The 57,671-nt window shown below is 69.4% G+C and carries 44 protein-coding genes and 7 pseudogenes (2 of these 51 cut by a window edge); 23 read left to right on the top strand and 28 right to left on the bottom strand.

What is annotated here, in order from left to right:
- Positions 1-122, top strand: a pseudogene (locus ACWBNA_RS09180) (MFS transporter) (its annotated part extends 216 nt beyond the left edge of the window); the annotation flags it as partial.
- 319 nt (positions 123-441) lie between these two features.
- Here ACWBNA_RS09180 and ACWBNA_RS09175 read toward each other — a convergent pair.
- Entirely contained in the window at positions 442-1,314 is an 873-nt protein-coding gene (locus ACWBNA_RS09175) for an alpha/beta fold hydrolase (protein WP_482703737.1), read from the bottom strand.
- 64 nt (positions 1,315-1,378) lie between these two features.
- Between ACWBNA_RS09175 and ACWBNA_RS09170 the strand changes: the two genes are divergently transcribed.
- Positions 1,379-1,984, top strand: a complete 606-nt coding sequence (locus tag ACWBNA_RS09170; protein WP_482703736.1) for a CGNR zinc finger domain-containing protein — start codon at positions 1,379-1,381, stop codon at positions 1,982-1,984.
- A 221-nt stretch (positions 1,985-2,205) separates the two neighbouring features.
- Positions 2,206-2,778, top strand: a complete 573-nt coding sequence (locus ACWBNA_RS09165; protein ID WP_482703734.1) for a TetR/AcrR family transcriptional regulator — start codon at positions 2,206-2,208, stop codon at positions 2,776-2,778.
- 244 nt (positions 2,779-3,022) lie between these two features.
- Here the strand turns inward: ACWBNA_RS09165 and ACWBNA_RS09160 are convergent, their stop codons facing one another.
- Together ACWBNA_RS09160 and ACWBNA_RS09155 are read right to left on the bottom strand one after the other, a co-directional pair.
- Complete coding sequence (locus tag ACWBNA_RS09160) at positions 3,023-3,214, bottom strand: hypothetical protein (protein ID WP_482703769.1); 192 nt, start codon at positions 3,212-3,214, stop codon at positions 3,023-3,025.
- 112 nt (positions 3,215-3,326) lie between these two features.
- A pseudogene (locus ACWBNA_RS09155) lies at positions 3,327-3,593 on the bottom strand (alpha/beta fold hydrolase); the annotation flags it as partial.
- Between the two features lie 359 nt (positions 3,594-3,952).
- On the opposite strand from ACWBNA_RS09155, the gene ACWBNA_RS09150 reads away from it, so the two are divergent.
- On the top strand, positions 3,953-5,422 hold the full coding sequence (locus tag ACWBNA_RS09150) for an amidase (RefSeq protein WP_482703733.1): 1,470 nt from the start codon (positions 3,953-3,955) through the stop codon (positions 5,420-5,422).
- 90 nt (positions 5,423-5,512) lie between these two features.
- Positions 5,513-6,760 (top strand): NADH:flavin oxidoreductase/NADH oxidase family protein, encoded by a 1,248-nt coding sequence (locus tag ACWBNA_RS09145; protein WP_482703732.1) that lies wholly within the window; start codon positions 5,513-5,515, stop codon positions 6,758-6,760.
- A gap of 301 nt (positions 6,761-7,061) precedes the next feature.
- On the opposite strand, the pseudogene ACWBNA_RS09140 reads toward ACWBNA_RS09145, so the two are convergent.
- Both ACWBNA_RS09140 and ACWBNA_RS09135 read right to left on the bottom strand, forming a co-directional pair.
- Positions 7,062-7,820 (bottom strand): annotated as a pseudogene (locus ACWBNA_RS09140) (nuclear transport factor 2 family protein); the annotation flags it as partial.
- A gap of 30 nt (positions 7,821-7,850) precedes the next feature.
- Positions 7,851-8,789 (bottom strand): annotated as a pseudogene (locus ACWBNA_RS09135) (NADP-dependent oxidoreductase); the annotation flags it as partial.
- A 340-nt stretch (positions 8,790-9,129) separates the two neighbouring features.
- Between ACWBNA_RS09135 and ACWBNA_RS09130 the strand changes: the two are divergent.
- Entirely contained in the window at positions 9,130-10,089 is a 960-nt protein-coding gene (locus tag ACWBNA_RS09130; protein WP_482703731.1) for a GlxA family transcriptional regulator, read from the top strand.
- A 316-nt stretch (positions 10,090-10,405) separates the two neighbouring features.
- On the opposite strand, the gene ACWBNA_RS09125 is transcribed toward ACWBNA_RS09130, so the two are convergent.
- Positions 10,406-13,177: a helix-turn-helix transcriptional regulator gene (locus ACWBNA_RS09125; protein WP_482703730.1), complete on the bottom strand. Its 2,772-nt coding sequence runs from the start codon at positions 13,175-13,177 to the stop codon at positions 10,406-10,408.
- A 689-nt stretch (positions 13,178-13,866) separates the two neighbouring features.
- On the opposite strand from ACWBNA_RS09125, the gene ACWBNA_RS09120 reads away from it, so the two are divergent.
- Positions 13,867-14,613 (top strand): response regulator, encoded by a 747-nt coding sequence (locus tag ACWBNA_RS09120; protein WP_482703729.1) that lies wholly within the window; start codon positions 13,867-13,869, stop codon positions 14,611-14,613.
- 116 nt (positions 14,614-14,729) lie between these two features.
- On the top strand, positions 14,730-16,181 hold the full coding sequence (locus ACWBNA_RS09115) for an MFS transporter (RefSeq protein ID WP_482703728.1): 1,452 nt from the start codon (positions 14,730-14,732) through the stop codon (positions 16,179-16,181).
- A 227-nt stretch (positions 16,182-16,408) separates the two neighbouring features.
- Here ACWBNA_RS09115 and ACWBNA_RS09110 read toward each other — a convergent pair whose 3' ends face one another.
- The 5 genes and pseudogenes from ACWBNA_RS09110 to ACWBNA_RS09090 form a co-directional block, all read right to left on the bottom strand.
- Positions 16,409-16,993: a GtrA domain-containing protein gene (locus tag ACWBNA_RS09110; RefSeq protein WP_482703727.1), complete on the bottom strand. Its 585-nt coding sequence runs from the start codon at positions 16,991-16,993 to the stop codon at positions 16,409-16,411.
- A gap of 473 nt (positions 16,994-17,466) precedes the next feature.
- Positions 17,467-18,642 (bottom strand): MFS transporter, encoded by a 1,176-nt coding sequence (locus tag ACWBNA_RS09105; RefSeq protein WP_482703726.1) that lies wholly within the window; start codon positions 18,640-18,642, stop codon positions 17,467-17,469.
- A gap of 11 nt (positions 18,643-18,653) precedes the next feature.
- Complete coding sequence (locus ACWBNA_RS09100; RefSeq protein WP_482703725.1) at positions 18,654-18,854, bottom strand: hypothetical protein; 201 nt, start codon at positions 18,852-18,854, stop codon at positions 18,654-18,656.
- Between the two features lie 41 nt (positions 18,855-18,895).
- A pseudogene (locus ACWBNA_RS09095) lies at positions 18,896-19,429 on the bottom strand (MFS transporter); the annotation flags it as partial.
- A 243-nt stretch (positions 19,430-19,672) separates the two neighbouring features.
- A complete protein-coding gene (locus ACWBNA_RS09090) occupies positions 19,673-20,170 on the bottom strand; it encodes a PaaI family thioesterase (protein WP_482703724.1) in 498 nt (165 codons plus the stop codon).
- A 103-nt stretch (positions 20,171-20,273) separates the two neighbouring features.
- Here ACWBNA_RS09090 and ACWBNA_RS09085 point away from each other — a divergent pair, with 103 nt between their 5' ends.
- Entirely contained in the window at positions 20,274-20,741 is a 468-nt protein-coding gene (locus ACWBNA_RS09085) for a winged helix-turn-helix transcriptional regulator (RefSeq protein ID WP_482703723.1), read from the top strand.
- A 121-nt stretch (positions 20,742-20,862) separates the two neighbouring features.
- Here ACWBNA_RS09085 and ACWBNA_RS09080 read toward each other — a convergent pair whose 3' ends face one another.
- From ACWBNA_RS09080 to ACWBNA_RS09045, 8 genes are all read right to left on the bottom strand, one after another.
- The gene (locus tag ACWBNA_RS09080) at positions 20,863-21,552 is read right to left on the bottom strand and encodes a TetR/AcrR family transcriptional regulator (RefSeq protein WP_482703722.1); all 690 of its coding nucleotides are present in this window, start codon (positions 21,550-21,552) and stop codon (positions 20,863-20,865) included.
- Positions 21,553-22,023: 471 nt separating this feature from the next.
- Positions 22,024-22,782 (bottom strand): SDR family oxidoreductase, encoded by a 759-nt coding sequence (locus ACWBNA_RS09075; protein ID WP_482703721.1) that lies wholly within the window; start codon positions 22,780-22,782, stop codon positions 22,024-22,026.
- Positions 22,779-23,567 carry an enoyl-CoA hydratase/isomerase family protein gene (locus ACWBNA_RS09070; RefSeq protein ID WP_482703720.1) on the bottom strand — a complete coding sequence of 263 codons (789 nt, stop codon included), beginning with the start codon at positions 23,565-23,567 and terminating at the stop codon, positions 22,779-22,781. The genes ACWBNA_RS09075 and ACWBNA_RS09070 overlap by 4 nt, the downstream gene beginning before the upstream one ends.
- On the bottom strand, positions 23,564-25,207 hold the full coding sequence (locus ACWBNA_RS09065; protein WP_482703719.1) for an AMP-binding protein: 1,644 nt from the start codon (positions 25,205-25,207) through the stop codon (positions 23,564-23,566). Before ACWBNA_RS09065 ends, ACWBNA_RS09070 begins: the two co-directional genes overlap by 4 nt.
- Positions 25,204-26,949, bottom strand: a complete 1,746-nt coding sequence (locus ACWBNA_RS09060; RefSeq protein WP_482703718.1) for a CocE/NonD family hydrolase — start codon at positions 26,947-26,949, stop codon at positions 25,204-25,206. The genes ACWBNA_RS09065 and ACWBNA_RS09060 overlap by 4 nt, the downstream gene beginning before the upstream one ends.
- 1,059 nt (positions 26,950-28,008) lie before the next feature.
- Positions 28,009-28,926, bottom strand: coding sequence for an alpha/beta hydrolase (locus ACWBNA_RS09055; RefSeq protein WP_482703717.1), 918 nt, complete (start codon positions 28,924-28,926; stop codon positions 28,009-28,011).
- A gap of 86 nt (positions 28,927-29,012) precedes the next feature.
- Positions 29,013-30,074: an alkene reductase gene (locus tag ACWBNA_RS09050; protein WP_482703716.1), complete on the bottom strand. Its 1,062-nt coding sequence runs from the start codon at positions 30,072-30,074 to the stop codon at positions 29,013-29,015.
- 332 nt (positions 30,075-30,406) lie between these two features.
- On the bottom strand, positions 30,407-31,198 hold the full coding sequence (locus ACWBNA_RS09045) for an SDR family NAD(P)-dependent oxidoreductase (RefSeq protein ID WP_482703715.1): 792 nt from the start codon (positions 31,196-31,198) through the stop codon (positions 30,407-30,409).
- A gap of 514 nt (positions 31,199-31,712) precedes the next feature.
- Between ACWBNA_RS09045 and ACWBNA_RS09040 the strand changes: the two genes are divergently transcribed.
- Positions 31,713-32,279 carry a TetR/AcrR family transcriptional regulator gene (locus ACWBNA_RS09040; protein WP_482703714.1) on the top strand — a complete coding sequence of 189 codons (567 nt, stop codon included), beginning with the start codon at positions 31,713-31,715 and terminating at the stop codon, positions 32,277-32,279.
- A 723-nt stretch (positions 32,280-33,002) separates the two neighbouring features.
- Here the strand turns inward: ACWBNA_RS09040 and ACWBNA_RS09035 are convergent.
- Positions 33,003-33,476, bottom strand: coding sequence for a winged helix-turn-helix transcriptional regulator (locus ACWBNA_RS09035; protein WP_482703767.1), 474 nt, complete (start codon positions 33,474-33,476; stop codon positions 33,003-33,005).
- Positions 33,477-33,673: 197 nt separating this feature from the next.
- Here ACWBNA_RS09035 and ACWBNA_RS09030 point away from each other — a divergent pair, with 197 nt between their 5' ends.
- Positions 33,674-34,687 carry an NADP-dependent oxidoreductase gene (locus ACWBNA_RS09030; RefSeq protein ID WP_482703713.1) on the top strand — a complete coding sequence of 338 codons (1,014 nt, stop codon included), beginning with the start codon at positions 33,674-33,676 and terminating at the stop codon, positions 34,685-34,687.
- Between the two features lie 476 nt (positions 34,688-35,163).
- Here ACWBNA_RS09030 and ACWBNA_RS09025 read toward each other — a convergent pair whose 3' ends face one another.
- Together ACWBNA_RS09025 and ACWBNA_RS09020 are read right to left on the bottom strand one after the other, a co-directional pair.
- On the bottom strand, positions 35,164-36,177 hold the full coding sequence (locus tag ACWBNA_RS09025) for an enoyl-CoA hydratase/isomerase family protein (protein WP_482703712.1): 1,014 nt from the start codon (positions 36,175-36,177) through the stop codon (positions 35,164-35,166).
- A gap of 68 nt (positions 36,178-36,245) precedes the next feature.
- The gene (locus ACWBNA_RS09020) at positions 36,246-37,406 is read right to left on the bottom strand and encodes an iron-containing alcohol dehydrogenase (RefSeq protein ID WP_482703711.1); all 1,161 of its coding nucleotides are present in this window, start codon (positions 37,404-37,406) and stop codon (positions 36,246-36,248) included.
- Between the two features lie 130 nt (positions 37,407-37,536).
- Between ACWBNA_RS09020 and ACWBNA_RS09015 the strand changes: the two genes are divergently transcribed.
- From ACWBNA_RS09015 to ACWBNA_RS08990, 6 genes and pseudogenes are all read left to right on the top strand, one after another.
- Positions 37,537-38,499: a LysR family transcriptional regulator gene (locus ACWBNA_RS09015; RefSeq protein ID WP_482703710.1), complete on the top strand. Its 963-nt coding sequence runs from the start codon at positions 37,537-37,539 to the stop codon at positions 38,497-38,499.
- A 362-nt stretch (positions 38,500-38,861) separates the two neighbouring features.
- A complete protein-coding gene (locus ACWBNA_RS09010) occupies positions 38,862-39,773 on the top strand; it encodes an alpha/beta hydrolase (protein WP_482703709.1) in 912 nt (303 codons plus the stop codon).
- Between the two features lie 185 nt (positions 39,774-39,958).
- Positions 39,959-41,848 (top strand): propionyl-CoA synthetase, encoded by a 1,890-nt coding sequence (locus ACWBNA_RS09005; RefSeq protein WP_482703708.1) that lies wholly within the window; start codon positions 39,959-39,961, stop codon positions 41,846-41,848.
- Positions 41,849-41,942: 94 nt separating this feature from the next.
- A pseudogene (locus ACWBNA_RS09000) lies at positions 41,943-42,365 on the top strand (RsbRD N-terminal domain-containing protein); the annotation flags it as partial.
- Between the two features lie 401 nt (positions 42,366-42,766).
- A pseudogene (locus ACWBNA_RS08995) lies at positions 42,767-42,892 on the top strand (hypothetical protein); the annotation flags it as partial.
- Positions 42,893-42,943: 51 nt separating this feature from the next.
- Positions 42,944-44,137 carry an ATP-binding SpoIIE family protein phosphatase gene (locus tag ACWBNA_RS08990; RefSeq protein WP_482703766.1) on the top strand — a complete coding sequence of 398 codons (1,194 nt, stop codon included), beginning with the start codon at positions 42,944-42,946 and terminating at the stop codon, positions 44,135-44,137.
- Between the two features lie 433 nt (positions 44,138-44,570).
- Here ACWBNA_RS08990 and ACWBNA_RS08985 read toward each other — a convergent pair whose 3' ends face one another.
- Together ACWBNA_RS08985 and ACWBNA_RS08980 are read right to left on the bottom strand one after the other, a co-directional pair.
- Positions 44,571-45,068 (bottom strand): PaaI family thioesterase, encoded by a 498-nt coding sequence (locus ACWBNA_RS08985; RefSeq protein ID WP_482703707.1) that lies wholly within the window; start codon positions 45,066-45,068, stop codon positions 44,571-44,573.
- A gap of 315 nt (positions 45,069-45,383) precedes the next feature.
- A complete protein-coding gene (locus ACWBNA_RS08980) occupies positions 45,384-46,250 on the bottom strand; it encodes an alpha/beta fold hydrolase (protein ID WP_482703706.1) in 867 nt (288 codons plus the stop codon).
- An 862-nt stretch (positions 46,251-47,112) separates the two neighbouring features.
- On the opposite strand from ACWBNA_RS08980, the gene ACWBNA_RS08975 reads away from it, so the two are divergent.
- The 4 genes from ACWBNA_RS08975 (at position 47,113) to ACWBNA_RS08960 (ending at position 51,377) form a co-directional block, all read left to right on the top strand.
- Positions 47,113-47,715, top strand: coding sequence for a TetR family transcriptional regulator (locus ACWBNA_RS08975; protein ID WP_482703705.1), 603 nt, complete (start codon positions 47,113-47,115; stop codon positions 47,713-47,715).
- A 205-nt stretch (positions 47,716-47,920) separates the two neighbouring features.
- Positions 47,921-48,796 (top strand): alpha/beta fold hydrolase, encoded by an 876-nt coding sequence (locus ACWBNA_RS08970; protein WP_482703704.1) that lies wholly within the window; start codon positions 47,921-47,923, stop codon positions 48,794-48,796.
- Between the two features lie 416 nt (positions 48,797-49,212).
- On the top strand, positions 49,213-50,079 hold the full coding sequence (locus tag ACWBNA_RS08965; RefSeq protein WP_482703703.1) for an AraC family transcriptional regulator: 867 nt from the start codon (positions 49,213-49,215) through the stop codon (positions 50,077-50,079).
- Positions 50,080-50,423: 344 nt separating this feature from the next.
- Positions 50,424-51,377 carry a Ppx/GppA phosphatase family protein gene (locus ACWBNA_RS08960; protein ID WP_482703702.1) on the top strand — a complete coding sequence of 318 codons (954 nt, stop codon included), beginning with the start codon at positions 50,424-50,426 and terminating at the stop codon, positions 51,375-51,377.
- A 270-nt stretch (positions 51,378-51,647) separates the two neighbouring features.
- Here ACWBNA_RS08960 and ACWBNA_RS08955 read toward each other — a convergent pair whose 3' ends face one another.
- From ACWBNA_RS08955 to ACWBNA_RS08940, 4 genes are all read right to left on the bottom strand, one after another.
- Positions 51,648-52,490, bottom strand: a complete 843-nt coding sequence (locus ACWBNA_RS08955) for a carbohydrate ABC transporter permease (RefSeq protein ID WP_482703701.1) — start codon at positions 52,488-52,490, stop codon at positions 51,648-51,650.
- 3 nt (positions 52,491-52,493) lie between these two features.
- Positions 52,494-53,501 (bottom strand): carbohydrate ABC transporter permease, encoded by a 1,008-nt coding sequence (locus ACWBNA_RS08950; protein WP_482703700.1) that lies wholly within the window; start codon positions 53,499-53,501, stop codon positions 52,494-52,496.
- A 60-nt stretch (positions 53,502-53,561) separates the two neighbouring features.
- Positions 53,562-54,902 (bottom strand): ABC transporter substrate-binding protein, encoded by a 1,341-nt coding sequence (locus ACWBNA_RS08945; RefSeq protein WP_482703699.1) that lies wholly within the window; start codon positions 54,900-54,902, stop codon positions 53,562-53,564.
- A gap of 84 nt (positions 54,903-54,986) precedes the next feature.
- Positions 54,987-56,009 carry a LacI family DNA-binding transcriptional regulator gene (locus ACWBNA_RS08940; protein WP_482703697.1) on the bottom strand — a complete coding sequence of 341 codons (1,023 nt, stop codon included), beginning with the start codon at positions 56,007-56,009 and terminating at the stop codon, positions 54,987-54,989.
- A 181-nt stretch (positions 56,010-56,190) separates the two neighbouring features.
- Here ACWBNA_RS08940 and ACWBNA_RS08935 point away from each other — a divergent pair, with 181 nt between their 5' ends.
- Both ACWBNA_RS08935 and ACWBNA_RS08930 read left to right on the top strand, forming a co-directional pair.
- Entirely contained in the window at positions 56,191-57,540 is a 1,350-nt protein-coding gene (locus ACWBNA_RS08935) for a glycoside hydrolase family protein (protein WP_482703696.1), read from the top strand.
- Between the two features lie 69 nt (positions 57,541-57,609).
- A protein-coding gene (locus tag ACWBNA_RS08930; RefSeq protein WP_482703695.1) for a glycoside hydrolase family 1 protein crosses the window boundary here: on the top strand, positions 57,610-57,671 show its 5' portion. It continues 1,141 nt past the right edge of the window; only the first 62 of its 1,203 coding nucleotides appear in the window; its start codon is at positions 57,610-57,612; its stop codon lies off the right edge, out of view.

Here is a 57,671-nt window from a genome sequence, read left to right as displayed (position 1 = left end):
CTCTCGGCGACCGCTTCGGCCGGCGAAGACTGTTCGCCATCGGGCTCGGGATCTTCACCGCGGCCTCGGCCGCGGCCGCCCTCGCACCGGGAATGGCCGAACTGATCGCCGCGCGTGCGGCGTAGGGCGTCGGGGCCGCGATGGGTCGGTGCCGGTGCGGTCGCCCTGGCGGCGGCCCTGGCCTTGCTGATGCCCCAGAAGCGCAAGGCCGATGGCCCCGCTGCCGGCCTTGCCGCGGGAGGTGCTCCAGCCGGCGTCACGTTCGCGACCTGAAGCCCGGACCGAGGGGCGGCCCAGCCGGATACGGCGGGGCCGCCCCTCGGCCTGTCCCGCCTTCCAGACCGGTTCGCCGTGCACCGTGGTCAGAGCCCCTCGGACAGCGCGCCCCTCGGGCCGGCGCTCGACCGGCTGAGGGGCACCGCCTCCGCCACCGAGGTGGGCTCACCCGCTCGTCTTGCCGGCCAGGAAGGGCCCCAGATGCCCCAACAGCGCCTCCGGTTGCTCCTCCGGGATGAAGTGGCCGCACTCAGGGATCTCCGCACCGGTGACGTCGTCCGCGTAGCCCCGCCAGATCTCCAGTGTCGGCAGGCGGGCAGGCAGCCCCGCGGAACCCCACAGCGCCAGCAGCGGCATGGTGAGGCGGCGGCCTTCGGAGGCGTCGATGTCGTCGAGCGCGGTGTCCTCCTCCATGGCGCGGTAGTCGTCGAGGCTCGCGCGCAGGGCGCCCGGGCGGGAGAACGCACGGACGTAGCCGTCGACCGCGTCGGCTGTGATTCCGTGGCGGTTGTAGGTCCACCGCTCGAAGAAGTACTCCAGATACCCGCGGATGTCGTGCCCCACCAGGCGTTCGGGCAGATCGGGCTGCATGTGGAACAGCCAGTGCCAGTACCCGGAGGCGAGCGAGGCGTCCAGGCGGCGGAACATCTCCCGGGTGGGAACGATGTCGAGCACGGCCAGCCGCTCCACCTGGTCCGGGCGGTCCAGCGCCCAGCGGTGCCCCACGCGGGCGCCGCGGTCGTGGCCCACGACCATGGCCCGTTCAAAGCCGAGTGCCTCGACGAGACCTGCCATGTCGGCGGCCATGCGCCGCTTGTCGTAACCGGTGGTGGGCTTGTCGCTCAGGCCGTATCCGCGCAGGTCCGGCGCTACAACCGTGTAGCCGGCGGCGAGATCCGCCAGTACCGGCCGCCAGCAGTCGGAGGTCTGCGGCCAGCCGTGGAGCAGGACGAGCAGAGGTCCGGACCCGGCTCGGGCGTAGTGCAGGCGAACCCCGTCCACCTGCGTCACCCCGGTTGCCACTGTCGGCTGTCCCATGGATGCGCCTTCCTGACGTCAGCTAACCGTCTTAGACGGTTAAGCTAACGTGCACAATGGGGGCGTGGCAACGGACGACATGTGGATCTGGGACGGCGGACGGGTCTGCCTGGACTTCGTCAACACCCTGCGAAGCCGCTGGAGAACCACTCCGGAGGAGACACTGCGAGGACCGGACAACCTGACGGACTGGCTCCGGGAGGCATGTCTGCTCGCACCGGGGACCACCGAGCCCGCCACGGCAGCCCTTCTCGCGTCCGCCCGACGGCTGCGCGAGGCCGTCGACCGGGCCGTACTGGCGGTCGCCGACGGCCGACTGCCCGCGTCCGACGACGTGACGCTGCTCAACCGATCGGCAGCGGCCGCCCCCGGACCCGCCCTGCAACTCGTCATCACCGACGACCGCCTGGAGCCCGCCGGCGCCACGACCCTCGCCGCCGACCCCGCACTCGCTCTGGCGCTCATCGCCCAGGACGCCATCGAGCTGCTTCTGTCCGCCGAGATCCGGCGCGTACGCGTCTGCGGAGCGGACCGCTGCGCACTGCGTTTCCTGGACCGCTCCCCCGCCCGCAACCGCCGCTGGTGCTCCATGTCCCGCTGTGGAAACCGCACCAAGGTCCGCCTCCATCAGGCACGTACACGACAGAGCGGCCGGATGACGGAAAGCTGACGGAGGAGTGCTGCGGGCGCTCCGGGCGGCGTTGCCGTCCAGTGCCCGGCGGGAGACTCACCCCTCACCGGCGAGGACGGCACGACCCACCTGCGGTCGAGTGCCCACCTCGGGGTGTAAGCCCTGCACATTGCCTCGCAGGCATAATATTATATACGTCAGACCATAGGCTAAGCTTGGATCACAGGGCAACGGCCTTACATTGCGACGGGAGGCGGCTTGTGGCGCGCTACGCCAAGGAGCACAAGCAGGTGACGCGGCAACGGATCATCGAGAAGGCCGGCCACCGATTCAAGCAGGACGGCATCGACGGCTCGGGCATCTCGACACTGATGGCGGACGCCGGGCTCACCAACGGAGCGTTCTACGCCCACTTCGCCTCGAAGGACGACCTCGTCGCCAACGTCGTCGCCGCTGAACTGCGCTCGCAGATCAAGAGCTACGACACGCTGCGACCCGGCCGAGAGGGACTCGAGGACTTCGTACGCGGCTACCTGTCGCCCGAGCACCGCGACCACCCCAGCACCGGATGCCCCTCCGCGGCACTGCTCGACGAGATCGGCCGCTGCGCGGACGGGACCAAGCAGGCCTACACCGAGGGCGCTACGGCCACCATGGAAGAGATCGCCGCCCGTTTGGCGCCCGCGGATCCCCAGTCCGCTCGAGGCAAGGCCATCGGGCTCTTCGCCATGATGGTGGGGACGCTGCAACTGTCCCGCGCTCTCTCCGACCGCGAGTTCGCCGACGAGGTCCTTGAGCAGGGAATCGAGAACGCCCTGACGTTCATTCGCTGAGTGGAGCGGCCGAGTCGCACGGTGTGGTGGTGGACGTGGTGGTCGACCTCTGCCGGGCGAGGGCGAGGGCATTGAGCCGAGCCCGGATGCGATCACCGTTCCGCGCGTCCGGGCACGGCCACTCGCCGCCTCGTGTTGACGGGCGTCGATCACTCCGGCTACTCGGGCCTCTCCGGCCCGGAGAAGTCTCCAACGGGACGACGGAGAGGTCCGGGGACTGTGCGAGTCCCCAGCAGTGGATGGCCTAGAGCTGGGCGAAGTACGACGTGAGGGAGATCGCCTCGTCCCGGTCGTGAGTGCGCTCCTTGAGGCGGGCCAGGAACTGCTTTCCGGCTCGGCGCCCGGCCGCGGTGCGGGTGAAGAAGAGGAACTGCTTCGGGTCCTGGAGGGTGAACAGGGCTCGGACGGTGTCGAGGTGGGACAACAACCGGCTCACGTTCTTGATGCCCTCGCCACCCGCGGGGCCGGTGCCCGTGAGGATCAGACCTGCGGACGAGCTGCGGTTCGTCCTGCGCGATCACCTGCGCGATCACCTGGGCGATCATGCCGCCCAACGAGACGCCGTGGATTTCGACGTTCCGGAGCCCGAACCCCTGGATGAAGGTGACAGCATCCTTGGCCATCTTCTCGATGGTCTGTGGCGTCGAGCCACTGGAAGCGCCGACACCCCTGTCGTCGAAGGCGATGACGCGACGCTTGGCGGCGATGCCGTCGACGCCCCGGGGGTCACAGTTGTCGAGGACCGCGGCGAGGTGGGCGATGAAGACCACCGGGACACCGGTCCGCGCGCCGACGTCGCGGTAGGCGAAGGTCATTCCCCCGGCGGTGAGGTGCGGGTGGGCGCCTTCCTGTACGACGCCACCACGTCGCCTCGCACTTGTTGTGCGTCGTTCACGGCCGTGCCCTTCCGCATGGGGTTTGCGGACTGTGACTGCAGTCGGTTCGGTCGACGGCAGGACGCCTGCAGCACTCCACAAGGCTTGCGCCACCCCCGGGTTCACTCACATCAGGGCAGGCCAGAGTGGCACCTGACCGCGGAACCACAGGAGGGGAGGGGGCTAGAAATTAGCTTATGGTCATAATAGCATGATCGCTCTCCCTTCAGGGATCAGGGGACCGTCCCCCTCTCGACCTCTCGGCCCGCCGAATCACGCATACAGAAACGAGGCCCTCCGTGCGTGACCTCCCATTCCAGTCAGCCGCAGACCAGTTGAGTGCGCTGGCCTCGGGCGAGGTGTCGAGTGAGGAACTGCTCGACGTCTACCTGAGCCGCATCGACGCCCACAACGCGACGCTCAACGCGATCGTCACCCTTGACGTCCAACGAGCGCGGCAGGACGCCAGGAATGCCGATGCGAAACGCGCGAGTGGGGCAGAACTCGGCCCGCTGCACGGTCTGCCGATCACGCTGAAGGACAGCTACGAGACCGCTGGTCTGCGGACCGTCTGCGGTCGGCCTCACCTCAGGGAATACGTGCCCGACCAGGACGCCGAGGCAGTGCGACGGCTGCGTGCCGCGGGTGCGGTGATCATCGGCAAGACCAACATGCCCGCGGGAAACCAGGACGTCCAGGCGGACAACCCGGTGTTCGGGCCCACGTTGAACCCGTGGAACACCGCACGCACGTCCGGAGGCTCCGCAGGGGGTGGTGCCGTGGCTACAGCCGCAGGGCTGACCGCTTTCGACTTCGGCTCGGAAATCGGCGGATCCACCCGGATCCCGGCACACTTCAACGGCCTCTACGGACACAAGGCGACCTGGCGGTCCATCCCGCTCATCGGCCACGTGCCGGGCGGACCCGGTGTCGGGCGGTGGGGGGAGATCGACCTCGCCTGTGCGGGGGCCCAGGTGCGCGAGGCGCGCGACCTTGTCCCCGTCCTCCACGCGACGGTAGGACCGCCCGAGCGCGACGGCGGTTTCAGCTACACCCTCGCGCCACCCAGGGCGAGCCAGCTGGACGGCTTCCGGGTCGCGGTATGGCCCGAGGACGCGTCGTGCCCTGTCGACCACGACGTCGCCACAGCCATGGACGACGCCCTGAACGCCCTCAAGGCGGCCGGCGCGAAGGTCGAGTTGCGGCCCTCCGGCCTGCCCGATGACATGACGACCAGTCATGACAGCTTCCTGCGCCTGCTCTTCGGTGCGTTCACCTACGACCGATCCGGCCTGACAGCGGCCTCCAACACGGCGCTCCTCGCGCGTGTTGCCCAGCATCCTCGTGGAGAGGCGCTGTACGCCTTGCGAGGAACCTTCCAGTCCCACTACAGCTGGCTCCAGGCGGATGTGGCACGCCATGAGCTGCGGCAACGGTGGACCGAGTTCTTCCGGGACTTCGATGTCCTCCTCATGCCGGTCACACCGACCACGGCACCGCCTCATCACAACAAACCGATCGACAGGTTCGGACGCCGGATCCAGGTCGACGAGCGGTCTCGCCCCTACTGGGACCAGGTCAAGTGGAGCGCCATCGCCAACGTGGCCGGCTCTCCGGCGACGACCATCCCCGTGCGAACCGGCCGAGACGGTCTGCCTGTCGGGCTCCAGGCGATGGGTCCGAGCGGCGGCGACCTCACCACCATCAAGTTCGCCGAGCTCCTCGGCCGAGAACTCGAGGGCTACCAGCCCCCGCCGGCCTTCCTGTGACGATCCACCGCCCCGCACCGCCCCGCACTGCCCCGAACCCGGCCCCCCAGACAACCCGGCCAGGCGTCAACCACACCGAAGAAGGCCCCGATGAACACGCTGGACACGCCCCTCACTCTCCCGAACGGCCAGATACTGCCCAACCGTCTGATGAAGTCGGCGCTCAGCGAGGCCCTGGGAAGCAAGAACAACGCACCCGACGAACGCCTCAGCCGTCTGTACTCCACGTGGAGCCGTGGCGGCTATGGCCTCATGATCACCGGCAACGTCATGGTCGATCGCGGACAGCTCGGTGAGCCGGGCAACATCGTCATCGAAGACGAGCGTGATCTCGACGCACTCTCGCGCTGGGCCAAATCAGCCCAGGACTTCGGCGGTGCGATCTGGGCACAGCTCAACCACCCCGGACGCCAAGCCAACCCCTTGGCACTCGGACACACGCCGGTGGCCCCCAGCCCGATCCCGCCGAAACTGCCCGGAGCCACGACGCCGCGCGAACTGCGACCGGCAGAGATCGAGGAGATCATCGAGCGCTTCGCCACGGCCGCGGCCGTGTGCGAGTCAGCCGGCTTCAACGGCGTACAGGTGCAAGCGGCCCACGGGTATCTCATCTCGCAGTTCCTGTCACCTCTGTCCAACCGGCGCGACGACGACTGGGGCGGCGACCTCGAGCGGCGGATGCGTTTCGGCCTCGAGGTCGTCCGCCGCATCCGCGGCCGCGTCAGGCCCAGCTTCGCAGTGGGCATCAAACTCAACTCGGCGGACTTCCAGCGGGGCGGATTCACCGAGGCCGAGTCCCAGGCCGTGCTGGCCGCACTCGCCCACGAGGGCGTCGACCTCATCGAGGTCAGCGGCGGTAGTTACGAGTCCATGGCCATGAGCGGCTCGGCGGCCCCCAGCACCAGGGCACGCGAGGCGTACTTCCTGGAATACGCCCGCACTGTCCGCAACCTCGTGGGCGGTATCCCAGTCGCCGTCACAGGCGGATTCCGCACCCGCGATGCCATGCAGCAAGCCGTGCGGGCCGGCGAGTGCGACGTGGTCGGCATCGGTCGGCCGACGATCACCACGCCGGACGCGGCCCGGCTCATCCTCGAAGGGCAGACCGAGGCACTCACGGCACACCAGGTGCGCTACGGCATGAGGAACCTGCTGGGCAAAGTCGCCGACCTCAAGGCCCTGGACGGGGTACTGGACATCAGCTGGCACACCGACCAGATACACCGCCTCGGGAACGGCCTGCGCCCCGACCTGAATCGCGGCAGCCTCGCCGCCACCGTCGCCATGGTTCGACGAAACGGGCGAACCTCGTTCCGCGCCAAGCGAGGCGGCTCATGAGCGCCTGACGTTTCCACAGGACGGAGCCTCACTGAGCCCGCCTCGGCCTTGGCGGACGGGAATGAGCGCACTCCCCTCCAGGCCCAGTCACTCCGCGGCGCCGGCCTGCAGGTCGGCGGGGGCCGCGGGATCCGGCCGGGGAACAGCACGTCCCGAAACGGCCCACAGGACTCCGGAGTGGTCAGGCCTGCCACCTGGCTGTGCACTGGTCCCGGCCGTCGCACGAGCCATCGCGTCGGGGCGAAGATCAGTTGCGGGCGCTGCCCAGGGTCGTAGCGCGACCGCTACGACCCGGTGGACGTCAGAACATCGTGTTGTCGTTGGCGGAGGTCTCCGGCACGTCCTGCATGGCGTCCCAGTGCTCGACGATCTTTCCGTCCCTGACCCGGAAGAGGTCGAGGACCGCCCGGCCGCGCTCGCCCGGTGTGTTGACGTAGTGGCTGTGGACGGCCACCAGGTCACCCTCGGCGATGACCCGCTTCGGCGTCAGGCTCAGCTGCGGGAACTGCTCGAAGTACGCGCCCAGTCCGGCCTTCACGCCCGCCACGCCGTCGGGGATGTTCGGGCTGTGCTGGTGGTACTCGGAGCCCACGAAGGCGTCGACGGCGGACAGATCCCTGCGGACCAGGAGCTGGTCGACGAACGCGGTGACCAGCTTCTTGTTGTACGCGGTGAACCACCGCTGCTCCGGCGCCTCGGTCTGCGGCCGACTGAGGGTGGAGAACATGTCGTTGCCGTTGGCCGTGGTCGCCGGCACCTCCTGGATGATGTCCCAGTGCTCGGCGATCTTCCCGTCCTGGAAGCGGAAGATGTCGAAGACGGCCGTCCCGGGGGTGCCGGGTACCAGCACGCCACGGGAGTGCAGGAGCACCAGGTCGCCCTCGGACACGACCCGCAACACGTCGTACTTGGCGTCCGGGAACTGCTGTCGCATCGCGGCGCCGAAGGCCTTCATGGCCTCGGGGCCGTCGGGGGCGAGCGGGTTGTGCTGGATGTAGTCCGGCCGTACGTGGCGGTCGATGGCGGTCGTGTCGCTCCCGTCGAAGACGGCCGTGAGGGTTTGGACGGCGATCTGCGTCTTCACTGTCCCTTCCACGGTGAGCACGATCTTGCCGGTGGTGCGGCCGGTCTCGCCCAGGGCGTGGGCCTTTGCGGCCTCGGCGAGCGGGAAGGTGGCCTCGATGTGGGCGCGCAGGGCGCCGGTTTCCACCAGGTCGGCGATGGCCTGCATGCCGGCGCGGTCGGCCTCGACGAGGAGACTCTCGTAGCGGATGCCCCGCGCGGCGATGTCAGCCAGTTCGTCGGGGTCGATGGGTACCGGAAGGATCGAGACGAGGGTGCCGCCCGGCCGCAGCACGGCGAGGGAGCGGGCGCGGGCGGCGGTGTCCAGCGAGACCGGGTCGAGGACGACGTCGATGTCCTTGACGGCGTCGGCGATGTCGACCGTGTGGTAGTCGATGGCCTCGTCCACTCCCAGGGAACGCAGGAAGTCGTGCTTGGCGGCGCTGGCGGTGCCGATGACGTACGCGCCGCGGGACTTGGCGATCTGCACGGCGAGATGGCCGACGCCGCCGGCGGCCGCGTGGATGAAGACGCGCTGCCCTGGCTGGACATCGGCGGTGTCGACGAGTGCCTGGTAGGCGGTCAGGGCCGCGAGCGGGAGCGCACCGGCCTGGACGTGGTCGGTACCGGCGGGCTTGTGCACGAAGGCGCGGGCCGGGCCGGTCACGTACTCGGCGTGGGAGCCGACCCCGTGCGGGTAGGGCAGCATGCCGAAGACCTCGTCGCCCGGCTTGAACAGGGTGACGCCGGTACCGACGGCCTCGACGACTCCGGAGACGTCCCAGCCCAGGATGAGGGGCAGGTCGTTGGCGGTCATGGGCTGAGCGCGGTTCCACCAGTCGGTCGGGTTGACCCCGGCCGCGCGGACCGCGATCAGGATCTCACTCAACCCCGGCTCGGGCCTGGGCAGTTCGACCTCCTTGAGCACCTCGGGAGAACCGTGGGAGTCCTGGCGGATGGCACGCATCGTGGCGGTACTGGAATTTGTCATGCGTCCAGCGTCGCTGCCCGCCACTCCCGGGCACCATGGCATGAATGCCAACTTTCGACGGGATCACGCCACGGTATCCGTCGTCGCACACCGAAGCCCTTGCGGGCATCGGCGCCGTCGGGGGTCAGCGGGTGGTGCAAGGGTGCGACGGCGGACGGGTGCGGCGGTTCACGGCGCCACCCTTTCCGGACTCGGCGAGAACATGGAGGCCTTGATGTGTGGCGCGCAGGGCGGCGCAGCGCGTGATGCGTCCAGCGCGCCTGCTGTCACCGTCCGATATCATGGCATGAATTCCATCTTTCGACGGGATCACGTCATGGCATCCGTTCACCGAGTCGTCGTTCTGGCCATCGACGGTGTGTACCCCTTCGAACTGGGCATTCCCAGCCGGGTCTTCGGGGCCACAGGCGGCCGCTACAAGGTCCTCACGTGCAGCGTCGACGGGCGCCCGGTCCGCACCAACTCCGACTTCTCGATCACTGTCGAGCACGGCCCGGAGGCGCTGTCCACGGCCGACACCGTCGTCATCCCGCCCTTCACCGCCACCGACGTCACGGCGGAGATCCCGCAGGCCGTGGTCCAGGCGCTCGCGTCCGTGACCCCAGGCACCCGCCTGGTTTCGATCTGCACCGGCGCCTTCGTCCTCGCCGCCGCCGGGCTCCTCGACGGCCGGCCGGCCACCACCCACTGGATGGTCGCGGACCTCTTCCGCGCACGCTTCCCACAGGTCGCACTCGATCCGGACGTTCTGTTCATCGACGACGGTGACGTGCTGACCTCGGCCGGTGCCGCCTCCGGGCTCGACGTCTGCCTGCACATCATCCGCAAGGACCATGGCAGTGAAGTCGCCAACCAGGTGGCCCGCATGTGTGTCGTCCCCCCGTGGCGCGAGGGAGGCCAGGCGCAGTACATCCAGCACCCGGTACCCGAGGCCACAGCCAGCGGAACGTCCACAGCCCGCCAGTGGGCCCTGGAGAACCTCCACGAGCCCATGACCCTGACGGACCTCGCCGAGCACTCCCACATGAGCCTGCGCACCTTCGCCCGCCGCTTCACCGAAGAGGTGGGCATGAGCCCGGGACGCTGGCTGATCCAGCAGCGCGTCGACCGGGCACGGCACCTCCTGGAAACCACCGACCTGCCGGTGGACGAGATCGCCGGCCAAGTCGGCTTCGGCGGCGGCACATCGCTACGAGAACACCTGCATGCCGTCATCGGCGTCTCACCGCTCGCCTACCGGCGCACCTTCCGCGGGGCCCTGTCCCCCGCGCACTGAGAACCCCCCGGCGCCTACAACTCCGCTGACACGGCGATGAATCGGCACACCGCTTGAACCACCCACACCGCAGTCATTCCTCGCCAGAGCCGACGGCCGCGAGGCCTTGACGGCGACAGCCAGGCCTACGGCCACATCTCCCTGATGTCCTGGGTTCGCCGCATTTCTCGCCTTCACGAGCTTCGAAGCGGCGGACTACCACCGCAAGGAACGAGGGGTGGCCATCCGCACGCTTGCAGGCCATCTGGGTGGACCTGATACAGCGGGTGCCCCAACTCCAGGGACCATGACGGAGATCGAGGACACCGGCCGCCGGTCACCCCATCAGACGCAGCCCGTCCTCGAAGTCGATGCGCGCGAGGTCGGAGCGCGAGACGATACCGAGCTTGGGGAACACGTTGGCCAGATGATGGCCCACCGTACGGGGACTGATCAGCAGCTGTGCCCCGATCTCCCGGTTGGTGAGTCCCTCCGCGGCCAGCCGTACGACTCTGAACTCCTGCGCCGTGAGGGTCGTTGGCGTGTCCCGTGCCTGCTCGGAGTCCCGGCGCGGTTGCTGCCCCGTCAGCTCCTGTTCGGCCCGGGTGCGGGCGAGCAAGGGAGCCGCGTCGAGCCGTCGGAAGGTCTCCGCCGCTTCGGCCAGCTGTGCCCGGGCCTCGGTACGACGGCGGGACCGCCGCAGCCACTCGCCGTACAGCAGGCGCGTGCGGGCGTGGTTGAAGGGTCGAGACGCGGCTCCGGGGACCTCCAGCGCAAGCCGGAACTGCTTCTCCGCATCCGCTCGGGACGCCAGCAGGGCGTGGACCAGGTGTGTCGCGGAGATCGCCCACGGTGCGTTGGTCCGTTCGGCCCACCGCCGCAGCAGCCGTGCCTGTTCCTCGGCGGTGACCCGCTGCCCGGCCTGGAGGGCGGCCTCGACGGTGTCCTGCGCGGCGAGCACGGCGATGGTGGGGTGTGCCGCCTGGTGCCCGTCCTCGTCCAGCCGGACCAGGCGGTCCAGGGCCTCCTCCCCCCGGCCGGCGAAGAGCGCCGTCATACCAAGGCTCCACTCCGCGTTGGCGCTGAAGACACGCACCCCGCGCGGCACCCAGTCATGGATGGTCCGGGCGGCGAAGTCTGCGACGGTCTGCTCATCGCCTCGCACGGCCGCCAGCCATCCCAGACCGGCGCTGCACTGCGCCGTCAAGTGGTCGTCACCGATCCCCTCGGCCACTTGGAGTCCCTCGAGGGCGTTCGCCGTGGCCGAAGTCCAGGAGCCTTGCGCGATGTCGAGCGCCACGGTCTGGGCCAGCGCCTGGGTCAGGGCGGTCATCTGGTCCGTGTGCCGCAGCGCGTCGGTTTCCCGGCGGAGCGCCTCCTGCAGGGCGGACTCGATGCCCCAGGCCACCGCCAGCGGTGACGGTGGCATCAGGAGCCAGGAACTGCCGCTGAGCCGGGTGAGGATGTCAGCGCCGAGGCTCCCGACCTGGTTCGGGTCATGGGCGCCGCCGCCCCGTTCCTGCGTCCACCATTGGCGCAGCAACGGCAGCAGATCGGCGTTGGGGAAGTCGTGTTGCGGGAGCCGCCGCTCGAGCCGATGGAGCGCCTCGCGCTGAAGTGCGCCGTGACCGGCCGCCCACGCCGCTCGCAGCGCCATGCTGCCGAGCCTGAACGCCTGTCCGGGATCGACCACTCGTTCCATGTCCCGGGTCAGCTGACGGCAGGCGTTTTCCAGATCGCCGTGCGCGAACTCGATCAGCCCGCGCAGCCCCTCGCTGAGATCCGCGACCGTGGATGCGGAGGAGGCCCCTTCGGCCCGCTCCAGCATGTGCCGCGCCACATCGACGTGGCCTGCCTCCCAGGCCGCTCTGGCTCCGTGAGCCAGCCGTCTGGCCGCGTTGTCCGTCGAGGGGGACAGTTTCGCCGCACGCCGCAGGGCTCGGGCCGCCGTGGCACAGCCACCGCGCGCCCAGGACCGGTGGGCCGACTCCTCCAGCAGCCGGGCCACCTCCTCGTCGAGTCGGCCCACCGCTTCCAAAGCCGCGGCGAGGTGCCACGGGCGCAGCTCGTCGGCGTTCTCACCGGTCAGTACGGAGGCGAGCGCATGATGCACGGCCTGGCGGTTCACGGGCGGCGCCTGCTCGTAGACCACCGCCTCCATCAGCTGGTGGCGGAAGCAGATCCGGCCGTCCGCGCGCGTGGTGAGCAGGCCCGAGTGCAGCGCCTCGTCCCACGCGACTGCGTCGAAGCCGAGCACAAGTCCGGCCTGGTACAGGGTGTTTCGATCGCTACGGTCATCGGCGGCGGCGAGAAGGAGTGCGGTGCGGGCAGGCGCGGACAACTTTTCGATCCGGGCGCGGAAGGCACGGCGCAGGCGGGGTCCGACGGCGATCCGCTCATCGGCGAGAGGGTGCGTCGAGATGTCGCCGGCCGCCACGGAGGGGGTCAGTTCCTGGAGTGCGAGGGGATTTCCGGCTGCCGCGCGGATCGTGCGGCGGATCACCGCCTCGTCCGCGTGCGGAGCGACGGCACGGGCCAGGAGCCGTGCGTCCTCGTCGCCCAGCTCCCTGACCTCCATGGCCGCCAGTTTCTCCCAGGGGCCGTCGACAGGGTCGTCGTGTCCGGTGAGGAGCAAGACCACGGGCTCGTTGCGCAGTCGGCGCGCGACGAAGGCCAGACACTGTGCGGACGGCTCATCCAGCCATTGGGCGTCGTCGGCGACGATGAGCACCGGCCGTTCCCTGGCCAGCTCGCCGACGAGCGTCAGCACGGCCACGCCGATCAGGAACCGGTCCGCCATGTCGTTGCTGGTACCCAGCGCCCCGTTCAAGGCGTTGGCCTGCGGCTGCGGGAGCATGCTGATCCGATCCGTCACCGGCCACAGCATTTCGTGCAGAGCGGCGAAGGCCAGCCCCGACTCAAGACGAGTGCCCCCGCATCTCAGGACGGTGAAGTCCACGGCGGCTGACTCGGCCACGTATTCCAGCAGGGCGGTCTTGCCGATGCCGGGGTCCCCCCACAACACCAGTGTTGCCCCGTCGCCTTGCCGAGCACCGTCAAGGATCCGGTCAAGCGCTGTCTGCTCCGGGCGCCGTCCATATAGGTCCATTTGCTTGAAATCTTAAGGGGCTGCTGTCGTCCCGAGCCACTTCCGGTACCCGCGTTCCACGAGATTTGGCAGTTCCGTGACCGATACGGCGACGGATCCGCTGCCGTCCTTCCATCAGTAGCGTCGGAAACGTGATCAGCGCCTTCGCGAAACCGCGCTACGCCGTCGACCCGACCACCGGAGGCATCAGCCAGCAAGGAGAAGTACGCCGCTGACGCCGTCATCCGCGACGACCGCGAGAAGCCGGACGTCCCCCGTACACACCCCCCGTCGGGCCTGGTCGGTCTCAATGCCCTGTCGCGTTGGGCCCGCGCCGCCGGGGCCGACCGCCACCCCGCACACCGAGGGCGACGTGGCAGGCCTCACCCAGGGCTCCAGCTCGCCGTCCAGCGCATCATCCAGAAGTCCTGACGAACATCGTCCAGTGCGCCGCCCCGGACACCGCGGCGCACGTCATCGTCACCCCCGTGCTCGACGCGGTAGACGTCACCGCCGAGGACACCGGAAACCGTCGTGCACCTCACGCGTGGACGGCCATGACGGCGGCGACCAGAGGCCGTTCGGTCCACGCGAGCGGACCGCCTCCGCAAAGGAGGGTTCGCCGCGGGCCCCAACTCCCGCGGCGACCGGACCGTCCCTCCCCTTCTCGTCCCCACCCACCCCCACCACCGCCCACACGGAGACTTGGCATGACCACCGTTCTCATCGTCGACGACCACGCCCTGCAGCGCTTCGGCTTCCGGATGCTTCTGGAACAGCATCCCGATCTGACCGTGGTGGGCGAGGCCGCCCACGGCGCCGAAGCGGTCCGCAAAACCGCCGAACTGCGCCCCGACGTCGTGCTCATGGACGTACGCATGCCCGGCATGGACGGCATCGAGGCCACCCGCCGCATCGTCGAGTCCGGAGGCCGCTCCCACGTTCTGGTCCTGACCACCTTCGACATCGACGAGCACGCGTACGACGCCCTGCGCGCCGGCGCCAAGGGCTTTCTGCTGAAGGACGCGCTGCCCGACGCGCTCGTCGCCGGTATCCGGTCCGTGGCCGCCGGGGACGTGGTCATCGCCCCCGGCCTGACTCGCGAGCTCATCGACGTCTTCTCCGACCGGCTGGCCGGCCGCACCCCCAAGCAACAGCGGCAGCTCACCTCCCTGCCCCAGCGCCAACGCGAATCCCTGACCCAGCGCGAGCGCGAGGTGCTGACCGCCATCGCCTCCGGCTGGAGCAACGTCGAGATCGGCGAACGACTGTCGTTGGCCGAATCCACCGTGAAGACCCACGTCAGCCACATCCTCGCCAAGATCGGCGCCCGCGACCGCGTCCAGGCCGTGATCTTCGCCTACGACACCGGACTGGTCAGACCCGCACGGCCGGCACCGCCGCGCCCGGTCAGGGCCGACCGCAGAGGTCCTGACGCTCTGCCCGCAGCCGGCTGAGTCCAGTCGCGCGGGGATCCGGACTCAGCCCGCCGCTGACGGGGCTCGGCTTCACGCCGAGCACCGTCAGCGTCATCCAAATGATCGCTTACCGACCCAGTCCGTCAAGGGAAGTCATGGAACAGCAAAGCCAGCAACCGGCCCGGGGCGGCAGCGCCGTGTGGGCCGTGGTCATCACCAGCGTGGCGGGATTCATCACCGCGCTCGACAACCTGATCGTCACCACCGCTCTGCCCTCCATCCGCGAGGACCTCGGCGGCGGCCTTGAAGAGCTCGAGTGGACGGTGAGCGCGTACACACTCACCTTCTCCGTGCTGATGATGTTGGGCGCTTCCCTGGGTGACCGTTTCGGCCGCCGACGGCTGTTCGTCCTCGGGCTGGGCATCTTCACCGCCGCGTCCGCCGCGGCCGCGCTCGCCCCGGGCATGAACGAACTGATCGCCGCCCGCGCGGTGCAGGGCTTCGGCGCCGCGATCATCACCCCGCTCACCCTGACCCTGCTGTCGGCCGCCGTCCCGGCCGAGCGGCGGGGTGTCGCCTTCGGCATCTGGGGCGCGGCCAGCGGCATCGCCGTCGCCATGGGACCACTCATCGGCGGCGCGCTCACCGAGCACCTCTCCTGGCAGTGGATCTTCTGGGTGAACGTTCCGACCGGCCTGGCGCTGATACCGCTGGCCGTGCTGCGCCTGGATGAGAGCCATGGCCGCAACCCGAGCCTGGACCTGCCCGGCACGTTTCTGGCCAGCGGCGGTCTGTTCGGCATCGTCTACGCCCTGGTCCGCGGCAACGCCGAGGGCTGGACCAGCGCCCCGGTCCTGGGCGGCCTGATCGGCGGCGCCCTCCTGCTGGTCGCCTTCGTCGCCTGGGAACAGCGCGCCAGCCACCCGATGCTGCCGATGCGCCTGTTCCGCCACCCCTCCTTCAGCGCCATCAACGCCGCCAGCCTGCTGATGTTCCTGGGCATGTTCGGATCGATCTTCCTGCTCAGCCAGTACCTGCAGACGGTCGGCGGCTACTCGCCGATGGAAGCCGGCGTGCGGATGCTGCCCTGGACCGCCATGCCCATGATCGCCGGACCGCTCGCAGGGGCGCTGTCCGACCGCATCGGCGGCGGACCGGTCGTCGCGGTGGGGCTCGCCCTGCAGGCCGTGGGCCTGGGGCTCTGGGCGCTGGCCGTCGAGCCGCAGGTGTCGTACACCGCTCTGCTGCCGGCATTGATCGTCTGCGGGATCGGCATGGGCATGTTCTTCGCCCCAACCGCCAGCCTCGTCATGAGCACCGTCCACCCGGAGGAAGAGGGCATCGCCTCCGGCGCCAACAACGCCATCCGCGAGGTCGGCGGCGCCATCGGCGTCGCGTCCCTGGCGGCCATTTTCTCCGCCCAGGGAGGCTACGAGTCCGCTTCCCGGTTCGTGGACGGACTGATCCCGGCGCTCTGGTTCGGCGCCGGTGCGCTCGTCGTGGCGGCGGCGCTGGCGTTCCTGGTGCCCAGCCGACGCAAGACCGGCGGCCCGGCTGCCGACCTGGACCCAGGAGATGCTCCGGCCGGCACCCCAGCCCCCGCCTGAGCTTCGCGCCCCGTCCAGCACGCCCCGCGCCTGCGCCGTCGAGGGCATCCGGTCCGTCGTCGATGGACAGAGCCATGCCTGGCATACACCGGATCGTGTGGCTCACCCGCCGATGGCAGTGGCCCTCCGGCTCGAAACGCGGGCCCGCGCCTCCGAGCGCGGGCCCGCGCGATCCCCGACCCCACGGGCCGGCATTCCGCTCGGCGCCCAGCCGCCGGACTTTTCACTCACAGCGCCGGTACCGGGAAGAGCAAGGACACCTTGGCGCCAGCTTCCCGTACCGGCGCCGGGCTCATGGCCCGCACCGTGGTCCGGGTCCGGCCACCGGCGAAGACGAACACCCGCAGCACCAGGAAGCGCCCGATGCCGGCGAGTGCGGCGGCGGTGAGGTAGACGACCTGCTCGTAGAGAACTCCGGCCGACGGCTGCACGAGGTGCAGGACGAGTACCGCGGCGGAGGTCACCACGTAGGCGGCCGTGGCCGATCCCGCGGACTGCCAGTGCTGGCGCCATCCGGCATGCCCTGTCCCGAAGGTGAAGCGTGCGTGGAGCTCCGTACTGAGGAGAGTCGAGGCGACGGTGATCACAGCGTTCGCCACAGCCCAGGGCATCAGTCCCGCGAGCCCTGCCACGGCAGTACTGGACGCGACCCCGACACCACCGCCGAACAGGACGAACCGGGCGAAGGAGCCGAGGGGACCGGGGGCGCTCTGGTTCCGTCGCGCCGCGGCCGTGTCGGTGCCCGTCCGTTCCGCACCCAGCGCCTCGTCCGCTGCCCCAGGCGTCGGCTTCGACAAGACCAGCGACTCCATGGGAAGTCCCTTTCGACTGAGAGAGATGCTGGGCTTCTTCGGCCGGCGGGTTCACAGGACGCTGCGTCCGCACGCTCGTTGAGCCTTTTACATTACGACCCTACGACAATAAGCAGGGGGCAAGTCCGCGAACAAGGGTCCGACCAAGATTGAAATTATGACCGTACTCACATGAGGACCGGGAAGCATGTTCGCCACTGCGCACGCGACCGGTGCGGTGGGAGCTCCGCTGCTGCGAGGCCGCCGGTCCGGGTGGCATCCCTACCCGTGCCTTCTGGGGAGACTGCGCTACCGACCGCTGCCCGACCGCCCGCGTCACGGCCTCGCCCAACCCGCTTCGACCGTCTCGCCGCGGCGGCATGAGCAGGCGGACGCCTTCGCCCATCTGGGCAGGATCCGCAATGACGGTGCCCGCGGTGACGTCAGAGCAGCCCTCTTCTGACGTCACCGCGCCAGGGCTCCGGACGGGCCTCCTACCTGCCCCCGGGCAGCACCTCGGACTCGGACCCGGTCACGGCAACCCGATCCCCGGACGCTTCGACGGCGTGGTGCTGTGCCATCTGGATGTGCCGCAGGCCGAACCAGGCGACCAGCGCTATCAGCGCGAAGGCCGCGCCGGCTTGGACGAAGCTGAGGGTGAACTGCGATTGGGCGGGCACTGCCGGGGAGCCTGCGGGGAGGTGTGCGACGCTCTCGGAGGCCAGCACGGTGGTGATCACCGCGCTGCCGATGGCGCCGCCGGTGGAGCGCGAGATGGAGTTGATGCCGTTGGCTATGCCGCTCTCGCGCTGCGGCACGGCGGCCACGATGATCGCCGGCATGGCCGCGTAAGCCAGACTGATGGCAGCACCCACGAAGGCGCCTGCTCCGACGACCGACAGAGTGCGGCCGTGGTCCAGGGCGAGCCAGGCGAAGCCCGCCGTGCCGCTCGCCGAGGCCAGCGCCAGGACCGCCCGCGGACCGTGGCGGCGAACCAACTGTCCGCCGACCGGCGCGGTGAGCAGCGACACCACAGCGCTGGGCAGCAGGTACTCCACCGATGCGCGCAGCACACTCGCGTCGAATCCGTATCCCGCGACCCTCGACGGCATCTGGACCAGGTAGGACACGCCGATGATGAGCACGAACGTGCCGTAGCCGACCAGGAGCCCGGCGAGATTGGCGAAGAGCACCGGCCGGTGGACGAACATCCGCATGTCGACCAGCGGTTCCGGCACCTGCCGCTCGACCAGCACCCAAACGGCGCCCATGGCGGCTGCACCGGCGAAGCAGCCGATCGTGCTCAGTGAGGACCAGCCCCACTCGTGTCCCTGGGTGATCGGCAGCAGAAGCGACACGAGAGTCGCGGCGAGGGTGAGGGTGCCGAGGATGTCGGTGCGGCCGCCGGTCGCGTGACGGGTGGCCGGGACCAGCGTCAGAACAGCGGCGAGGACGATGAGGGCGAGCCCGGTGGCCAGCCAGAACACGCTGCGATAGTCGGGGTGGGAACCCGCTGTGAGCAGACCGGCGGCGACCAGGGCGATGCCGCTGCCGAACGCGAACGCTCCACTGGCCATCGCCAGCGCCGCCGGGAGCTTCTGCGGACGGATCTCCTCGCGCAGGATGGACAAGGAGAGAGGGAAGATCGCGGTGGCGGCGCCTTGCAGCACCCGGCCGGTGATCAGCCACAGCAGGGAATGCGTGGTGGCCAGGGGTGGGAACCCGCTGTGAGCAGACCGGCGGCGACCAGGGCGATGCCGCTGCCGAACGCGAACGCTCCACTGGCCATCGCCAGCGCCGCCGGGAGCTTCTGCGGACGGATCTCCTCGCGCAGGATGGACAAGGAGAGAGGGAAGATCGCGGTGGCGGCGCCTTGCAGCACCCGGCCGGTGATCAGCCACAGCAGGGAATGCGTGGTGGCCAGGGGTGGGAACCCGCTGTGAGCAGACCGGCGGCGACCAGGGCGATGCCGCTGCCGAACGCGAACGCTCCACTGGCCATCGCCAGCGCCGCCGGGAGCTTCTGCGGACGGATCTCCTCGCGCAGGATGGACAAGGAGAGAGGGAAGATCGCGGTGGCGGCGCCTTGCAGCACCCGGCCGGTGATCAGCCACAGCAGGGAATGCGTGGTGGCCGCCAGTACGGTGCCGGCGATCAGCACCAGCATGACCCCGACGAGGGTGGGCTTCTTGCCGTGCTGGTCGCCGAAGCGGCCGAGCAGGGGTGTGAACACAGCGGCGGACAGCAGGGTGGCGGTGGTGACCCAACTGGCGTTGGCGGCGGTGGTGTGCAGGCTCTTCTGGATCAGGCTCAGGATCGGCACGACCAGCGTCAGCATCATCGACACGATCATGGCGGCGAGGCTCAGCGCCAGGACGATGACCTTCTCACTCCTGTGCCGCCCGGCGGGCGCGGAGTCGTGGACGGGGACACTGCCAGATCCGGTGCCGGTGCTCATGGGGTTCGAAGTCCTTCGGATCGCGCCAGGGACGGCGGGTACGCGGTACCAGGAATGCCGCGGGCCGCGGCAGCGTACGGACCCGCGGCTTGCCGCATTCGGTCGTGGCGAGTTGAGGCGTACGTGCGGTGGTATGGCCGTCAGCCGAAGTCGTGGTCGCAGTCGCAGTCGCAGTCGCAGTCGCAGTCGCAGTCGCAGTCGGGAGCGTCCCCCGGTGCGGACCGTGAAACAGCCCGTCGAGGTTCAGGGCGCGGGCACCACCGGGAAGAGCAGGCAGCTACTGGTGGCGTGGGCGAGGAGACGATCTTTCGCGTCAACCAACTGGGCCTGGGCGAGGGCGGTTTGACGGCCCTTGTTGATGAGGGTGCCGATGGCGCGCACCGTGCCGGTGTCCACGGTGATCCGCCGCAGGAACTTCACCGTCAGGTCGAGCGAGGTGTACGCCATGCCCTGCGGAAGAGTCGACTGGACGGCGCAGCCCGCCGCCGAGTCGAGCAGAGTGGCGAAGATGCCGCCGTGCACACTGCCGATCGGGTTGTAGTGCTCCTCGCCCGGCGTCAGCGAGAAGACCGCCCTGCCGGGCTCCACCTCGTCCAGGGTGAAGTCCACGGTGTGGCTGATCGGCGCCCGCGGCAGCCGCCCCGCTCGCACCTCGCGCAGGAAGTCGATGCCGGCCATGCGCCCGGCGGCCTCCGCCGAGATCGCGGGATCGTCCCATTGATACGTACGCGTTCGCCCCACGACCCAGCGCCTTCCCTCTGCCTGTCAGCTGACTTTTCCAAGCGAAGCTAGGCTTCTGCTCACCTGACTGTCAATGGCGAAGGCAGGGCCTTACCATGGCGGAATGGAGTGGCTTGAGGCGAGCACGGAGAACTGCCCCGTCCAGCGCACGCTCGACGTGATCGGGGAGAAATGGACGCTGCTGATCCTGCGTGACGCCGTCAACGGCGTCCGCCGCTTCGACGACTTCCACCGCCACATCGGCCTGTCGGAAGCCGTCCTGAGCGACCGCCTTCGCAAGCTGACCTCGGCCGACATCCTGAAGACCGTCCCCTACCAGGAGCCCGGCAGCCGCTCCCGCAACGAGTACCGCCTGACCCGCAAGGGCTGGGACCTGTGGCCCGTCCTGATGGCGCTCAGCCAGTGGGGCGAGGCACACACCCTCGGCCCCGAGGGCCCCGTACTGGACGTCCGCCACACCGAGTGCGACGCCCCGGTCCGCGTCGTCGTCGAGTGCTCCGCGGAGCACTCCACCCTCACCCCCCGGGAAGTCACCGCCCGGCTGGCAACAGGCGCCCGACTCCGGACATGAGCCGACGACCTCGCGGTCGCGGGCCGGGCAGGGGTGAGAGATCAGTCGAGTGCCGGGCACTCCGCCGCCGTTGGCCCCTGGTTACGCGCCTGTCGGCAGCCCAGTTCGCCGCAGGCGGGCCTCACCTGGGCCCGGAGACGTGACCCCGGGGCGAGCTGACGAGTGTGGAACCGGACTCGGATGTGCCCTGCCCCGAGCTGAGCCCGTCCAGCAGGAGGTCCCCGAGCTCGGAGAAGGCGTCGCCTGCGGTCAGGCCGGTCCGCTCCAGGAGGGCCCCCGACTGGACCGCGTCGATGGTGACCGCCACGACCTGGGCGGCGAAATGGCCGTTGAGCGCGCGGAAAACGCCGCTCTGCACGCCCTCCTCGATCAGTTCGTGGACCCGCTGCGCCGCGGCGGCGGAGTTCTTGCGGTAGATCTGCGCCGTCGGTTCGTAACCGACCATGTCGTCGTAGAAGGCGTGGGAATGCCGGCGCATGGCCGTGCCCACGCCGGCGAGGTAGACCCGGATCCGCTGCCGGGGGTCGGGTTCGGCCTGGACAGCCTGTTCGATCTCGGCTGTCGCGTCCCGGAAGAAGGCGCGGGTGACCGCCAGCACCAGTTGTTCCTTCGTGGAGGCAAGGCTGTACAGCGTCGCCTTGGAGCACCCCAGTCGCTGGGCGAGCTCATCCATGGTCACTGCGGTGAAGCCTTCGGTCAGGATGATCGCCTCGACCTGGCGCAGCAGCTCGTCCCGCCGACCAGTGTCGACGACCCGCCTGCGCGCCGTTCGGCGCGGGCGTCGGTCGCGTGAGTCTGGTTGGGCCGTCACCGCAACAATCCCCCATGAGCGTCTCCGCCTGACGTGGCGTTCCGGTCGCCCGGACCGGAAGACCGGCCCTCGTGGCGAAAACAAAGCAGCTGCCAGCGTACCGGCTAACGTACCCAGGCTTGGAGACGCGGCGAGTCCCTGGAGGAGCTCATCGGCGAGGTCCCTCTGCACCGCACCCGGGGCGCCCCGCCCGACAGCGCCGGGGCAGCCGCGTTCACTGACTGGCCCTCTTGGGCCTCCGGCTCCGGAAGCTCTCGTACGACCAGGGCCTCGGGACCCGTGAACGCGGTGACGAGCACACCCTGCATCGGTACCCCCCGGTCCCAGGGACCGCCTCGAGACCACTATGTGTTCGCACACCCGCGAACCGGATCGGCTGTGTGACTGTTTCGACGATCGCCTCGCACCGAGCAGCCGGACGACGTATGCCGATGCGGCGGCTGATCACCTGCTCGTCCGCCGGGTTCGCGGTTACCGGATCGAGGATCCGATGGAGAGGCCGCCGTCCACGTCCAGGACGATGCCGGTGATGTAGCCGGCGGCCTCGCCGGCGAGGAAGGCTGCCGCTTCGGCGATGTCCTCGGGCGTGCCGGTGTGGCGCATCGGGACCTTGTTCGTGAGTTTGTCGCGTGCGGGGGCGTTCATGGAGGCGAGCATGGGTGTGTCGATGAGGCCGGGGGCGATGGCGTTGGCGGTGATGCCGTGGCGGGCGCCCTCCAGCGCGAGGGTGCGGGTCATACCGACGATGCCGGCCTTGGCGGCCACGTAGTTGGTCTGGCCGAAGTTCCCGCGCCATGACATGGAGGAGAAGCTGATGATGCGTCCGTAGCCCTGGCGTTTCATGGGGCCGAACGCGGCGCGCGCGCAGTGGAAGCCGCCGGTGAGGCTGACGTCGATGACCGCGTGCCAGTCGTCGTCGGTGATGTCCTCGACTCGGTTGTCGCGGATGATGCCGGCGTTGTTGACCAGCACGTCAAGGCGGCCGAGATCGGCGGTGACACCGGCGATCCAGGCATCGACCTGGGCGGAGTCGGTCACGTCCACCCGGTCGGTGCGGAGTTTCGCGTCGTGGGCGTTGGCGATGGTCCGGGCGGCGTCGGTGAGGGCCTGTTCGTTGACGTCGGCCAGCGCGACGGTGGCGCCCTCTGCGGCGAACCGGGTCGCCATGGCGAAGCCGAGGCCTTGGGCGGCGCCGGTGATGGCGACGACGCGTCCGTGGTAGCGATTCACTTGGTGTCTGCTTTCGTGGTCCGGGGAGTGAGGAAGGCCCGCAGGGCGTCGGCCACGGAGCTTGCCGTCCAGTTGTCGGCGAAGGTGGCCAGTTCCTCGCGCAGGGCGTGCTCGGTGGGGATGCCGTCGATCCGGTGCAGCAGCGTCTTGAGCTGTTGCTGGGCGGGGCTGCTCTGGTCGGCCAGTTGCCGGCAGACGCGGGTGGCGGTGGCGTCGAGGTCGGCCTCGGGCACGATCGCGTGGATCCAGCCGGTGTGCGCGAAGGAGGTCGCGGGCAGCAGTTCGCCGGTGAGCAGGAGCCAGCGCGACAGTCCGCGTCCGACCGCACCGGGAAGCCGGACGCTTGACCCGCCGGCCGGTACCAGCCGCCGGTTGAGGTGACCGTCGCCGATGAGGGTGGTGTCGGCGGCGACGACGACATCGCAGGCAAGCGCGAGTTCGAGGCCCCCGGCGACGGCGTGACCGTGCAGCACGGCGACCCAGGGTTTCGGGCTGGCCGCGATGCGGCTGAAGCAGGCCGATACGTCGGTCAGGAAGTCGACCGGGTTGTCGCCCCTGTCGTGCAGCTCCAGGAACTGGTGGAAGTCCCCGCCGGCACAGAAGCTCGGCCCCCTGCCTGCCACGGCGATGACCGCTGTGCCGGGGTCGGCCTCGGCGCTGGTGATCTGCTTGTCCAGGGCTTCTATGAGGGAGACGTCGAGGGCGTTGCGCCGCTCCGGGCGGTTGAGCAGCAGCCAGCGGACGGTGCCGCGTTGCTCGACGAGCAGAGGTTCGATGCCGGTCAACGTGGCTCCGGGGCGGCGAGTTCGGTGCGTCGGCGGCTGCGCAGCAGGTAGCGCTGGGTCTTGCCGCTGGGCGTTTTGGGCAGGGCGTCGATGAAGTGGATCGTGCGCGGGTAGGCGTGGGCGGCGTAGCGGGTCTTGACCAGCAGCTGGAGTTCGGTGGCCAGTTCCGGCGAGGGGTCGTGGCCGTCGCGGAGGACGACGTACGCCTCGATGACCTCGCCGCGGACGTCGTCGGGTGCGCCGATGACGCTGCACTCGGCGACGGCGGGGTGCTGGGCGAGGACGCTCTCGATCTCGAACGGCCCGATCCGGTAGCCGGCCATGATGATGACGTCGTCGTCGCGGGAGGAGAAGAAGAAGTCGCCGTCGGCGTCGATGCGTCCGGCGTCGCCCGTGAGGTACCAGTGGCCGTCGGCGGTGAACTTGGCGTCGCTCTGCCCTGGGAGCTGGTAGCCGCTGAAGGTCATCAGCGGGCTGGCGGCGACGTCGATCGCGACCCGGCCGAGCACGCCTGGTTCGGCGGGCTCGTCCTTCTCGTCGGCCAGGACGGTGAGGCTCCAGCCGGGCAGCGGCCGGCCCATCGATCCGGCCTTGAGGGGGCGGGCGAGTTCGGGATGGTGGTGGTTGGCCAACGGCATGCCGACCTCGGTCTGGCCGAAGTGATCGTGCACGGCGAGGCCGAGCGCCGAGCCGGCCCATTCGTTGACCTCGGGAGTCAGTGGCTCCCCCGCGCTGGACGCCCGTTCCAGGTGCAGCCCTCGCGGCACCGGCACCGTTGAGGAGCGCAGTCCCCGGTACACGGTCGGGGCGGCGGCGAAGTCGGTGACCTGGTGGTCGACGAGGGTGCGCCAGGTCGTCTCCGGGGAGAACCCGCCGGACAGCAGCAGGCTGGGGATGCCTGCGGCCATCGGAGCGACGATGGCGGCGTACAGCCCGTAGGCCCAGCCGGGGTCGGCGGCGCACCAGTAGCTGCTCCCCGGGGTGACGCCGAGGCCGTACTCCAGGTAGACCTGCCATCCGGCGACGTAGGAGACGGGGTGGACGACCCCCTTGGGCTTGCCGGTGGTGCCGGAGGTGAACATGTGCACCAGCGGTCCGTCCCCGCTCGTGGTGACGGCGGGCACCGGCTCCGGCGACGCGGCCGCGACGAGGTCGGCCAGCAGGGCGTCACCGCGCAAGGCGGCGGTTCCGGTGACGACGACGCGGCGTTGAGGGTCGTCCGGCATGTCGGGGCCCGGGTCGAGTTTGTGGCGCTGGTCCGGGTCGACGACCACCACGTGCGCACCCGAGCCTTCCAGGCGCAGGGCGATGGCCTGGGGCGCGAACGCGGTGAACAGCGGGACGTAGACCGCGCCGAGCCGCCAGATCGCCAGGATGACGGTGACCAGGTCGGTGCTCTTGCCCATCAGGGTCGCCACCCTGTCACCCGGACCGACGCCGAGCCCCTGCAGTGCCCGCGCACAGCGGTGGGAGTCCGCGGCGAGCTCTCCGAACGTCAGCGGGGAAGGCTCACCGGCGCCGTCGACGACCGTGAACGCGACGCGGTCGGCGGGGTGCTGGTCGCACAGCAGCCAGGCCACGTTGACGGACGGAGCCGCGTATGTCTCGGTCAGGTCGGCGACCCGGTCGGCGGCGCTCATCGCTGGTCCTTCCGGTCGATGATCGGCAGGACCAGACGGCTGGGGTGGTTCGGCCCGTGATGGATGTGGTTGACCGCGGGGATCATCTGCTCCTCGCTCTCCTGGGCGATGACGCCTCCGGTGTTGGTGTTGCGGTCGTAGCGCGGGAAGTTGCTGCTGGATACGTCCACGCGGATGCGGTGACCGGGAAGGAACACGTTCGAGGTGGCGGTCATGTCGACGGTGATCTCGTAGACCGTGCCGGGGTCCATCAGTTCTTCCGTGGCGAGGCCTCCTCGGTAGCGGGCGCGCAGGATCCCGTCGCACAGGTTGATCGCTTGGCCGTGGGGGAAGACGTCGACGAGCTTGGCGGTGAAGTCGGTGTCCACCGCCGAGGAGGAGACGAACAGGGTCAGGCTGACCGGACCGGTGACCTCGACGGGCTCCTCGAGCACGGGGCCGGCGAAGCACAGGACGTCCTCGCGGCCGGCGACCGTCCGCTGGTCGACCGGACCGCCGAACCCCGGCGTCATCGGCAGGCACGCCCCGCCGGCCGTGGGGACCGGGCGGCGCGGGTCGTAGAGGTAGGTGTCGTGCTCCACGCTGCTCGGCGGCTCGGTCGTCAACACGCCGTCGCCGTCTGCTGTGTTGGCGTGGCCGGCGCTGGTGAGGTGGAAGTCGGTCCACGTCGTGTCGGGCAGCGGCCACTCCTGCTCGTCGCGCCACTGGTCGATGCCCATGACGAAGATCTTCACGGGCGCCACGCCGTCCAGAGCGGCGGTGTCACCCCGGACCCAGCGGTCGAAGAACTTCACATGCAGGCCGGACAGGCCCATCACCTGGGCACTGGCCAACGGACCGAAGGAGCGGTCGGAGTAGACGCCACTCGTGGACATGTGATCCCACGGACCGATGATCAGCCGTTGCCCTGCGCGTGCCTGCGCGCTGCCTGCCTTCCGACGGGCGGTGGTGTAGGTGCGAACGGTCTGCCCGATGTAGAGGTCGTACCAGCCACCGATGTTGAGCGCCGGGACGGTGACGTTCTTGAGCTCGGGCGTGAGCTCCATGGCGTCCCAGTACCCGTCGTGGGCGGGGTGGGCCATCCAGTCGTCCCACCACTTCCCGTACGCCGCCAGGACCGGAACCTCGGCCGTCGGCAGCACATCATTGAGAGACTCGGGAAACAGCGCCGCCTGACCGAGCTGCTGCAGCTGGGACACAGTGCCCTCGCCGGCCGCGAGGGAACGCTGCGCGTCGGCCATGTACATCATGGCGTTCCACCACGTGACCAGGCTCAGCGACAGCGCCCCGCCCGCCGAGAACCAGGGCGCCTCGTAGTTGTCGATCGAGGTGAAGGTCGGCGCGATCGCCTTGAGGGCCGGGGCGCCGGTGGCGGCTGCTTCCCACTGGACCATCCCGAGGTAGGACGGCCCGTACATACCCACCGTGCCATCCGACCACGGCTGGCCGGCGACCCAGGCCACGGTGTCCTCGCCGTCCGCCCGGTCGGCCATATGGGGAACGAACTCGCCTTCCGAGCGGTGGGTGCCCCGGCAGTCCTGCACCACCAGCGCGTAGCCGGCCTCCAGCAACGCGAGGAAGCCGGGCATGGACTCATGGGTGATGCCGAGCAGGTCCTTGCCGTACGGGAGGCGCACGAGCAGCGTCGGACCAGCCCCTTCGGCCCGATGCCACACGTTGGCGGCCAGGGCTACGCCGTCACGCATCGGAATCCGGACATCTATGTCGTATACGTGCTGCATCGGCGCTCCTCGTTGAGCTGGCGGGGTGGGCCCCCGGAATGTGGGTACGTTATGGAGCACAGAAGTACCCTGTCAATTACCGCAACGGGGGCCGTTCTCACACCGCGATCGGATAGCGCGGGTTGCGTCCTGCCGCCTGGTACGGCGACAGATCGCCCGAACGACGAGAAACCACCCTGATGACGTGCCTCGATGTCGATGTGGCCAGTAGGACTCCGGCCCCGCGGTCGAAAGGCGGTCGACGGGTTCGGGGGGCATCGACGTACTGGGCGCTGGCGAAGAGAACTCCGTCGCGCAGCCCCAGGAGTGATCACGCCTTTTGGGGCGTGGTGAGCTACCGAGTAGCCAGCGGGCGGGCGCGGCTTGCATCGTTGCTACCGCTGCGCAAGAAGCCGGGGTGGACACCGGTATGGACGCGTCGGCAGTTGATCGACGACATGCGGTGTCGGACCGGGACATATGCTCCGTGGCGGGATGTGCACGAGGGGTACGACCGCTGGACCGGGTCTTCGACTGTGGAGAACGGTGTCGAACACGAACCCACTCCTGCCGCCCGGGTCGGGCATGCCGGGGCACGGCTGCCGACGGCCCTTCGGCGGGGATGGATGCCTTGGCATGACTCGCGATATCGCCAGAGCGGTCGGTCGCTTCAGCCGCGAAGCGACCGATCCGCTCAGGCCGGTTCACGTTTCATGATCTTGCCGGTGGCGGGTCAGGGGGGAGGCTCGCCGACTGGACTGCGACGTTGGCATCGGCCGCCGCAGCCCGGGAGTACCTCGCCGACGGCTGCGACGTCACTGTCATGCCACTGTCGCTGCCGACCGGACGTGACGGGTCCATGGCCCGGACGCGACCGAAGGCGTCGAGCTGCGCGCGCTGTGATGCGCGCGCGCAGCCCCACGCCTTCGTGGTCGGCCGTCCGGACCGTCGCCTGCCGGACCGCGGCGAGGTCGCGTGCGCAGCGGACCTGCGCGCCGCCGCCGGCCGTGTCGGCGTCCGTCCCCCGTCCCGGTCCGGCAGGTGCGCGAGTCCTCCAGCTGTCGAGCTCGTACCGCCCGGTCAGATCTTGGTCTTCTCCCGGACCCAGGCGCCGATCTGTGCGATGGCGGCGTCGGTCTCCGGAATCCGGCCGGCACCGTAGACGTACGAGTGCTGGCCTCCCTGGACGACCACGGTCGCCGTGTCGATTCCGGCGTCCTTGACGCGGGCGGCGAACTCCTCGTCCTCGCCGGCCAGGACCTCGTACGTGCCCCAGGAGACGAGGGTCGGGGGCAGACCGGTCAGGTCCGCCCGGTTCAGGTTGATCCGGGTGTCCGTGAACTCGATGCCCGTGCCGCCGATCCAGGATTCCCGGAAGAACTCCAGCAACCCCCTGCTGAGGATCTTGTCCGTCTCGGCGTTGGCCTCGATGGTCTCGTTGGCGATCTCGAGGTCGCACCAGGGGGAGATCGACACGATGGCGCCGGGCAGGGGCTGCTTCTTGTCGCGCAGGCGAAGCGCCAGGGCGACGGCGATGAACCCGCCGATCGAGTGGCCGATGGTGATGATGTTCCCCGGCTCATACCCTTCGGAGAGCAGCCAGTTGAAGGCCGCCTCCGCGTCGTCGACCTGGGCCGGGTACTTGTGTTCCGGTGCACGCCGGAAGTCCAGGACCAGTACGGGGGCCCCGGCGGCCTTGGCGATGTGGCCGGCGAGCTTTCGGTCGACGTGTGCCGACGACACGACGGAGCCCCCGGCGTGACTGTGCAGGAGGACGTAGTCGGTGTTGGCGTCGCCGGGTTCGCACCAGATTCCCAGCACGCCCCCCGCGTCCACCTCCCGGTAGGTGACGCCTTCCGGCTCCCGGGTCGTGAGATGGACGAGCTCCGACCGGGTGCGAATCGCATCCACCTCGGACTCGGGAATCACCAGTCCGGCCACAAAGTTCTCAAACTCGATCGCTTCCGGGCTCAGTTCAACAGCCGCGTGCTCAGACACTTGGTACCTCCATTGGGGCCATGTGGCATACCGGCCCGCGAGGACCGGTATGGCCGGGGTTTCTCAGGCGGAGAGAATGGGGCTCGTCAGGCGGAGAGGGTGGGGTAGTCGGTGTAGCCGGCCTCGCCGCCGCCGTAGAACGTGGCGGCGTCAGGGGTGTTCAGTGGCGCGCCGGTGCGTACGCGCTCGACCAGGTCGGGGTTGGCGAGTGCCAGGACGCCGACGGTGACGACGTCGGCCAGGCCGTCTTCGATGTCCTTCGCGCGGGTGGCGATGTCGGTGCCGGCCCGGTTGAGAACCAGCGTGGTCGGCCACAGCTTGCGGAGGGTGCGCAGAAGGTCGTCGTCGCCGCCGTGACCGATGTGCAGGTAGGAGAGGTTGAGCGGGGCGAGGGCACGCACGAGTGCCGGGTACAGGTCGTGGGTGTCGCTCTCGGCGATGTAGTTGAACGGGTTGCCGGGAGAGATCCGCAGGCCGGTGCGGCTGGCTCCGATCTCCTCGGCCACGGCGGTGGCGACCTCGACGGCGAAGCGGATGCGGTTCTCGAGGGAGCCGCCGTAGCGGTCGGTGCGCTGGTTGGTGTTGTCGGCGAGGAACTGGTGCACGAGGTACCCGTTGGCGCCGTGGATCTCGACGCCGTCGGCGCCTGCCGCGATGGCGGCCGCGGCGGCGCGCCGGAAGTCGTCGACCGTGGCGGCAACCTCCGCGGTCGACAGTTCGCGAGGTACCGGCATCTCCTGGAGCCCGGACGCGGTGAACATGGTGCCCGCCGGCTGGACCGGGGAGGGGGCGACCGGCTGCCGGTGGTGGGGGGTGTTGTCGGGGTGGGACATCCGTCCGGCGTGCATGAGCTGGATGACGATGCGTCCGTCGGCCTTGTGTACGGCGTCGGTGACCTTGCGCCAGCCGGCGATGTGGTCCTCGGTGTAGATGCCGGGGGTGAGCGGGTAGCCCTGGCCGTCGGCGTTGGGCTGGGTGCCCTCGGTGATGATGAGGGCGTGCGAGGCGCGCTGGGCGTAGTACTCGGCGTTCAGCTCGGTCGGCACGCCGCCCGGGGTGGACCGGTTGCGCGTCATGGGGGCCATCGCCAGCCGGTGCGGCAGGGGGATCTCCCCGACGGTCGTCGGGTTCCACATGGCGTTCGACATGGTGATTCCTCAAATGAAGGGTGCGAAATGAAGGGGTGAGAGAGCGGCGGCGTGATGGGCTGCCCCGCGCGTCACACGTATGCGGCGACCGGCCGGATGGGCTCGGTGACCTTCACGTGGAAGGCAGACCGCGTGGAGGGGCAGTCGACGGTGCGGACGGGCTTGCCGCGCACATGGCCGCCGTCATTGCAGTGCTGGGGCCCCGCTGTTCATGCAAGGGGAGGGCGCCGAGTGCTTGGTCTTCCCCGGACGCCGGAGGACCCATCGGTGGTGTGCAGCATCTGCCGTGCGGTTGTCACAAAGGGACTCCCGCACCGGAGTCGGAGCGGCAGTCAGCCGCGGTAGCGAGCGGCAGGGACCCGCTGCGACAGGTTCGGGACGAGTGTCTGACGCGCCTTCTCGAACGACTCCCAGTCACTGATCTCCGGCAGCGACGGGATGGTGACGGGCTCCCCGGCGTCGAGGCCGGCGAGCGCCGCGTCGACGGCGTCGTCCGCGCTCATGATCCACTCCTCGGGAAACGCCTCGAGGTCAGCGCCGGAGCCGTCCCAGAATTCCGTGCGGACGGCGCCCGGCAGCACGGCCTGCACCACGACGGGGCTTTCGGCGAGTTCCTGCTGCAGGGCCTGGGTGAACGTCAGCACATAGCTCTTGGTGCCGCTGTAGACGGCGCTGACGGGCAGGATGTTGAGTGCCAGCGCAGAGGAGACGTTCACCACGGTGCCGTGCCCTCGGGCCGTCAGACCCGGCAGGACCGCGGTGGTCAGCCTGGTCAGCGAGGTCACGTTGAGGTTGATCAGTGCCTCGGAGGCCGCCACATCGGAGGCCACGAGCGGGGTGAACAGCCCCCCGCCGGCGTTGTTGATCAGTACCTCGATGCTCTCGTCGGTCCGCAGACGCTCCTCGACCACGGAGATCTGCGCCGCATCGGTGAGGTCGGCGGTGATGACGTCCACCGCACGGCCCGTGCGGCTCCGGATGTCCGACGCCAGCGCTTCCAGCCGCGCAGCGTTCCGGGCCACCAGGATCAGGTCGTAGCCCCGGTCGGCGAGCCGCTGTGCGTAGGCGGCACCCAGGCCGGCGGACGCGCCGGTGACGACAGCGGTCTTGTTCTGCGTGGTCATGGAGTGGATCTCATTTCTGGCTGGCGAGTGAGTAGGGGGCAAAGCGTCGAGCCCTCTTTAGATTACGATAGATATCTAACGCAGTCCAGTCAACGTCCCCGACGCCGTCAGCCACCACTCCCGGCCGGAGACCGCTCAACGTGCACGCGGGCTATGGGAATCACGGCCGATCAGGCCCGGACGGAGGCCCCTCGGGCGCAGGGTCGCCGTGGACGGTTTCGCGTACCGCCCTCACGACGAGCACGCGGGCACACGGTCTCGGTGAGCGAGACCCACTACAAGGACCTGCACACTGCGGGCGCACCGAGCAGGACGCGAGCCGCCTGCCACCGCGGTGTCGGATCACCTGCGGCCCCATGGGGCGAGCAGCGCGGCCTCCGGCTCGACGGACCTTCGGCTTGCCGCGCACGGACCCAGACACCCGAGGAGCCGTCGGGACAGTACGCCACGGCCGGTCGCCCGACACTTCGCGTACGATAGATGTAATTCACTATCTAACGTGAGCAGGTGACTGATGAGTCGCGTTTCGCAAGCACAAGCGATCGAGAACCGCAGGCGCGCGGTCGCCGCGGCCTCCCAGCTCTTCAGGGAGCGCGGCGTGAACGGCATCAGCGTCGCCGATCTGATGAAGTCCATCGGGCTGACCACGGGCGGCTTCTACAAGCAGTTCGCCTCCAAGGAGGCCCTGATCGCCGAGGCGGCTCAGGCCGCTTTCGGGGACCTTGACCTGCTCCTGGAGTCGTTCGACACGGATCACGGCGATCACGACACGGCGCGCGCCGCCCTCGTCGACTTCTACCTGTCGGCCGAACACCGTGACCAGCCCGGCACCGGTTGCCCCACCGCGGGATTCGCGGGGGACGTGGCTCGCGAGTCCACCGCTGGGGAGGTGCGCGAAACGTACGCAGCCGGAGTCCAGGAATTCGCCTCGTGGATGTCCACCGACGCCGACGACGGTTTTCCGATGGTGGCCACGCTGGTGGGCGCGCTCCTGCTTGCCCGGGCGACGGCGGGCACAGAGGTGTCGGAGAAGATCCTGGAGTCGACCCACAAGGCCCTGACCGCACCACAGAGCCCTTGACCCGGAGTCCTGGACACCGACTTCGCGGCCAGGTCACCCCCACCCTCGGCGCCGCCGCCCGCGGCGACGGGGGCCGGGCGCAGGCCAGGCCCAACGCCACGCGTATAAACGGTCGTTGGGCCCGTCAGGGGGGTTGGTTTCGGTGCGCCGGGCAGGACGTACCTCCCGTAACCCGTCTTGCGGAACCCCGCCACTGCCGCCGCCTCGGCGTCGTACGGACAACTGCGCGAGACGGTCAACCGAGCCGTACTCACAGCCGCTGACGCCGACTACCCGCATCCGGCGACGTCACCTGCCGTGGACGTGCAGAGGCGAGGTGCCCACCTGAGCAGCAGCGGAGGCTGCCCGACCCTCCTCGCCCACAGCCATCACCGACGGACGGCCGAAGCCGGGCGGCACCACGACCGTCGCCACCGACGCCGCAGCCGCCGCCGGCACCGGCACTGGCACTGGCATCGGCACTGGCACTGGCACTGGCACCGATCGCCCAAGATGCCGTCCATCTGCCCCTGTCCGCCGAGATTCGGCGCGTGCGTTCTGCGGCGCGGACATGCGCGCCTGCGCGTCCCTGTACCGCTCCCCCGTCCACCACCGTCGCGGGTGCTCCATGTCCCGCTGCGGCAACCGCACCAACGGCCCTCCTCCCCCAGGCCGGGCCAGACGCAGTGAGCACACCCCGGCAGATCGCGTTCACCACGGGCATGGGGCGCAACCGCGCTCAGCTCACTCGGCGGGCCTCATACGAAACGCGGGGCCGGGGACGCTCTCGATGTCCTGCGCCTGCACGGCGTGGCCTCGTTCGCAGCGGATCTGGGCGTCGACGTGCGCGCCGCAGCCCCGGTGTCGCGCCAGTACGGCCGGGCCCTCCGGGTCTGCGCGGTAGCGGTCACCCCACTGCAGCAGCCCCAGCACGGCCGGGACCAGATCCATGCCCTTGGGCGTGATCACGTACTTCGGCCGACTCCGCGAGCCCGGCTCCTTGTAGGTCTCGGTAGCCAGGATCCCTTCCTCCACGAGCATCCGGAGTCGTGCCGAGAGAAGGTTGCGAGGACAGCCCAGGACGCGTTCGAAGTCGCTGAAGCGGGACGAGCCGTACCAGACCTCGCGGAGGATCAGGATCGTCCACTTCTCCCCCACCACCTCAAGAGTCCTGGCAATCGAGCAGTTCGACATGTCCCGGTCGAGACGGGGATCCATGCCGGCGTCGTGACGAACTTCGGTCCTCGCATCCATGAGGGTGATTCTAACCTCTCCTGAGTTTACTTTTCTATACTCAGAAAGTAGCGTCGTGGCCAGCACATCAACCCGGCCGCATGCGCGGAACGAGCGCGGCAGGAAACCTGCGCGAACAATCACATCCAGCACCGAAACACCCGCACAGGAAGGCGGCCGACATGAAGGCATTCGTCGTCGAGAAGTACGGCAAGGACGGCGTGCGCGCCGCAGAGGCACCCGAGCCCACCGTCGGAGACCGCGACGTCCTGGTCAAAGTGAGCGCCGCCAGTATCAACCCGCTGGACAAGATGGTCCGCAACGGGGAGTTCAAGCAGCTCATCAAGTACAAGCGTCCGTTCGTGCTGGGCCACGACGTGGCCGGCGTGGTGACGCGGGTCGGCTCCGCCGTACGCGGTTTCGAAGTCGGCGACGAGGTCTACGCCCGGCCGCGTGACCTGAGGATCGGAGGCTTCGCGGAGTTCATCGCGATCGACATGGACGATGTCGCGCCCAAGCCGGCCTCGCTGACCCTCCAGGAGGCAGCCGCGGTGCCGCTGGTGGCCCTGGCCGCCTGGCAGGTTCTCGTCGACCGTGCCCACGTGAAGCCGGGTCAGAAGGTGCTCATCCACGCCGGTGCCGGTGGCCTCGGGTCGACGGTCATCCAGCTCGCCAAGCACCTCGGCGCCTCGGTGGCGACGACCACGAACACCGACACCGAGAAGTTGGTCAGGGACCTTGGCGCCGACGTCGTCGTCGACTACACCAAGGAGGACTTCTCGAAGGTGCTGTCCGGCTACGACCTGGTGCTGGACTCTCTGGGCGGAGCGAACCTCGAGAAGTCGCTGACCGTGCTGAAGCCCGGCGGCCTCGCCATCAGCGTGGTCGGCCCGCCGGACGCCGCGTTCGCCAAGCAGCTCGGCGCCCCCTCGTTCATGGGTCTGGTCATGAACGTACTCAGCCGCAAGGTGCGGAAGAAGGCCAAGGCGCTGGGCGTGCGCTACGAGTTCCTCTTCATGCAGGCCAACGGTTCCCAGCTCCGCAAGCTCGGCGCCCTCTACGACAGCGGGAAGCTCCGCCCGGTCGTCGACAGCACCTTCCCGTTCGACCAGACACTCGAGGCGATGGCGCACGTCGAGCAGGGCCGCACCAAGGCCGGCAAGGTCGTGGTCTCGATGGTGCCCGACAACGGCTGAGACCGTGCCGGCCACCGACCCTCCGTCCGGCACGGTCATCCGGTGCGTCTCGCCCGACCCGGGAAATCCCCGTCTCTCGACCTGGGCGGACTCACGCAGGTGGTCCGTCCGCCGTGACCGCCGTGATCAGTCCCCACCCGCAACGGGTTCAAGGCTTGACCACGGCTCGGGTCGGCACAGAGCCGCGTGGCGCGCTGTTCGCGAGCCGTACAGGACGGCACTCGCAGCTCACGACGGACGCGTGACTGACGCATGGCGCCTTCTGCTCCCGCTTCCGTGACCACTCGCCCGGGACCTCAGGGGCCCGGGCGATGGAGCCGTTCGGCGCGTCCGAGTCGAGACGGCGGCGACCTCGACATCGAACGCCACCTTCCCGGACCCCAGTCGGCGGTGCCCGACTCCCTGCTCGTTACAGCGCGCCCCCTGCACGACCAGCCCCCATGCTCGAGGCAATGTCCTGCTCACGGCGGACACGCTCAGGACGGCAGCCCCTGTCCGCCGAGCGACGCACGTTGCCAGGTGGGAGTGCGGTCCTTGTCGACCAGGGCCGCGCGGACGCCCTCCAGGAAGTCCGGCGTGCGGATGGTCGTGCGCGTGAGGGCGAGTTCGGCGTCGAGGCACTCGCGCAACGTGCGCTGCCTGCCCTGGGCCAGCAGGGCGTGAGTGATCTCCAGGCTCTGCGGCGAGGCCGATTCCAGGGCGAGCAACGCGGCCGCAGCCCACGGGGTGTCGAGGTGGCCCAGGCGTTTCTCGATCTCGCCGAGGGTCGGCGCGCCGAACGCCCAGTCCACGTCCCCGCGTACCTCTGCCAGCCCGCTCTGCGCCACCGGGGAACGGCCGGCGAGGCGGTTCAGGACCACGTCCACCGGGTCGCCGGGGTTGCCGGCCAGCGCATCCCCGACCGTGTCGAGCCCGTCCGCGGGAACGAAGTGCGTGGCCAGGCCGGTGTACAGGGCGTCGGCCGCGTCGAGCCGGTGCCCGGTCAGTCCCAGGTACATACCGATCGCCCCGGGCAGCCTCGGCAGGAAGTAGCTGGCCCCGACGTCCGGGAAGAACCCGATCGCGGTCTCGGGCATAGCGAACACCGCGCTCTCAGTGACGACGCGGAAGCTGCCGTGGACGGACAGACCGAGACCGCCGCCCATGCAGAGGCCGTCGATGAGCGACACGATCGGCACGGGATACTCGGCGATCCGGGCGTTGAGCCGGTATTCGGAGGCGAAGAACCGCTCGCTGGCCTCGGCATCCCCGGCGAGGCTGTGCTCGCGGATCGTGCGGATGTCTCCGCCCGCGCAGAACGCCTTCGCGCTGGTGCTGGCGAGCATGACGGCGGACAGCGGGGTGTCCTCCCATTCGGCGAGCACGCGGTCGATGGCTGCGACCATGTCTGTCGTCAGGGCGTTGAGCGCCTTGGGGCGGTTCAGGAGGATGCGGCCGACGCCCCGGTGGACGTCGGCGAGAATGTCGACCGTAGCGGTGGTATCAGTCATCGGTCGTCATCTCGCCGTCCGCGCGGACCTGGGCTGTCGTGGCCATCACGTTCCTCACTCGCCAGGTGTCAGGCGTAGATCTGCGCGTAGAGATCCTGGATCTCGTCCACGGTGGGTACGACGGGGTTGTTGGCGGGGGATCCGGACGCGAGCGCCTGCTCGGCCATGAGGGGCAGCAGGCGGAACCACTCGTCCTTGTCGATGCCGTGGGCTTTCGGGGTGGGCACCTCAAGATCCTGACACAGGGCTCGGAGCGCCTCCACGAGCTTATCGGCGGCCAACGCGTCGCTGTCGCCGTCGGTGGCGGCTTCGAGGGCGCGGGCGCAGTCGGCGTACCGGCTCTCGGCGGCGGGCGCGGAGAACGCGGTCACCGCGGGGAAGAGCATCGCGTTCGACAGACCGTGGGCGACGTGGAAGTGAGCGCCGATCGGGCGGCTCATGCCGTGCACCAGCGCCACGCTGGAGTTGGAGAAGGCGATGCCGGCCTGGGTCGCGGCGAGCATCATCGCCTCGCGGGCCTCGATGTCTCCCCCGTCGGCGTAGACACGGCGGAGGTGCCGGCCGATGGTCCGGACGGCGTTCAGGGCGAGGCCGTCGGAGAACGGATTGGCCTTGCGGCTCACGTACGCCTCGACGGCATGAGTGAGCGCGTCGACGCCGGTGTCCGCGGTCAGCCGGGCCGGCATCGACAGAGTCAGTTCGAAGTCGACGACGGCGGCGACCGGCAGGAACGCCGGCCCCGGACAGAGCATCTTCTCGTCCGTGGCGCTGTCGGTGATGATGGTGAACTGGGTGGCCTCCGAGCCGCTGCCCGCGGTCGTCGGGACCGCGATCACCGGGAGCGCCGGGCCGGGGTTGATGTGCGGGGCCTTGTAGTCCCGCATCCGGCCGCCTTGGACTCCCAGCAGGCCGAGGGCCTTGGCCGTGTCCATCGGGCTGCCCCCGCCGAACCCGATCACCGAGTCCGCCCCGTGCCCCCGGAGCATGGCAAGGCCCGCGTCGAGCGAATCGGTCGTCGGGTCCGGGACGGTGCCGGCGAACAGGTGGGGTCGCAGTCCGGCATCCCTCATCGTCGCCATCACTCGTTCCGCCGCACCGGTCCCGACGAGGTACGCGTCCGTCACCAGCAGCGGGCGGCGCAGGCCCAGCCCGACGACGACGTCGCCCAGCTCGCTGACGGCACCGCCGCCGACGCGCAGGATCCGCGGAAGGGAAAGGCTGGCAACCATGGCGGCCCTCTCGGCGAGTACAGCGGGGGGCGTGTGGCGCCCACTGCCCCGACTGTGCGGTCCGGCACGGTGTGCGATCAACCACCAATAGCGCACAGTCATTGTGCAGAAATGCAGATACGGTCGGACCGTGCACCCCCGCTCGCCGAACGAGAACCCCGGCTCGCAGCCGGCCTGGTCCCCTCACCCCGTTGATCCGCGCAGACTCCGCGCCGACGATCTGCGCTACCTGCTCGCGGTGGCCCGTACCGGACGCCTGGTGACAGCCGCCGACGCACTCGGCGTGGATCACACCACCGTGTCACGGCGCATCGCCGCGCTGGAGAAGAGCATCGGCCTGCGTCTCATCGAGCGCGGCACCGAGGGATGGACGCTGACGGACATCGGACGAGCCGTCTCGGAGAACGCGCGCGCGATCGAGGAGGCCATCGACCGCGTCGTCGACACCGTGGCGGGCCAGGACTCGCCGTCGCTGCACGGTACGGTCCGCGTCAGCGCGCCCGACGGCTTCGGCACCGCCTTCGCCACACCCGCCCTCGTACGGGTACGCCGCCGGCATCCCCGGCTCCAGATCGAACTCATCACCGCGACACGTCAGCTCGCCCTGCGCCCGTCCGGTTTCGATCTCGCTCTCGTCATCGGCGTTCCCTCCAGCAGCCGCCTGGTGACCGAGCACCTCACCGACTACACGCTGGGGCTCTACGCCTGCGACGACTACCTCACCCGGCACGGCCGTCCTCGGACGGTGGCCGAACTGCGCGAGCACCCGCTCATCTTCTACATCGAGTCGATGCTGCAGGTCGGCGACCTCGACATCGAACGCCACCTTCCCGGGATGACCCCGGCATTCTCCTCGACGAACGTCTTCGCCCAGCTCGAAGCCACCGAGCAGGGGGCCGGCATCGGCATCCTGCCGGCCTTTCTGACGCGGAGGACACAGCTGCGCCGGCTGCTCGCCGAAGAGATCGACATCCGGCTCCCCATCACCCTGGCCGTCCGCCGTGAGGCCGTGACACACCCCGCCGTACGCGTCCTGTGGACCGCCCTACGACAGGAAGTCGCCGAACGGGCCGAGGAACTGCTCCCGAGATGAAGACCAAGGGGTTTTCACGTGCCGTGTACCCCCGCTGATCTCACTCTCCTGCCCGGTGAGCCGACACCCCGCGCGCCCGTTGGCCCTTCCCTTGGCAGGGCGTGGCGTCCATGCCGTTCCCCCGCGGAGTGCCCTCTCGCCCAGGACCGCACGGGGGGCCGGGCGATGGAGCAGTTCGGCGCCTCCGAGTCGTGACGGGGGCCCATGCCGATGCGTGGAAGAGGACCTCCTCGCAACCACAGGGTGATTCCAGACACCTAAGTTTACTTTCCTATACTCAGCCAGTAGCGTCATGCCCAGCACATCGACCCGGCTGCCACGGGGGAACCCGGCACGGCCCCCGCCCGAGAAGGAGCACCACCATGGGAGTAAGCCCAGAGGCACACGAGTTCGCGGAGTTCTTCGCGAGCGTGAGCGCGAAGTCGTCGACGCCGGGCCTCGACCTGGCCGTCATCCGTGACATCGTCGACTCGAACCACAAGGCGTCGACCGAGCCGGAAGGCGTCACCTACGCCGAAGTCGACGCGAACGGCGTTCCGGCCCTGTGGGCCATCCCCGAGGGTGCCAGCCCCGACAAGGCGCTGCTCCACTTCCACTTCGGCGGATCCGTCACCGCGTCCATGCACTCCGACCGCAAGGCCGCGGGCCATATCGCGAAGGCGGCCGGCGCCCGCTCCCTCGTCGTGGACTTCCGTCTGGCGCCCGAGCACCCCTACCCCGCGCAGCTCGACGACGCCGAGACCGCCTACCGCTGGCTGCTCTCGCAGGGCTACGAGCCGCGGAACATCGGCAGCACGGGCCACTCGATCGGCGGCACGCTCGCGGTGATGCTGCCGCTGCGTCTGATCGCCAAGGGCGAGGCCACACCCGGCGCGATCGTCAGCGTCTCCCCCTGGACCGACCTCACCCTGCAGCACCCGGCTGTGGACGCGAACGAGGCGAACGACAAGATGCTCAGCCGGGCCACACTGGAGCTCTTCCGGGGAGCCTGGCTGCAGGACCCCGCCGTGGACTTCACCGCCCCCGAGATCAGCATCGAGAACGCCGACCTGACCGGCCTGCCGCCCACGGCCGTCCACTACGGCGAGTACGAGACCCTCGCCGACGACGGCGCCCAGCTCGGACGCCGCCTCGCGGAATTCAAGGTCACGTCCGAGGTCCATCCGATGCCCGAGGGGCAGCACTCGTTCGTCCTCGGCGCCGGGCGGGTACCCGAGGTGGACCAGGCGATCCAGCAGATGGGCCAGTGGCTCCGCAAGCACCTCGGCGCCTGAGCAGAAGCTGCGCCTGACGGCGGGGTCTGTGAGCCAGGCCGCCGCACCACCGCGATGCCGGTGACCGGACCACCGGTCTCCGGCATGCTGCTCGACCACGCCGGACCGGCATACGGTGCTTGTGTCCGACAGGATTCCGCGGGCCGCTACACGCCCGCCCCCTCGATGCCACAAAGGAGTGCGCGATGGGAACGTACGAGGATGTCTTCCGCTCCAGTACCGAAGACCCGGAGAGCTTCTGGCTGAAGGCGGCGGAGGGCATCGATTGGGATGTCGCTCCGCATCGCGCCCTGGACTCCTCGGGCGCACCGTTCCACCGCTGGTTTCCCGACGGACGGCTCAACGTCTGTTTCAACGCGGTCGACCGGCACGTGGAAGCGGGTCGCGGTGAACAGGCGGCGCTCGTCTACGACTCGCCCGTGACCGACACCCGGCGCACCTACACCTACGCGCAGCTGAGGGACGAGGTGGCGGCCTTCGCGGGAGCGCTCGCGCAGCTCGGCGTGGGCCACGGTGACCGTGTCGTCATCTACATGCCGATGGTCCCCGAGGCTGCGATCGCGATGCTGGCCTGCGCACGTATCGGCGCGGTGCACTCGGTCGTCTTCGGCGGCTTCGCCCCGCGCGAACTCGCCCTCCGTATCGATGACGCGGCCCCCAAGGTGGTCGTATCGGCGTCCTGCGGCATCGAGGGCAAGCGCGTCATCGCGTACAAGCCCCTGCTCGACCAGGCGATCGAACTCGCGGCCCACAAGCCGGAGAAGAGCGTGATCCTGCAACGCCCGCAGGAACGTGCCGAGTTGGGGCCCGACGATCTCGACTGGGCCGACCTGGTCGCCGCCGCGCCGCCGGCCGACTGCGTTCCCGTCCCCGCCACCGACCCCCTCTACATCCTCTACACGTCCGGAACGACCGGAAAGCCCAAGGGAGTCGTGCGTGACGGCGGCGGCTACGCGGTCGCCCTGCACTGGTCGATGGGTGCCGTCTACGACGTGGGTCCGGGCGAGACGATGTTCACCGGCTCCGACGTCGGCTGGGTCGTCGGGCACTCGTACATCGTCTACGGCCCCTTGTTGGCCGGCGCCACGACGGTCCTGTACGAGGGCAAGCCGGTCGGCACCCCGGACGCGGGCCAGTTCTGGCGCGTCGCGGCCGCATACCGGGCCAAGACCATGTTCACGGCGCCCACCGCCTTCCGGGCGATCAGGAAGGAGGACCCGAAAGGGACGCTCACCGCCGACTACGACCTCTCCCATCTGCGCTATCTCTTCCTCGCCGGCGAGCGGCTCGACCCCGAGACCTATCACTGGGCGAGCGCTCTCCTGGGCATCCCGGTGATCGACCACTGGTGGCAGACCGAGACCGGCTGGCCCATCGTCGCCAACCCGGCCGGCATCGAAGTCGCCCCTCTCAAACCCGGCTCCCCCACCCGCCCCCTGCCGGGCTGGGACGTCCGCGTCCTCGACCCCGCGGGCGAGCCGGTGCCCCCGGGCGTCGACGGCGCGATCGTCGTCAAACTCCCTCTGCCGCCCGGCGCGCTCCCCACGCTCTGGAACGACGACAACCGCTACGTCGCCTCCTACCTCTCCGCCTACGACGGCTACTACCTCACCGGCGACAGCGGACACATCGACGACGACGGCTACGTCTTCGTCATGGGCCGCACCGACGACGTCATCAACGTCGCCGGCCACCGGCTGTCCACCGGCAGCATGGAAGAGGCCCTGGCCGCCCACCCCGACGTCGCCGAATGCGCCGTCATCGGCGTCGCCGACGGACTCAAGGGACAGATCCCGCGCGGCTTCGTCGTCCTGAAGGCGGGCGCGGCGCGCGAACCGGGCGAGGTCGAGGCCGAACTCGTCCAGCTCGTCCGCGAGCGCATCGGCGCCGTCGCCTCACTCAAGGACGTCGCGGTCGTGGCCGCCCTGCCCAAGACCCGCTCGGGGAAGATTCTGCGCAAGACCATGCGCGGCATCGCCGACGGCCGCGACGAACCCATCCCGTCCACGGTGGACGACCCAGGTGTCATCGAGGTCCTCCGGCCTGTTCTGCGCGGCGCCCGTCACACGCCGTGAACGGTCCGCGGTGCCCTGGCCGACCGTGGGCGAGCGCGTCCACCGGGCTTCGCGCGGCACAGCCGGTCGGCCAGGGCGGAGGTACCTTTTGAATATGGGAACCGACACCCATGTCTTCCTCAGCCATCTCGCTCGGGGTCTCGCACCCCGAGCGGATCAATTGGTCGACGTGGTGTTGCAACGCCTGCTCAGCGAGCTTCCCGACGTGTGGAAGTACGAGGACATCGCCTCCGTGGCGCCGGTGGCGCTGTCCGAACACATCGCCATGATTCTGGATTTCCTCGAGCGCGACCTTGATACGACCGAGGTCAGGACGCCACCCGCCGCCGTCGAGTTCGCCTGCCGACTCGCTGAACACGGGGTGTCGATCAGCGAGCTCCTTCGCGTCCACCGGCTCGTCCACGCAGGTCTACTCGATCAGCTCTATCTGGAGACGGCCCGTGTCACCAGGTCCCAGGAGCTGATCAACGCGACGACTCTCACTCTGAGCGCGATGGCCTTCGAGTACGCCGATCGCACGGCGGAACAGGCGGTCGCGGCCTACCAGAGCGCACGCGACCGCTGGCTGCAGCGGCGGCTGATCGTGATCAACGAGGCCGGGGCACGGATCGGGACCACCCTGGACACCGCCCACACCGCCCAGGAGCTGGCGGACGTCGGTGCCGACCACCTCGCCGACCTCGTCACCGTCGACCTCCTCACCTCCGCCTTCCAAGAGGAGGGGACGTACCCGGTGGCCGGTCCTTCGACGCTCCGCCGCATCGCCCAGGCGGTCGCGGACAGCTGCCCGGACCCGGCACTCGGCACCGGGCAGACGCACACCTACCCGGAAGACTCGGAGCCCGCTCGCGTACTGGCCACCGGCCAACCTTCGCGGCTCCGCATCACCGCCGACGACGTCCCCCCCCATGGCCGGCGATGTCGGCGGACCACGAACTCGCCCTGCGTGCCTTGGGCCTGCGCTCCATCCTCCTGGTCCCGCTGCGGGCCCGCGGAAGCCCGCTGGGACTCGCACAGTTCGTCCGCCGTCACACGGCGGAGCCCTTTGACGAGGACGACCTGCTTCTGGCCCAGGAAATCGCGTCCAGAGCAGCCGTGAACATCGACAACGCCTGTCGCTACACCCAGGAGCGTTCCACCGCACTGACCCTCCAACGCAGCCTGCTGCCGCACCACGTGCCGGACGAGTCCGCGGTCGAGACGGCATCGCGCTACCTGCCCAGCGGATCGCGGGCGGGCGTGGGGGGCGACTGGTTCGACGTGATACCGCTCTCCGGAGCCCGCGTCGCACTCGTCGTGGGCGACGTGATCGGCCGCGGCCTGCATGCCGCGGCCACCATGGGTCGGCTGCGGACCGCGGTCCGCACTCTGGCGGACATCGACCTGACACCGGACGAGCTGCTGACCCACCTCGACGACGTGGTGATCCGCCTGCAGCGCGAGGAGGAACGGGACCCGGACGAGATCACCGCCACCTGCCTGTACGCGGTGTACGACCCCGTCTCCCGCATCTGCTCCCTGGCCAGTGCCGGACACCTTCCGCCTACCGTGGTGACTCCCCCGGCCGTTGACGGCGACGCCTCCGCACCGCGTGCGGTCGACTTCCCCAAGCTGCCGGTCGGCCCGCCCCTGGGCCTGGGTGGACTGCCCTTCGAATCCGCCCAGTTCGAACTGCCACCGGGCAGTCGGCTGGTCCTGTACACCGACGGCCTCGTGCAGAGCCGCTCTCGTGACATCGAGTCCGCCCTCGCACTGCTGCGCGACGTACTCGCCCGAGCACCGGCGTCACTCGAGGAGACCTGCGACGAACTGCTGTCCGCACTGCTGCCCAGCCGTCCCGCTGACGACGTCGCCCTGCTTGTGGCACAGACCGCGGCTCTTGACACCGATCACGTCGCCACATGGGATCTCCCCGACGACCCGGCAGTCGTCTCCCAGACCCGCGCCCACGCATCCCATCAGCTGACCGCCTGGGGTCTGGAAGAACTGGCCTTCACCACCGAGCTCGTGGTCAGCGAACTGGTGACGAACGCCATCCGCTACGGCAAGAGCCCCATCCAACTGCGGATGATCCTTCAATCCGCCCTGACCTGCGAAGTCTCCGACGCCAGCAGCACCGCCCCGCACCTGCGCCGCGCCCCGGTCTTCGACGAGGGCGGCCGCGGCCTACTCCTCGTCGCCCAGCTCACCGAACACTGGGGCACACGGCACAACCGCGAAGGCAAGGTCATCTGGGCGGAACAGCTGATTCCAGGCTCCCCGGCCGAGGTTTCACCCGCTCTGGTGTGAGTTCTGCGCGACATACATGGGATATCCGTCTCGAGTTCCGGCGATCCCGGCCATGACGACCGACCCGGGACCGAAAATCGCTCGCTCCCTCGCAGCCTGACTCACAGCCACACGACGTCCACCCCTGCCCCTTGGCGATCCATCACCTTCAACGACAGCGGAGCCGCGCGGCTACACCGCCCACCCCACCCACGCCGCCTGCCGAAGGGCGCGCGGCAACAACTCCTGCGGAAGCTTCGGCACGGCTGCGGCGCACGGCGGCGCGACGGTCCATGAACTCACGGGCCCGCCACCGACGTACGCCGCAGCCATTTCACCTCGCACTCCGGCGCGCTGCGCCGAGGTCAAGGGAGTTGGGCATCGCCCCACAGACATCACCCTCCGGGACGTCGACACACACGGGGCAGGGCAATTCACCAGTCGCCGCTGAGGGTCACGACTGAGGAGGCACCGGGAAGAGCAGGCAGCTGCTGGTGGCGTGGGCGAGGAGACGGTCTTTCGCGTCAACCAACTGGGCCTGGGCGAGGGCGGTTTGACGGCCCTTGTTGATGAGGGTGCCGATGGCGCGCACCGTGCCGGTGTCCACGGTGATCCGCCGCAGGAACTTCACCGTCAGGTCGAGCGAGGTGTACGCCATGCCCTGCGGAAGAGTCGACTGGACGGCGCAGCCCGCCGCCGAGTCGAGCAGAGTGGCGAAGATGCCGCCGTGCACACTGCCGATCGGGTTGTAGTGCTCCTCGCCCGGCGTCAGCGAGAAGACCGCCCTGCCGGGCTCCACCTCGTCCAGGGTGAAGTCGATGGCGTAGTTGATGGGCGGCCCCGGCAGTCGCCCCTTCTGCAGCTCGCGCAGGAAGTCGATGCCGGCCATGCGCCCGGCGGCCTCCGCCAGGATCGCGGGGTCTTCCCATTGATACGTACGTGTTCGTCCCACGACCGAGTGCCTTCCTCTGACTTTTACAGGTGAAGCTAGCTTCTGGCTCACCTGACTGTCAATGACGAAGCCAGGGCCTTACAAGCGGTGGTTTTACGGACTTGGGATGCGTTTCCACTGGCCGGGCGGATACCGGCCTGACCATCGCACAGCGTCCCGAGCGCGGCCCGGCCGGCCGGCCGACCAGAGGCCCCCAACGGCTCCCCTCCAGTTCGAGACGGGGCTCCGCCACGCCAGGCTCGATGTCGCCGTCCTTCGCGACGACCCCCTCGCCACGGCCGGCCGGGCCCAGGCAACGACCGCATTTCCCGCCCACTACCGTTCGAGGAACTCGAGCGCCGTCTCCACGAACTGCTGGTGGAACTGGAAGATGCCGCCGTGGCCGGCGTCGGGGTAGACCACCAACTCGGCGTTCGGTAGCCGGCGCTCCAGGTCGTACGAGTTCTCCGTCGGCACCATCCTGTCGCTCTCGCCGTTCGCGACGAGCACGGGCTGGCGGATGACGGAGAGGTCGTGGGGCTGCTCCAGGCCCCAGCGGTGAATGGCCTTGAGCTGGTTGTTGTACGAGACGGGGGAGATCGCCTTGTCCCGGTTGACCGTGCGCTCCTTCAGGCGGGCAAGAAACTGCTTGCCGGCTCGACGCCCGCCCGCGGTGCGGGTGAAGAAGAGGAACTGCTTCGGATCCTGGAGGGTGAACAGGGCTCGGACGGTGTCGAGGTGGGACAGCACCGTCACGTTCTTGATGCCCTCGCCGCCCGCGGGACCTGTGCCGCTGAGGACGAGCTTGCGGACGAGTTGCGGGTCGGTCTGCACGATCACCTGGGCGATCATGCCGCCCATCGAGAAACCGTGGATATCGACGTGCTGGAGCCCGAGCGCCCGGATGAAGGTGACGGCGTCCTTCGCCATCTCCTGGATGGTGCGCGGCGTCGAGCCGGTGGAAGCGCCGATGCCCCGGTTGTCGAAGGTGATGACGCGACGCTTGGCGGCGATGCCGTCGACGACCCGGGGGTCCCAGTTGTCGAGGACCGCGGCGAGGTGCGTGATGAAGACCACCGGCGTACCGGAGTGGGGACCGAGCTCGCGGTAGGCGAAGGTCACTCCTCCGGCGGTGATGGTGCGGGTCGGTGCGTCCTTGTACGACGTCACCACGTCGCCTTGTACGTCCTGTGAGTCGTTCACGGTTGTGCCCTTCTGAGCGGGGTTTCTGCGAGCGCGTACCAACTCCTCGTTTCTGGAGGGGACGGCGCAGGCAGGCGCCTGGGTCTCTCGACTGCGACTGCAGCCTGTGGGTGAGCGGTCGAAGGCCATGGGAGCGGGAAGCCTGTGCGGTCGAGTTCCTCGGCATCACGCCAACAATGAAAGTATGACCGTAATTTCATGAGGCCGCAAGGGGCGAATGGAACGGGGTGGCGTCGATGTCGCAATCGCGCGTGAGCGCTGCCGGAAGTCGCGGGCCTCTCCCGCGTGACGCAGCCCTCCACCTCGTGCGCAGCCCGCAACCTCGTAGGGCGGGGATCACCCCCCGGTTGCGCACCGGTCCGCGGCAGAGGGCACCTCGTCGCACCAAGGGTGAGCTCGGCCTGCGAGAACGGAAGGGCTCTTGGCCTGCGCTTAAAGCGCTGAGCGGGCGATCTCGGCCCGGGCCCGGTTGCACCGGAATCGATCGGCCACCCGCTCACCCCCGGTGCCGACCCACTCGTCACCAGCCGCATCGGACGGACTGAAGATCAGCCGCCGCGGCGGGCAACTCCGACGCCGTGCGGCTCGCCGCGATCACCTTGGGGGTACACCCTGTCGACGCGAGGACGGCAACTTCCCGGGTCCATTATATTATGTTCAACATGCAATGCAGGGACGGCGACCTGGCGCAAGGATCACAGGAGGAGACAGGAGGAGACGGGAGGGGACAAGGGGCGACCCCACGAGACCGCCGACCGCGCGACCATCGACAGTCGGAGTCATTGAATTACGTTCGCAATGCAATCCAGCGAGGAGGCCGGGCGAGAGCAAGGGACTCCTCCGGCAAAAAAGGAGTACGCCAGTGCGATACGCGACAGAGCACAAGCAGGTAACCAGGCAGCGGATCATCGAGGCGGCCGGACGCCGGTTCAAGCGGGACGGCATCGACGGCTCAGGAATCTCAACGCTCATGAAGGACGCGGGGCTGACCAACGGCGCCTTCTACACCCACTTCACATCGAAGGACGACCTCGTGGCCACCGCGGTCGCCGACCAGCTCCACACACAGAACGCGAGCATCGTCGCCCAGGCGGCACCTGGCCGCGCCGGGCTCGAGCAGATCGTGCGGTGGTACCTGTCCCCCCAGCACCGCGACAGCTCCGACGACGGCTGCCCCTCCGCCGCCCTGCTCGACGAAATCCGGCGTTGCACGGACCAGACCAAGCAGGCGTACACCGACGGCGTACTGATGGTCATCGACGGTATCGCCGCCCGCCTGGCGCCCGACGATCCCCTCTCGGTCCGCACCAAGGCGCTCAGCGCCTACGCCATGATGGCCGGGACGCTACAGCTCTCCCGCGCCCTCGCCGACAGGCAACTCTCCGACGAACTCCTCAGGCAGGGCATCCACAACGCGCTCGCACTGCTGGGCGTCGAGCATGGGCAGCCCAAGATCTCGCACTGAACCGTCCGCGAGATCCACGTGTCGCACCACGCGGGTCACTCACGTACGCCCGAGCCCACGTCAGGCACGCCTCGTCGGTGCGGGCCCCACTTGCGGTGGACTGATCGACGGGATAACATTATGAACGTACTGCAATGAGGTTTGCGGAACGACACCGTCCGCGGCGCCGAGAATCCCCTGCCCAATGCAACAGAAGGATCTGGACATGAACACACCGCGGAACATCCCATCCCCGGCCCCTTCAACGTCGTCGTACAGGAACGCGCCGACCCGCTCCGTGTCCGTGCGCGGCGAGGACTTCGCCTACCGGGAACTCGGCCCCGAGGGCGGCGTACCGCTGATCCTGCTGATCCACCTGGCCGGAAACCTGGACAACTGGGACCCGCGCATCGTCGACGGACTCGCCGCGAGACGCCGGGTCATCACCTTCGACTACCGCGGAGTGGGCGGATCGAGCGGCTCCACGCCGGACACGATCGAGGAGATGGCTCGCGACACGGTGGTGTTCATCAAAGCCCTCGGGCTCGACCAGGTCGACCTGTTCGGTCTGTCGATGGGCGGCTTCGTCGCACAGGTCATCGCGGAGGAAGAACCTCGCCTCGTCCGCAAGGTCATTCTCGCGGGCACGGGCCCCGCCGGAGGTCCCGGCATCGACAAGGTCCCTGCACTCGCCATCCAGGCGACCCTCAAAGGCGGCCTGACCCGCCAGGATCCCAAGCTCTCCCTCTTCTTCACCGACACCGCAGGCGGCCGGCAGGCTGGACGCGCCTTCCTGGAACGGCTGAAGGAGCGCACGAACGACCGCGACAAGGACATCTCGCTGCCGGCGTTCCGCGCCCAGCTGAAGGCCATCAAACGTTGGGGCCGCCAGGCACCGTCGGACCTGTCGGCCATTCGTCAACCGGTCCTCGTGGCCAACGGTGAGAACGACCGGATGGTGCCCAGCCCCAACACACTCGACCTGGCCGCACGCCTGCCCCGAGGCGAACTCGTCCCCCTCTACCCGGACGCCGGGCACGGCGGAGTCATGCAGCACCACGATGCATTCGTGACACGAGCGCTCGAATTCCTCGAGTCCTGAACCTCCCGAGCTGCGGGAGACGCCGCCAAGCAGCAGGGCCTGCCGGCGAACCCGTCGTTGAGGCAGCTCGTCCGAGACAGCGGTCAACGATCCGAGGCGCCCCTCGGAGTGTCACGGTTGGCTGATGCTGTGATGCCCGCCCGCCACCCCGGTCCGCATCCAGCAGCGGGATGAGCAGCAGCGCCCATGCGGCGTGTCGCCTCCGAGAGCAGATGGGGCGCGCAGGCCAAGCAGGATCGGGCTGACCGCATCCACACCAGCTGAAGGACTCCTCACACAGCGACAGAGCGCCGCCGTGCTCGACTGCCGGGCTGCGGCGCTGCGAGCTGCACCCGACCTGATCGGGCACAGGATGTCGGGTCCGGCAGGATGGGTGCCGCCTAGCGTGACGGTCGTAAAAAGGAAGGAGACCGGGCGTGCTGGAGCGGCTCAACCAGACCATGGAGCACATCGATCGCCACCTCGACCAGTCCATCGACGTGGCCGAGCTGGCGCGTATTGCGGCCACGTCGGAGTACCACCTGCGCCGGATGTTCTCCGCGCTCGCCGGAATGCCGCTGTCGGAGTACATCCGACGCCGCCGGCTCACCGTCGCGGGTGCCGAGGTACTCGCACGGCGGGAGTCGCTGTTGGAGATCGCGGTCCGCTACGGCTACGGCTCGGGTGAAGCCTTCGCCCGGGCGTTTCGCGCCATGCACGGTGTCGGACCGGGCGAGGCCCGGCGCAGCGGCACCGCACTCGTCTCTCAGCCCCGGTTGGCCTTCCGTCTCACCGTCGAGGGGAGCAGTAGCATGCGCTATCGCGTAGTGGACAAGCCGGCCTTCACGGTCGTCGGCCTCAAGGCCCGGGTGCCACTGGTACACCTGGGGCCGAACCAGGCGATCATCGACTTCGTTCGTGGGATCGAACCGCAGACCTCGGAGCGCCTGGAGAAGCTGTCGGACCAGGAGCCGCAGGGCCTCGTCGCGGTCTGCGACGACCTGGACCCCAGCCGTGCCGAAGGCACCGAACTCGACTACTACCACGGGGTGATCACGTCAGCTCCCGCTCCGGAAGGCACGGCCGCCCTGCCTGTCCCGGCCGGGATCTGGGCGGTCTTCACCACCTCCGGGCCGGTGCCGCAGGCCATCCAGGAGCTGTGGCGGGACGTGTTCACGGAGTGGTTCCCGTCCAACCCGTACCGCGGCCGTCCCGGCCCCGAGATCCTGCGCACCCGCCTGTCACCGGACAAGACCGAAGCCGACGCCGAGCTGTGGCTTCCGGTGGAGCGAGAAGGGGTCTGAAGACGGCGCCAAGCTCGTAGGCGCCGAACTCTGTGAGTGCTTCGGTCGGCCGGACAGGCCGACCGAAGCACTCGAAATGATCACCGCGCCGCCACCCGCCGCCATCAGTGACCTGTTCGGCATCCGCATCGACACCGCGACGTCTGCACCAGCTCGGCGCCAGATGGTTGGGCCGACTACCTCGCCGCACGCAGGGCACCCGTGGCTGCGTGAGGAAGGGTGCACGAGTGGTGACGATATGCTCACGCGGTGGGCCGGAATCCCCGTCGCGCCGTCGCCGGGACTGCCGGAGGATGGAGAGGGGGCCGGTCAGGTCAAACGCGGGGCCGAGGGAGGGTGTTGGGATGCGGCAGGCAGGTGTGCTCGACGTCGGGTGCCACAGTGCTCTATTGACGGTGGTGCGCCGACGCCCGGGTACGGTGCTGGAGCCGGTGTTCTCCCGCAAGGTGCGGCTGAGCCTGCACGAGACCCTCGACCGCAAGGGCCGGCTGGACAAGGCCGGCGTGAAGAGCGTCGAGCGGGCGGTGGCCGAAGCCGTCGCCGCCGACCCGCGTCTGCGCGGACCGGACGTGTTCGCGTTCGCGACCTCCGTCATCCGGGACGCGCCCAACCGCGACGAGATCATCGCGCGTGTGGCACACACCACCGGCACCCGCCTGCGCGTGCTGACCGGCGAGGAGGAGGCGCGGTTGTCGTACGTCGCCGCCCGCCAGTGGGCAGGCCCGACGGCCGGCCGGCTGCTGGTCCTGGACATCGGCGGCGGCACCGTGGAGATCGCCGCAGGTACCGAAGATCAGCCCCACACCGTCCACTCGCTGCCGCTGGGGGCTCGCAGGATCACCCGGGACTGGCTCCCCGGTGGCACCGTGCCCTCCCAGCGCCGCCTGGCAGAAATCCGCCAGCATCTCCGCCGGTCCCTGGAAGCCGTCCCCGGCCTGCCGCAGGCTGAACCGGGCGGGCGGGTGCTGGCCTGCTCCAAGACCTTCGAACAGCTCGCCCGGCTCGCCGCCGCCCAGGCCAAGTCCCCGCGAGCCAAGCGGCAGCTGCCGCTGCCCCAACTGCGTACTTCTGTCTCCCTGCTGGCCGACGCGGGACCGTCCCGTCGTGCCAAGCTGCCGGGCATCTCCCGCCACCGCGCCGAACAGTCCCTGGCCGGAGCCCTGATCGCACAGGCCCTCATGGAGGCCTGCGGGGCCAAGAACGTCGAGATCTGCCCCTGGTCCACCCGGGAAGGACTGCTGCTCGAACGCCTCGGCCTGCCCCGTACGGCAGACGGCCACCCCCGCCTCGTCGGCTGAACTGAACCGACGGAGCCGGCCCCGCCCGCACTTCCGTGCGCCCACGGCACCCGGACCATCGCGATGGTCACCATGAACGAGCACGGATCACCGGGGAACCAGATCCTCGCCCGCAAGCCCATGGCGGCATGAACGCGGCTCAGATCCACGCCTTGCGGAAGGCGCTGGCCGGCCACAGCCTCCGGCCACCACGCCGGTAGCGCGGTCGAGCCACGCGCCTCGGTGCCACCAGGGCGAGTTGGCCGAGGCGGGCGAGTCGGCCGCTCACGCTCAGCCCTTGACGGCGGAGCTGGCGACGCCTTGGACGAACCAGCGTTGGAAGAAGGCGAAGACCACCAGGACGGGCAGGACGAGGAGAACGCCGAAGGCGAGGATCTGGCCCCAGTCCGGGGGCTGCTGGCCCTGGAAGACGCTCATCTCCAGCGGCAGCGGGCGGACCGACGGGTCGGAGACCATCAGCACCGGCCACAGGAAGGAGCCCCACTGGATGAGGAAGGTCAGGATCGCCACGGAGGCGAAGGCCGGCTTCGACATGGGAACAACGATCGCGAAGAAGGTGCGCCAGGGGCCCGCGCCGTCGATGCGGGCGGCTTCCTCGATGCTCGGCGGGATCGAGCGGAAGAAGGTGTGGAACTGGTAGACCGAGAAGGCGTTGGCGATGAACGGGAGCGCCAGGATGAGGACGGTGTTGCGCTGGTCGTTGAACATGTAGAAGAGCGGCACGGCCACCGACTCGAACGGGACCAGCATCAGCAGCAGGATGAGCGTGAAGACGGCTTCCCGCCCGCGCCACTTCAGTCGTGACAGGCCGTACGCGGCCATCGAGTTGACGAACAGCCCTCCCGTGACGACGACGAACGCCAGCAACAGGGAGACGCCCATGAAGCGCCAGAAGTAGCCGGTGCTGTCGGAGTTGAGGCTGCTCAGGACGGCGGAGTAGTTGTCGAAGGACAGGTGGGTCGGGAGGAAACCGGACAGTCCGTTCAGGACCTCGTCGGACGGCTTGAGGCTGCCCAGGAACAGGTAGATCACGGGCAGCACGAAAATGAAGGCCAGCACGCCGAGTACGGCGTAGTCCATGAAGCGGCGCAGGGGCGTAGGGGTCGTGCCCATGGGTCAGTCCTCGTTTCCGGGCCGGACGACGCGGCGCTGGATGAGGGTCAGGGCGACGACGATCAGGAAGAAGACGACGGTGATCGCGGACGCCTGGCCGATGTTGTTCTGGTCGAAGGCGGTGGTGACGGCCTGGTACATCACGGTGCGGGTGGCGTCCTCGTCCAGGCCGCCGCCGCGCACCAGGACGTACACCTGGTCGAAGACCCGGAAGGACAGCACCGAGGTGAGCATCGCGACGAAGACGAGGGTGCCGTGGATGCCGGGCAGGGTGACGTGGCGGAACTGCTGCCAGCGGGAGGCGCGGTCGAGTTCGGCGGCCTCGTAGAGCTCACCCGGAATCTGCTGGAGGCCGGCCAGGAGGATGACCATCTGGAAGCCGACGCCCTGCCAGATGGACAGCACGATGATCGAGGCCATCGCGGTGGCGGAGTCGCCGAGCCAGTCGAAGGCGCCCCAGTTGCCGAAACTCACCGCGTCCAGGGCGGAGTTGAGCATGCCCTGGTCGCTGCGGGCGAGGATGAGGCGCCAGATCACCGCGACCAGCGCCATCGGGAAGACCACCGGCATGAAGAACAGGGACCTGAACAGTCCGATCGCCTTGAGCTTGCGGTTCAGCAGGATCGCCAGGGCCAGCGCCAGGGCCGTCTGTACCGGTACGACGACCACGGCGAAGGTCAGGTTGTTCAGCAGGGCCCGCAGGAACGGACCCGACAGGTCCGGGTCGGTGAACAGCCGCCGGTACTGCTCCAGGCCGAAGAAGGACGGTGCCAGCGGGGAGCCCAGGCGGACGTTGTAGAAGGAGAGGACGACGGCGTAGCCGAACGGCACACCGACGAAGACGATGAGTCCTACGACGGCCGGGGCAGACATGAGCAGTCCGTGCAGCCAGTCGCGGTTCTTACGGCCCGGCCGCGCTGATCGCGCAGACGGCTCGGGCTTGACGGAGGTCACGGAGGGGGCCTGCTCCGGGCCGGGCGGCGCGGCGTGCGCGGGTTCCACGGATGTCACGGGAGGGTCCTGTTCCCGGCGGGGCGGCGCGCGGTGTGCGGGCCGCCCCGGCCGATGGTCCTACGGGATCTGGTAGCCGGCGTTGTCGGAGAAGTCCTGGTCGATGGCGCGGGCGGCCTTTTCCAGGGCGCTCTTCGGGTCGGCGCCGCCGTAGATGGAGTTCAGGGCCTCGCTGAACTTCGAGGTGATCACGGGGTATCCGGCGGTCACCGGGCGGGTGACGGCGACGCAGGACTTGGTGATGTCGGTGTCGCCGCAAGGCTTGGCGAGCTGGTCGGCGAAGAGCTGGAGCGGGCCGCCCTGCTTGTAGAGGCTGCTCTTGGCGAGGGCCGTCTTGGTGGCGGGCACCGCTCCGTTGGCCGTCGTCATCGCGGTGACGTTGGCGTCGTCCAGGAGGGTGTCCAGGAACGTGCCGGCGGCCTTGGCGTTCTTGCTGTTGGCGCCGATGCCCCAGGCCCAGGAGCCCTGGCCGGTCTTGGGACCGTTGCCGAAGTCGGGCAGCGGCAGTACGACGAGGTCGTCGCCGAGGGCCTGGCTGTAGGCGGGGTACATCCAGTGGCCGACCCAGCTCAGGGCGACGCGGCCCTTGGCGAAGGCGTTGCCGTCGGTGTTGGGGTCGACGTAGGTCTTCCAGGACTGGAAGGTCTTCAGGGCCGAGACCACGCCCGGGGTGTCGAGGGCACCTTCGGCCTTGCCGTCCTTGAGGAGGGTGCCTCCGGCCGACCAGACGATCGGGGCGAAGCCGTAGGTGCCCCACTCGTTGGCGTAGCCGCCGCTCTCCTGGAGGTCGAGGGTCTTGCCGTCGGAGTCCTTGGCCTTCAGCGTCTTGAGTGCGGCGGTGAACTGCTCCGCCGTCCAGTCGTCGGCCAGGCCGGTCGGGTACTTCACGCCGGCCGCGTCCAGCAGCTTCTTGTTGCCGTAGATCCCGAGACCCGAGTCGAACATGCCCAGGCCGTAGTGCTTGCCGTCGACCTCGCCCTGCGCCTTGATCGCGTCGGTGGCGTTGTCCAGGGTCTTGGCGGAGACGTACGTGTCGATCGGGGCAAGCTTCTTGTTGTAGACGAAGTTCGCCATGGTCGGGCCGTCGAACTCCATCACGTCCGGCAGCTCGGAGGCGCTGGTGGCGGTGATCGTCTTGGTGTAGTCGGCGTCGGGTATGAGCTTCAGGTCGACCTTGATCTTGCTCTGTGAGGAGTTGAAGGACTTCACCGCGCTCTGCAGCGCGCTGACCTCGTTCTTCTGCCCCTGGTGGGCCCAGACACTGATGGTGCCCTTGCCGCTCCCGGCTTCGGCGGAGGTATCGGTACCGCCGCCCGAGCCGCAGGCGGCCAGCGCCATCAGGGGGACGAGGGCCAGGCCCGTACGGGCGGTGTGGCGGTACTTTCTGCTGGTTGAGCTCATGGCTGTGCCTCCGTGCTGGGCGAGGGTTCGCGGTGCTGACGTGCTTTCAGGGCGGGAGAGCGTGATTGTGTGAGGCTCGGGGAGTTACTGCGGTCCGCGCGGGCGCGGCGGGGCGGTGGTCTCGCGCAGGACGAGGCGGATGGGCATCTGCACCTGCTCGGCGGGGCGTTCGGCGTCCGGCTCGTCCAGCTGCCGCAGCAGCAGCCGGGCGGCTTCAGCGCCCTGGTCGGCGACCGGCTGGGCGACGGTGGTCAGGCCGACCACGTCGGCGAGTTCGTGGTCGTCGAAGCCGACGACGGACACGTCGTCCGGCACTTTCAGCCGGTGGCGGCGCAGGGCGCGCAGCGCGCCCATCGCCATCTCGTCGGACTGCGCGAACACGGCGGTCGGCGGTCTCGGGGCGGCCAGCAGTTCGGTCATGGCCCGCTCGCCGCCCTCGACGGTGTAGTCGCCGTCCGCCTCCAGGGCCGCGTCGTGCTCGATGCCGGCGTCGGCCAGGACGTCGAGGTATGCCTGGCGGCGCTCGATGGGAGTGGTCCAGTGCAGCGGCCCGCTGGACCCACTGATCATGCCGATGCGACGGTGGCCGAGGTTGACCAGATGGCGTACGGCGCTCTCGGTGCCGGCCCGGTCGTCGATACCGACGACCGTGAAGCCGGGCCGGGTGCCGCCGACCGTGGTGGCCAGCGGCACCCCCAGCGAGCGCAGTGCGGCCGACTCCTCCTCGTCAGGGATGAGGAGCGACAGCACCGCGTCCACCCGCTTGCGGACCGGGAGCCTGGTGAAGAAACGCTTGCGTGTTTCCGGCGAGCCCAGGTTGTACAGCAGTACGTCGTACCCGGCGGTGCTGAACACCTTCTCGGCGGCGTCCAGCACGGTGCCGAAGAACCAGCGGCCCACGTAAGGGACCAGGACGCCGATGGTGTAAGTGCGGCCGCTGGCAAGGCTGGAGGCGGAGCGGGAGGCGGTGTAGCCGAGCTGTGCGGCGAGGGCCGTGATCTGCGCCCGCACCTCCTCCGACACCCCCGTCCGTCCGCGCAGGGCGCGGGACACGGTGGACGGCGAGACTCCGGCGGCGCGGGCGACATCGGTGATGCTGGCCGTCACGGCGTATTCCTCCCGGTGATTTCACGTCGGTGTGATCTGTGGGTGACGTGACCGTAAACCCGCCCACCTTGTTGCGCAAGCGTTTGCGTTCATATTTACTTGGGCCGGTCCTCAGGAGACCTTTTTGTTATCAAGCATCAGCGCACACGTTTGAGCGCTGCGGAGCCGACAGGAACTGTGCATGCGATACGCCCCGCCCGGCCTCTGCGTGAACGACTTCGCCCTCCTGCGCGACGAGGACGGGACGTACTCGGTGCTGCACCTGCAGGGGCCCTGGACAACGGAGTTCGACCATCTGCGGATGGAGACCTCCTACGGGCGGGCCACCTCCACCGACCTGGTCGGCTGGCAGCCGCAGGGCACCGTCTTCGGCAACGGGCTGCCCGGCCGGTTCGACCAGCAGGCGGTGTGGACGATGCACCCGTTCCGGCACGGCGACGGCATGGCGATGTTCTACACGGGCGTCTCCGGTCTCACGCCGGAGGGCTGGCCGGTCCAGTCGGTCGGGCTGGCGTACTCGGACCGAACGGACGGCACGGGCTGGCGCCGCCACGGGACCGGGCCGGTCGTCGAGGCGGACCCGCGCTGGTACCGAACCGGTGAACGCATGGGCTGGCGCGATCCGTTCGTCGTACGCGACGACGAGTCGGACGGCTGGGTCATGGCCGTCTGCGCCAGCGATGCCTCCCTCCCGGTGGAGACCGGCGGCTGCGTCGCCCTGGCCACCTCGGACGACCTGGAGCACTGGACCGTCCACCCGCCGCTCCTCTCCCCCGGCGACGTCGACGAGTTGGAGTGCCCGGTCCTGGAACGCCTCGACGACGGAAGCTGGCTGCTGCTCGGCTCCATCGGCGCCACGCGCGGCTTCGAGGCATGGACCGCGCCCCGCCTGCGCGGGCCGTGGACCCGGCGCGGCCCTCTTGGCCCGACCGGCTCCTACGCTCCGCGCGTGATCGCCGCGCCCGACGGCTCGCGCGTGGTGCTGCACACCACGCCCCGCCGGGTCGGCCTCAGCGACAGCGGTGACCGCTGCCGCGGCATGCTCACTCAGCCGAAACTCCTGGTCACACCCGAGAATGCGGCGCCCCGCCTGGAATGGTGGCCCGGCCTTGACGCCTGGCTCGGCGAGGAGAGCGACCGGCCCGCCCTGCACGCGGTCGGCGACATCGGAATATCCGGGCCGGTCGAGATCACCCTGCGCATGGGCGCCACGGACAGCGACGGTCCCGCCCTCGCCGTGGGCTGCGACGGCAAGAACCTCTGGGTCACCGGCCCCGACGGGACCCGGCTCGGCGAGACCATCCTGACCGAACCCGCCACCGCCCTGCGCATCCTCACCATCGGCGAATACGTCGAGGTCTACGCCGACGGTGTGTTCGCCCTGACCGCCATGTGCTACTCCGGTCACCCGGTTCCGTGGACGGCCGTCACCGAAGGACGCGAACGCCCCGTTCCCGTCCGCCCGATCCGGCTGCCCGACCCCCATCGCGACGACGCCTCGGCCATCTGGCCCGGCCCCTCAACTCCCTGACGGGCCCTGACGGGGTGAGAGCCCGCGCCGCTGATCGACTACCCGGCACGACCCAGGAAAGGCCCAGCCATGAACGTCACCGCCGACGGTCTCCGCTTCCCCGACGGGTTCCTGTGGGGCGCCTCCACCGC

This window comes from Streptomyces sp. Q2, assembly GCF_056820935.1.
The sequence above is the reverse complement of the archived record's forward strand: the minus strand, read 5'-3'. Positions and strand labels throughout refer to the sequence as shown.

What these genes read in the sequence shown, in the direction of transcription:
- ACWBNA_RS09175 (WP_482703737.1), bottom strand. Translation starts at nt 1,314, where the DNA reads ATGGGACAGCCGACAGTGGCAACCGGGGTGACGCAGGTGGACGGGGTT.
- ACWBNA_RS09145 (WP_482703732.1), top strand. Translation starts at nt 5,513, where the DNA reads ATGAACACGCTGGACACGCCCCTCACTCTCCCGAACGGCCAGATACTG.
- ACWBNA_RS09130 (WP_482703731.1), top strand. Translation starts at nt 9,130, where the DNA reads ATGGCATCCGTTCACCGAGTCGTCGTTCTGGCCATCGACGGTGTGTAC.
- ACWBNA_RS09125 (WP_482703730.1), bottom strand. Translation starts at nt 13,177, where the DNA reads ATGGACCTATATGGACGGCGCCCGGAGCAGACAGCGCTTGACCGGATC.
- ACWBNA_RS09120 (WP_482703729.1), top strand. Translation starts at nt 13,867, where the DNA reads ATGACCACCGTTCTCATCGTCGACGACCACGCCCTGCAGCGCTTCGGC.
- ACWBNA_RS09115 (WP_482703728.1), top strand. Translation starts at nt 14,730, where the DNA reads ATGGAACAGCAAAGCCAGCAACCGGCCCGGGGCGGCAGCGCCGTGTGG.
- ACWBNA_RS09110 (WP_482703727.1), bottom strand. Translation starts at nt 16,993, where the DNA reads ATGGAGTCGCTGGTCTTGTCGAAGCCGACGCCTGGGGCAGCGGACGAG.
- ACWBNA_RS09085 (WP_482703723.1), top strand. Translation starts at nt 20,274, where the DNA reads ATGGAGTGGCTTGAGGCGAGCACGGAGAACTGCCCCGTCCAGCGCACG.
- ACWBNA_RS09065 (WP_482703719.1), bottom strand. Translation starts at nt 25,207, where the DNA reads ATGAGCGCCGCCGACCGGGTCGCCGACCTGACCGAGACATACGCGGCT.
- ACWBNA_RS09060 (WP_482703718.1), bottom strand. Translation starts at nt 26,949, where the DNA reads ATGCAGCACGTATACGACATAGATGTCCGGATTCCGATGCGTGACGGC.
- ACWBNA_RS09050 (WP_482703716.1), bottom strand. Translation starts at nt 30,074, where the DNA reads ATGTCGAACGCCATGTGGAACCCGACGACCGTCGGGGAGATCCCCCTG.
- ACWBNA_RS09045 (WP_482703715.1), bottom strand. Translation starts at nt 31,198, where the DNA reads ATGACCACGCAGAACAAGACCGCTGTCGTCACCGGCGCGTCCGCCGGC.
- ACWBNA_RS09040 (WP_482703714.1), top strand. Translation starts at nt 31,713, where the DNA reads ATGAGTCGCGTTTCGCAAGCACAAGCGATCGAGAACCGCAGGCGCGCG.
- ACWBNA_RS09035 (WP_482703767.1), bottom strand. Translation starts at nt 33,476, where the DNA reads ATGGATCCCCGTCTCGACCGGGACATGTCGAACTGCTCGATTGCCAGG.
- ACWBNA_RS09030 (WP_482703713.1), top strand. Translation starts at nt 33,674, where the DNA reads ATGAAGGCATTCGTCGTCGAGAAGTACGGCAAGGACGGCGTGCGCGCC.
- ACWBNA_RS09025 (WP_482703712.1), bottom strand. Translation starts at nt 36,177, where the DNA reads ATGACTGATACCACCGCTACGGTCGACATTCTCGCCGACGTCCACCGG.
- ACWBNA_RS09020 (WP_482703711.1), bottom strand. Translation starts at nt 37,406, where the DNA reads ATGGTTGCCAGCCTTTCCCTTCCGCGGATCCTGCGCGTCGGCGGCGGT.
- ACWBNA_RS09010 (WP_482703709.1), top strand. Translation starts at nt 38,862, where the DNA reads ATGGGAGTAAGCCCAGAGGCACACGAGTTCGCGGAGTTCTTCGCGAGC.
- ACWBNA_RS09005 (WP_482703708.1), top strand. Translation starts at nt 39,959, where the DNA reads ATGGGAACGTACGAGGATGTCTTCCGCTCCAGTACCGAAGACCCGGAG.
- ACWBNA_RS08970 (WP_482703704.1), top strand. Translation starts at nt 47,921, where the DNA reads ATGAACACACCGCGGAACATCCCATCCCCGGCCCCTTCAACGTCGTCG.
- ACWBNA_RS08960 (WP_482703702.1), top strand. Translation starts at nt 50,424, where the DNA reads ATGCGGCAGGCAGGTGTGCTCGACGTCGGGTGCCACAGTGCTCTATTG.
- ACWBNA_RS08955 (WP_482703701.1), bottom strand. Translation starts at nt 52,490, where the DNA reads ATGGGCACGACCCCTACGCCCCTGCGCCGCTTCATGGACTACGCCGTA.
- ACWBNA_RS08945 (WP_482703699.1), bottom strand. Translation starts at nt 54,902, where the DNA reads ATGAGCTCAACCAGCAGAAAGTACCGCCACACCGCCCGTACGGGCCTG.
- ACWBNA_RS08935 (WP_482703696.1), top strand. Translation starts at nt 56,191, where the DNA reads ATGCGATACGCCCCGCCCGGCCTCTGCGTGAACGACTTCGCCCTCCTG.